This is a genomic window from Geodermatophilus sp. DSM 45219, assembly GCF_900104025.1.
Classification (GTDB): domain Bacteria; phylum Actinomycetota; class Actinomycetes; order Mycobacteriales; family Geodermatophilaceae; genus Geodermatophilus.
Genome location: NZ_FNIQ01000003.1, coordinates 1 through 55,915, shown reverse-complemented (window position 1 = coordinate 55,915; position 55,915 = coordinate 1). Strand labels below are relative to the sequence as shown.

General features: G+C 75.4%; 61 protein-coding genes (1 of these 61 cut by a window edge). 45 read left to right on the top strand and 16 right to left on the bottom strand.

The features are described from left to right. The 14 genes from BLR12_RS09390 to ribB form a co-directional block, all read left to right on the top strand. Positions 1-5, top strand: the end of a protein-coding gene (locus BLR12_RS09390; RefSeq protein WP_218120605.1) for an ABC transporter permease. It extends 1,024 nt beyond the left edge of the window; 5 of the gene's 1,029 nt are visible here — the last part of the coding sequence; its start codon lies beyond the left edge, outside the window; the stop codon is at positions 3-5. A gap of 80 nt (positions 6-85) precedes the next feature. Next, positions 86-1,081: a thiamine pyrophosphate-dependent dehydrogenase E1 component subunit alpha gene (locus BLR12_RS09385; protein WP_091376838.1), complete on the top strand. Its 996-nt coding sequence runs from the start codon at positions 86-88 to the stop codon at positions 1,079-1,081. Continuing rightward, positions 1,078-2,139, top strand: a complete 1,062-nt coding sequence (locus BLR12_RS09380) for an alpha-ketoacid dehydrogenase subunit beta (protein WP_091376835.1) — start codon at positions 1,078-1,080, stop codon at positions 2,137-2,139. The genes BLR12_RS09385 and BLR12_RS09380 overlap by 4 nt, the downstream gene beginning before the upstream one ends. Positions 2,140-2,223: 84 nt before the next feature. Beyond that, positions 2,224-2,469, top strand: coding sequence for a lipoyl domain-containing protein (locus BLR12_RS09375; RefSeq protein WP_091376833.1), 246 nt, complete (start codon positions 2,224-2,226; stop codon positions 2,467-2,469). Positions 2,470-2,473: 4 nt separating this feature from the next. Next, positions 2,474-4,144, top strand: a complete 1,671-nt coding sequence (locus tag BLR12_RS09370; RefSeq protein ID WP_091376830.1) for a glycerol-3-phosphate dehydrogenase/oxidase — start codon at positions 2,474-2,476, stop codon at positions 4,142-4,144. Positions 4,145-4,147: 3 nt separating this feature from the next. Continuing rightward, a complete protein-coding gene (locus tag BLR12_RS09365) occupies positions 4,148-5,683 on the top strand; it encodes an FGGY family carbohydrate kinase (protein WP_091376829.1) in 1,536 nt (511 codons plus the stop codon). Then, the gene (locus BLR12_RS09360; RefSeq protein WP_091376826.1) at positions 5,680-6,567 is read left to right on the top strand and encodes a class II fructose-bisphosphate aldolase; all 888 of its coding nucleotides are present in this window, start codon (positions 5,680-5,682) and stop codon (positions 6,565-6,567) included. Before BLR12_RS09365 ends, BLR12_RS09360 begins: the two co-directional genes overlap by 4 nt. After that, the gene (locus BLR12_RS09355) at positions 6,564-7,250 is read left to right on the top strand and encodes a 2-oxo acid dehydrogenase subunit E2 (protein WP_091376823.1); all 687 of its coding nucleotides are present in this window, start codon (positions 6,564-6,566) and stop codon (positions 7,248-7,250) included. Before BLR12_RS09360 ends, BLR12_RS09355 begins: the two co-directional genes overlap by 4 nt. A 5-nt stretch (positions 7,251-7,255) precedes the next feature. Further along, positions 7,256-8,119 carry a lipoate--protein ligase family protein gene (locus tag BLR12_RS09350; RefSeq protein WP_143018748.1) on the top strand — a complete coding sequence of 288 codons (864 nt, stop codon included), beginning with the start codon at positions 7,256-7,258 and terminating at the stop codon, positions 8,117-8,119. Then, positions 8,116-9,567, top strand: a complete 1,452-nt coding sequence (locus BLR12_RS09345) for an iron-containing alcohol dehydrogenase (protein ID WP_091376817.1) — start codon at positions 8,116-8,118, stop codon at positions 9,565-9,567. Before BLR12_RS09350 ends, BLR12_RS09345 begins: the two co-directional genes overlap by 4 nt. Continuing rightward, entirely contained in the window at positions 9,564-11,078 is a 1,515-nt protein-coding gene (locus BLR12_RS09340; protein WP_091378362.1) for a xylulokinase, read from the top strand. The genes BLR12_RS09345 and BLR12_RS09340 overlap by 4 nt, the downstream gene beginning before the upstream one ends. Beyond that, the gene (locus tag BLR12_RS09335) at positions 11,075-11,923 is read left to right on the top strand and encodes an HAD-IIA family hydrolase (RefSeq protein ID WP_091376814.1); all 849 of its coding nucleotides are present in this window, start codon (positions 11,075-11,077) and stop codon (positions 11,921-11,923) included. Before BLR12_RS09340 ends, BLR12_RS09335 begins: the two co-directional genes overlap by 4 nt. After that, entirely contained in the window at positions 11,920-13,650 is a 1,731-nt protein-coding gene (locus BLR12_RS09330) for a glycerol-3-phosphate dehydrogenase/oxidase (protein WP_091378360.1), read from the top strand. The genes BLR12_RS09335 and BLR12_RS09330 overlap by 4 nt, the downstream gene beginning before the upstream one ends. A 142-nt stretch (positions 13,651-13,792) precedes the next feature. Continuing rightward, the gene (ribB, locus tag BLR12_RS09325) at positions 13,793-14,461 is read left to right on the top strand and encodes a 3,4-dihydroxy-2-butanone-4-phosphate synthase (RefSeq protein ID WP_218120604.1); all 669 of its coding nucleotides are present in this window, start codon (positions 13,793-13,795) and stop codon (positions 14,459-14,461) included. 71 nt (positions 14,462-14,532) lie between these two features. On the opposite strand, the gene BLR12_RS09320 is transcribed toward ribB, so the two are convergent. Next, complete coding sequence (locus tag BLR12_RS09320) at positions 14,533-16,626, bottom strand: DUF4184 family protein (protein WP_091376808.1); 2,094 nt, start codon at positions 16,624-16,626, stop codon at positions 14,533-14,535. A gap of 1 nt (position 16,627) precedes the next feature. Next, entirely contained in the window at positions 16,628-17,311 is a 684-nt protein-coding gene (locus tag BLR12_RS09315) for a TetR/AcrR family transcriptional regulator (protein WP_091376805.1), read from the bottom strand. Between the two features lie 125 nt (positions 17,312-17,436). Between BLR12_RS09315 and BLR12_RS09310 the strand changes: the two genes are divergently transcribed. The 3 genes from BLR12_RS09310 (at position 17,437) to BLR12_RS09300 (ending at position 20,797) form a co-directional block, all read left to right on the top strand. After that, positions 17,437-18,366, top strand: coding sequence for an NAD-dependent epimerase/dehydratase family protein (locus BLR12_RS09310; RefSeq protein WP_091376802.1), 930 nt, complete (start codon positions 17,437-17,439; stop codon positions 18,364-18,366). A 197-nt stretch (positions 18,367-18,563) separates the two neighbouring features. Further along, positions 18,564-19,109: a heme-binding beta-barrel domain-containing protein gene (locus tag BLR12_RS09305; RefSeq protein ID WP_091376799.1), complete on the top strand. Its 546-nt coding sequence runs from the start codon at positions 18,564-18,566 to the stop codon at positions 19,107-19,109. Beyond that, the gene (locus BLR12_RS09300) at positions 19,106-20,797 is read left to right on the top strand and encodes a DUF885 domain-containing protein (RefSeq protein WP_091376796.1); all 1,692 of its coding nucleotides are present in this window, start codon (positions 19,106-19,108) and stop codon (positions 20,795-20,797) included. The genes BLR12_RS09305 and BLR12_RS09300 overlap by 4 nt, the downstream gene beginning before the upstream one ends. A gap of 85 nt (positions 20,798-20,882) precedes the next feature. Here BLR12_RS09300 and BLR12_RS09295 read toward each other — a convergent pair whose 3' ends face one another. After that, positions 20,883-21,584: a hypothetical protein gene (locus tag BLR12_RS09295; protein WP_091376792.1), complete on the bottom strand. Its 702-nt coding sequence runs from the start codon at positions 21,582-21,584 to the stop codon at positions 20,883-20,885. Positions 21,585-21,904: 320 nt separating this feature from the next. Beyond that, positions 21,905-23,278, bottom strand: a complete 1,374-nt coding sequence (gene nhaA, locus BLR12_RS09290) for a Na+/H+ antiporter NhaA (protein WP_091376788.1) — start codon at positions 23,276-23,278, stop codon at positions 21,905-21,907. Positions 23,279-23,447: 169 nt separating this feature from the next. On the opposite strand from nhaA, the gene murD reads away from it, so the two are divergent. From murD to BLR12_RS09245, 10 genes are all read left to right on the top strand, one after another. Then, positions 23,448-24,776: a UDP-N-acetylmuramoyl-L-alanine--D-glutamate ligase gene (gene murD / locus BLR12_RS09285; protein WP_091376783.1), complete on the top strand. Its 1,329-nt coding sequence runs from the start codon at positions 23,448-23,450 to the stop codon at positions 24,774-24,776. After that, entirely contained in the window at positions 24,769-26,109 is a 1,341-nt protein-coding gene (locus BLR12_RS24440; protein ID WP_176832442.1) for a MurL-like N-terminal domain-containing, read from the top strand. The genes murD and BLR12_RS24440 overlap by 8 nt, the downstream gene beginning before the upstream one ends. Continuing rightward, entirely contained in the window at positions 26,106-26,993 is an 888-nt protein-coding gene (locus BLR12_RS09280) for a glutamate cyclase domain-containing protein (RefSeq protein ID WP_176832441.1), read from the top strand. The genes BLR12_RS24440 and BLR12_RS09280 overlap by 4 nt, the downstream gene beginning before the upstream one ends. Positions 26,994-27,003: 10 nt before the next feature. Then, positions 27,004-27,468, top strand: coding sequence for a Fur family transcriptional regulator (locus tag BLR12_RS09275; protein WP_091378357.1), 465 nt, complete (start codon positions 27,004-27,006; stop codon positions 27,466-27,468). Beyond that, positions 27,468-28,574 (top strand): CAF17-like 4Fe-4S cluster assembly/insertion protein YgfZ, encoded by a 1,107-nt coding sequence (locus tag BLR12_RS09270; RefSeq protein ID WP_091376775.1) that lies wholly within the window; start codon positions 27,468-27,470, stop codon positions 28,572-28,574. Before BLR12_RS09275 ends, BLR12_RS09270 begins: the two co-directional genes overlap by 1 nt. A gap of 28 nt (positions 28,575-28,602) precedes the next feature. Continuing rightward, the gene (locus tag BLR12_RS09265) at positions 28,603-29,163 is read left to right on the top strand and encodes an RsiG family protein (protein ID WP_091376773.1); all 561 of its coding nucleotides are present in this window, start codon (positions 28,603-28,605) and stop codon (positions 29,161-29,163) included. Between the two features lie 35 nt (positions 29,164-29,198). Further along, complete coding sequence (locus BLR12_RS09260; protein ID WP_091376770.1) at positions 29,199-30,143, top strand: asparaginase; 945 nt, start codon at positions 29,199-29,201, stop codon at positions 30,141-30,143. Positions 30,144-30,230: 87 nt separating this feature from the next. Next, entirely contained in the window at positions 30,231-30,743 is a 513-nt protein-coding gene (locus BLR12_RS09255) for a helix-turn-helix domain-containing protein (protein WP_091376767.1), read from the top strand. Next, positions 30,740-31,465: a hypothetical protein gene (locus BLR12_RS09250; RefSeq protein ID WP_255363396.1), complete on the top strand. Its 726-nt coding sequence runs from the start codon at positions 30,740-30,742 to the stop codon at positions 31,463-31,465. The genes BLR12_RS09255 and BLR12_RS09250 overlap by 4 nt, the downstream gene beginning before the upstream one ends. A 177-nt stretch (positions 31,466-31,642) precedes the next feature. Next, entirely contained in the window at positions 31,643-31,933 is a 291-nt protein-coding gene (locus tag BLR12_RS09245; RefSeq protein ID WP_091376761.1) for a DUF2516 family protein, read from the top strand. Positions 31,934-31,946: 13 nt separating this feature from the next. On the opposite strand, the gene BLR12_RS09240 is transcribed toward BLR12_RS09245, so the two are convergent. The 3 genes from BLR12_RS09240 to BLR12_RS09230 form a co-directional block, all read right to left on the bottom strand. Next, positions 31,947-32,153 carry a PspC domain-containing protein gene (locus tag BLR12_RS09240; RefSeq protein ID WP_091376760.1) on the bottom strand — a complete coding sequence of 69 codons (207 nt, stop codon included), beginning with the start codon at positions 32,151-32,153 and terminating at the stop codon, positions 31,947-31,949. 39 nt (positions 32,154-32,192) lie between these two features. Next, positions 32,193-33,056 (bottom strand): spermidine synthase, encoded by an 864-nt coding sequence (locus BLR12_RS09235; RefSeq protein WP_091376757.1) that lies wholly within the window; start codon positions 33,054-33,056, stop codon positions 32,193-32,195. A 68-nt stretch (positions 33,057-33,124) separates the two neighbouring features. Next, positions 33,125-33,997, bottom strand: coding sequence for a class I SAM-dependent methyltransferase (locus BLR12_RS09230; protein ID WP_176832440.1), 873 nt, complete (start codon positions 33,995-33,997; stop codon positions 33,125-33,127). A gap of 34 nt (positions 33,998-34,031) precedes the next feature. Here BLR12_RS09230 and BLR12_RS09225 point away from each other — a divergent pair, with 34 nt between their 5' ends. Beyond that, positions 34,032-35,039: a UDP-N-acetylmuramate dehydrogenase gene (locus tag BLR12_RS09225; protein ID WP_091376754.1), complete on the top strand. Its 1,008-nt coding sequence runs from the start codon at positions 34,032-34,034 to the stop codon at positions 35,037-35,039. 6 nt (positions 35,040-35,045) lie between these two features. Further along, positions 35,046-35,588 carry a hypothetical protein gene (locus BLR12_RS24000; RefSeq protein ID WP_143018746.1) on the top strand — a complete coding sequence of 181 codons (543 nt, stop codon included), beginning with the start codon at positions 35,046-35,048 and terminating at the stop codon, positions 35,586-35,588. Here the strand turns inward: BLR12_RS24000 and BLR12_RS09220 are convergent. Beyond that, positions 35,490-35,918 (bottom strand): GNAT family N-acetyltransferase, encoded by a 429-nt coding sequence (locus tag BLR12_RS09220; protein WP_091376752.1) that lies wholly within the window; start codon positions 35,916-35,918, stop codon positions 35,490-35,492. The genes BLR12_RS24000 and BLR12_RS09220 overlap by 99 nt on opposite strands. A 54-nt stretch (positions 35,919-35,972) precedes the next feature. Then, entirely contained in the window at positions 35,973-36,755 is a 783-nt protein-coding gene (locus BLR12_RS09215; RefSeq protein ID WP_091376749.1) for an SDR family oxidoreductase, read from the bottom strand. Between the two features lie 81 nt (positions 36,756-36,836). On the opposite strand from BLR12_RS09215, the gene mshA reads away from it, so the two are divergent. From mshA to BLR12_RS09190, 5 genes are all read left to right on the top strand, one after another. Continuing rightward, entirely contained in the window at positions 36,837-38,177 is a 1,341-nt protein-coding gene (mshA, locus tag BLR12_RS09210; RefSeq protein ID WP_091376746.1) for a D-inositol-3-phosphate glycosyltransferase, read from the top strand. A 52-nt stretch (positions 38,178-38,229) separates the two neighbouring features. Then, positions 38,230-38,772, top strand: coding sequence for a type III secretion system chaperone family protein (locus tag BLR12_RS09205; RefSeq protein WP_091376744.1), 543 nt, complete (start codon positions 38,230-38,232; stop codon positions 38,770-38,772). After that, positions 38,769-40,319: an MFS transporter gene (locus BLR12_RS09200; protein WP_091376741.1), complete on the top strand. Its 1,551-nt coding sequence runs from the start codon at positions 38,769-38,771 to the stop codon at positions 40,317-40,319. Before BLR12_RS09205 ends, BLR12_RS09200 begins: the two co-directional genes overlap by 4 nt. 40 nt (positions 40,320-40,359) lie before the next feature. Further along, positions 40,360-40,662 carry a hypothetical protein gene (locus BLR12_RS09195; protein WP_143018745.1) on the top strand — a complete coding sequence of 101 codons (303 nt, stop codon included), beginning with the start codon at positions 40,360-40,362 and terminating at the stop codon, positions 40,660-40,662. Positions 40,663-40,753: 91 nt separating this feature from the next. Beyond that, the gene (locus tag BLR12_RS09190) at positions 40,754-41,527 is read left to right on the top strand and encodes a phosphoglyceromutase (RefSeq protein WP_091376735.1); all 774 of its coding nucleotides are present in this window, start codon (positions 40,754-40,756) and stop codon (positions 41,525-41,527) included. 69 nt (positions 41,528-41,596) lie between these two features. Here BLR12_RS09190 and phoU read toward each other — a convergent pair whose 3' ends face one another. Continuing rightward, on the bottom strand, positions 41,597-42,256 hold the full coding sequence (phoU, locus tag BLR12_RS09185) for a phosphate signaling complex protein PhoU (RefSeq protein WP_091376732.1): 660 nt from the start codon (positions 42,254-42,256) through the stop codon (positions 41,597-41,599). A gap of 224 nt (positions 42,257-42,480) precedes the next feature. Between phoU and BLR12_RS09180 the strand changes: the two genes are divergently transcribed. Both BLR12_RS09180 and BLR12_RS09175 read left to right on the top strand, forming a co-directional pair. After that, entirely contained in the window at positions 42,481-43,725 is a 1,245-nt protein-coding gene (locus BLR12_RS09180; RefSeq protein WP_091376729.1) for a sensor histidine kinase, read from the top strand. Continuing rightward, entirely contained in the window at positions 43,722-44,402 is a 681-nt protein-coding gene (locus BLR12_RS09175; RefSeq protein ID WP_091376726.1) for a response regulator transcription factor, read from the top strand. Before BLR12_RS09180 ends, BLR12_RS09175 begins: the two co-directional genes overlap by 4 nt. A 224-nt stretch (positions 44,403-44,626) precedes the next feature. Here the strand turns inward: BLR12_RS09175 and BLR12_RS09170 are convergent, their stop codons facing one another. Together BLR12_RS09170 and BLR12_RS09165 are read right to left on the bottom strand one after the other, a co-directional pair. After that, a complete protein-coding gene (locus BLR12_RS09170; protein ID WP_012950573.1) occupies positions 44,627-44,836 on the bottom strand; it encodes a DUF3072 domain-containing protein in 210 nt (69 codons plus the stop codon). Between the two features lie 10 nt (positions 44,837-44,846). Next, positions 44,847-45,053, bottom strand: a complete 207-nt coding sequence (locus BLR12_RS09165) for a hypothetical protein (protein ID WP_091376724.1) — start codon at positions 45,051-45,053, stop codon at positions 44,847-44,849. Positions 45,054-45,134: 81 nt separating this feature from the next. Here BLR12_RS09165 and BLR12_RS09160 point away from each other — a divergent pair, with 81 nt between their 5' ends. The 4 genes from BLR12_RS09160 (at position 45,135) to BLR12_RS09145 (ending at position 47,728) form a co-directional block, all read left to right on the top strand. Continuing rightward, positions 45,135-46,133, top strand: coding sequence for a helix-turn-helix domain-containing protein (locus tag BLR12_RS09160; RefSeq protein ID WP_091376722.1), 999 nt, complete (start codon positions 45,135-45,137; stop codon positions 46,131-46,133). A 222-nt stretch (positions 46,134-46,355) separates the two neighbouring features. Next, positions 46,356-46,790 carry an SRPBCC domain-containing protein gene (locus BLR12_RS09155; RefSeq protein WP_091376720.1) on the top strand — a complete coding sequence of 145 codons (435 nt, stop codon included), beginning with the start codon at positions 46,356-46,358 and terminating at the stop codon, positions 46,788-46,790. 7 nt (positions 46,791-46,797) lie between these two features. Then, the gene (locus tag BLR12_RS09150) at positions 46,798-47,151 is read left to right on the top strand and encodes an ArsR/SmtB family transcription factor (RefSeq protein ID WP_091376717.1); all 354 of its coding nucleotides are present in this window, start codon (positions 46,798-46,800) and stop codon (positions 47,149-47,151) included. Positions 47,152-47,239: 88 nt separating this feature from the next. After that, entirely contained in the window at positions 47,240-47,728 is a 489-nt protein-coding gene (locus tag BLR12_RS09145; RefSeq protein ID WP_091376715.1) for a hypothetical protein, read from the top strand. Between the two features lie 113 nt (positions 47,729-47,841). Here the strand turns inward: BLR12_RS09145 and BLR12_RS09140 are convergent, their stop codons facing one another. The 3 genes from BLR12_RS09140 to BLR12_RS09130 all read right to left on the bottom strand — a co-directional run bounded on the left by BLR12_RS09140 (position 47,842) and on the right by BLR12_RS09130 (position 51,780). Then, positions 47,842-48,708 carry a class I SAM-dependent methyltransferase gene (locus BLR12_RS09140; protein WP_091376712.1) on the bottom strand — a complete coding sequence of 289 codons (867 nt, stop codon included), beginning with the start codon at positions 48,706-48,708 and terminating at the stop codon, positions 47,842-47,844. Between the two features lie 4 nt (positions 48,709-48,712). Then, positions 48,713-50,887: a bifunctional MFS transporter/dTMP kinase gene (locus BLR12_RS09135; protein ID WP_176832439.1), complete on the bottom strand. Its 2,175-nt coding sequence runs from the start codon at positions 50,885-50,887 to the stop codon at positions 48,713-48,715. Between the two features lie 92 nt (positions 50,888-50,979). Then, positions 50,980-51,780, bottom strand: a complete 801-nt coding sequence (locus BLR12_RS09130) for a DUF3109 family protein (protein ID WP_091378353.1) — start codon at positions 51,778-51,780, stop codon at positions 50,980-50,982. 72 nt (positions 51,781-51,852) lie between these two features. Here BLR12_RS09130 and BLR12_RS09125 point away from each other — a divergent pair, with 72 nt between their 5' ends. Both BLR12_RS09125 and BLR12_RS09120 read left to right on the top strand, forming a co-directional pair. Further along, on the top strand, positions 51,853-52,800 hold the full coding sequence (locus BLR12_RS09125; protein ID WP_091376708.1) for a Ppx/GppA family phosphatase: 948 nt from the start codon (positions 51,853-51,855) through the stop codon (positions 52,798-52,800). Continuing rightward, positions 52,797-53,606, top strand: coding sequence for a hypothetical protein (locus BLR12_RS09120; RefSeq protein WP_091376705.1), 810 nt, complete (start codon positions 52,797-52,799; stop codon positions 53,604-53,606). The genes BLR12_RS09125 and BLR12_RS09120 overlap by 4 nt, the downstream gene beginning before the upstream one ends. 66 nt (positions 53,607-53,672) lie before the next feature. Here the strand turns inward: BLR12_RS09120 and BLR12_RS09115 are convergent, their stop codons facing one another. After that, a complete protein-coding gene (locus BLR12_RS09115) occupies positions 53,673-54,218 on the bottom strand; it encodes a type 1 glutamine amidotransferase domain-containing protein (protein ID WP_255363395.1) in 546 nt (181 codons plus the stop codon). Positions 54,219-54,320: 102 nt separating this feature from the next. On the opposite strand from BLR12_RS09115, the gene BLR12_RS09110 reads away from it, so the two are divergent. The 3 genes from BLR12_RS09110 to BLR12_RS09100 form a co-directional block, all read left to right on the top strand. Then, on the top strand, positions 54,321-54,614 hold the full coding sequence (locus tag BLR12_RS09110; RefSeq protein ID WP_091376700.1) for a hypothetical protein: 294 nt from the start codon (positions 54,321-54,323) through the stop codon (positions 54,612-54,614). Then, complete coding sequence (proC, locus tag BLR12_RS09105; RefSeq protein ID WP_091376698.1) at positions 54,611-55,435, top strand: pyrroline-5-carboxylate reductase; 825 nt, start codon at positions 54,611-54,613, stop codon at positions 55,433-55,435. The genes BLR12_RS09110 and proC overlap by 4 nt, the downstream gene beginning before the upstream one ends. Positions 55,436-55,686: 251 nt before the next feature. Beyond that, the coding region (locus BLR12_RS09100; protein ID WP_255363394.1) for an excisionase at positions 55,687-55,915 on the top strand (229 nt) is incomplete at its 3' end.

Sequence of the window (55,915 nt, the reverse complement as noted above, 5' to 3'; positions counted from 1 at the left end):
CCTGACCTCCTCCCCGTCCACGACCCACGTCCGCACCGGACCTGGGATCCCGTCCTGCCCGTTCGACCCCCTGGAGACAGCCGGAATGAGCAACCCCCCTGAGGACGCGACGCTGCTGGAGATGCAGCGCAGGATGCTCCGCATCCGCCGTTTCGACGAGCGCGCGTCGAAGATGGTCAAGCGCGGCCAGATCCCCGGGACGGTGCACACGAGCATCGGCCAGGAGGCCCAGGTCGTCGGCTCCTGCATGGCGCTGGACGTCCACGACTACATGACCGGGAACCACCGCAGCCACGGCCACCCGATCGGCAAGGGGGCCCCGCTCGGTCCCCTGATGGCCGAACTCGTGGGCAAGGCCACCGGCGTCTGCAAGGGCAAGGGCGGCTCGCTGCACCTGGCCGACTTCGCCGTCGGCAGCCTCGGCGAGTCCGGCATCGTCGGCTCGTCGATCCCCATCGCCACGGGGGCGGCCCTGTCGGCGAAGGTCCTCGGCAACGGGCGGGTCGCCCTGGCCTTCTTCGGCGACGGGGCGGCCAACCAGGGCTGCCTCTACGAGGCGATGAACATGGCCGGGATCTGGGGGCTGCCGGTCGTCTTCCTCTGCGAGAACAACCAGTACGCCCTCTCGACCCCGGCGCACACGGTCACCTCGGGGGTGATCGCCGACCGGGCAGCCGGGTTCGGCATCGCCGGTGTCCGGGTGGAGAACGGCCAGGACGTCCTCGCCGTCCACGACGCCGTGTCCACGGCGGTCGGGCGCGCGCGGCGCGGAGAGGGACCCACGCTGGTCGAGGTCGTCACCTACCGCTTCAACGAGCACTCCGAGGGACTACGGCTCGGCGTGGACTACCGCGACGCTGAGGAGAAGAAGCGGTGGCTGGAGCTCGATCCGATCGTGCTGTTCCGCGCGGAGCTGAGCCGGCGCGGCGTGGCCACGGACGACGAGCTCGACGCGCTGGAGCAGGAGGTCCTCGCGGAGGTCGACGAGGCCGTCCGGTTCACCGACGAGAGCCCGTTCCCCGACCCGTCCGTCGCCTTCGAGGACCTCTACACCGACACCCTGGCAGGAGCGCAGCGATGACCGTCATGAGCTACCTCGGCGCGATCGGCGCCGCCCAGCGCGAGGCGATGGACGCCGACGAGCGGGTGGTCATCATCGGCGAGGACGTCGAGGCCAACGTCTACGGGACGACGGGCGGGTCCGGGAAGTCGCGCGCCGCCGAGGGCGACTTCCTGCAGCGCTACGGCCGCAACCGCATCCGCAACACCCCCATCTCCGAGGAGGTCATCGTGGGGGCGGCCGCCGGCGCGGCGATGACCGGGCTGCGCCCGATCGTGGACCTGTCGTACTCGAGCTTCCTCTACATGGCCATGGACCAGTTCGTGAACCAGGTCGCCAAGAACCGGTACATGTTCGGTGGCCAGGCCTCGATGCCGGTGGTGTTCCGGTCGGCGATGTTCTACGGGCTGAACACCGGCGCGCACCACTCCGACCGGCCCTACCCGATGTTCATGAACGTCCCCGGCCTGAAGGTCGCCGTCCCGGCCAGCCCGGCCGACGCCAAGGGCCTGCTGCGCACCGCGGTCGACTCCGACGACCCCGTGCTGACCTTCGAGGCCTGCCTGCTGTGGGGCATGAAGGAGGAGGTCCCCGAGGAGGAGTACCGGATCCCCTTCGGTGTCGGGCGCACGGTGCGGGAGGGCGACGACGTCACGGTCGTCGCCATCTCCAACGCGGTCGTCGAGGCGGCCGCAGCTGCCGACAAGCTCCAGGCGGAGGGGATCTCGGTCGAGGTCTTCGACCCCCGCACCCTGGTGCCCCTGGACGTCGAGGGCATCTTCGCCTCGGTCCGCCGCACCGGGCGGCTGGTCATCGCCGACCCGGCGCACCGGACCTGCGGTGCCGCGAGCGAGATCGCCGCGATCGTGGCCGAGCACGCCTTCGACTCGCTCACCCGGCCGATCGTGCGGGTGACCACCCCCGACATGCAGATCCCGTTCAGCCCGGCGCTCGAGAAGCAGATGTACCCCAACCGTTCCAGCATCGAGGCCGCCGTCCGCCGGGTCCTCGACCTGCCGGAGCCCGACCTCGCCGACTCCATGGCCCGCACGGAGTCCGCCCGGCTCGCCCCGCGCTGAGACCTCCGCACCGAGCTCCACGGTCCCCGTGCCCCCAGCGCCGGCCGGACCGACATCCGCACGACCGACCGAGAAGAGGAAGTCATGGCACGCGTCGAGGTTCTCCTGCCGCAGTGGGGCATGGGCATGAGCGAGGGGACGATCACCGCCTGGCTCAAGTCCATCGGTGACAGCGTCGCCGAGGACGAGGCACTCGCCGACATCGAGGCCGAGAAGGTCACCGAGACGCTCGAGGCCCCGGCCGCCGGGACGCTGGTCGAGATCCTGGTGCCGGAGGGCGACACCGTCGAGGTGCGCACGCCGGTGGCCGTCATCGACACCGCGGAGTAGTCCGGTGTCGCGCGCGGGTTCCACGGGTGGGGTCAGGTCTCGGGACGACGGCTCCTACGACCTCGTCGTCGTGGGAGCGGGCATCAACGGGGTCGGCATCGCCCAGGACGCCGCCCTGCGCGGGCTGCGGGTCGTGCTGCTGGAGCAGGAGGACGTCTGCAGCGGCGTGTCCGCCTGGTCGGGGCGGCTGGTGCACGGCGGTCTCCGCTACCTGGAGCAGTACGACGTCCGGCTGGTGCGGGAGTCCCTCCGCGAGCGGGAACGGCTGTTCCGGCTCGCCCCGCACCTGGTGCGGCCGGTGCCGCTGATGATGCCGTTCTACCGGCGCAACACCCGTCCGCGCTGGCTGGTCCGCCTCGGGATGATCACCTACGACGTCCTGTCGTGGGACAAGTCGCCGCCGCGGCACCGCATCCTCTCGGCGCAGGAGGCCCGCGAGCGCTTCACGGGGATGGCGACCGAGGGGATGACGGGGGCGGCCCTGTTCTACGACGGGCAGGTCGAGCTGGCCGAACGCCTCTGCGTCGAGCTCGCCGTGGACGCCCGCGACAACGGGGCCGAGATCCGCACGCACACGCGCGTGGACGCACCCCTCGTCGAGGACGGGCGGGTCGTCGGCGTCCGCTGCACCGACGTGCTGAGCGGCGCCGCGCACGAGGTCCGCGGGTCGGTGGTCTACAACGTCGCCGGCCCCTGGATCGACCGCGTGCTGTCCGGCACCGACCGGGGGCAACCCCGGCTCAACGGGGGCACCAAGGGCAGCCACCTCGTCGTCGACCCGTTCCCCGGAGCCCCGGAGGACGTCGTCTACTACGAGTCGCAGCGCGACGGCCGCCTGGTCCTGGTCATCCCCTGGCTCGGGCGGTACCTCATCGGGACCACGGACATCCGGTTCGAGCAGGACCCGTCCGAGGCCCGGTGCGACATCGGTGAGGAGGAGTACCTCCTCGAGGAGGTCAACGCGCTGGTCCCCGGCGCCGCCCTCACCCCCGACCACGTCCTCTACACCTACAGCGGCGTCCGGCCGCTCCCGTACGTGCCGGACAAGGCCGAGTCCTCGGTCACCCGGTCGCACGTGCTCCACGACCACGCCGACACCGGGCTGCCCGGCCTGGTGACCGTCGTGGGCGGCAAGCTCACGACCTACCGCCAGCTGGCCCAGGACGCGGTCGACGACGTGTTCCGCCGGCTCGGGCGCACGGCGCCTCCGTGTCCCACGAAGTCCCGGCCGCTGCCCGGGGCCCGGCAGGCCGGTGGGGCGGAGACGCAGGTCCCGCTGCCGGAGGCCACCGTGCAGCGGCTGGCCCGCTTCTACGGCAGCCGGGCCGGCCGGGTGCAGGAGCTGGCCGCGCGGAACCCCGCGTGGGCCGCGGTGGTGCACGAGCCGAGCGGCCTGCTGGCGGCCGAGCTGGTCCTGGCCGTGGAGGAGGACCTCGCGGTCACGCTGACCGACGTGCTCGCGCGGCGGGTGCTGCTGGCCTTCGAGCCGGGCCACGGTCTCGAGGTCGTGGAGGAGGCCGCCGGGGTGCTCGGCGACCACCTGGGCTGGGACGACGACCGCCGCGCGGCCGAGATCGCCGGGTACCGCACCTGGCTGGAGCGGCTCGCCGTTCCCGACGAGTCCGGTCCCCGCTCGGCCACCTTCGGCGCCGGCGCGCCGGCGAAGGAGCGGTGAGCCATGCCGGGTCCGTACGTGCTCGCGCTCGACGAGGGCTCGAGCAGTGCCCGGTCGGTCCTGGTCGACGGCTCCGGCGCGGTGGTGCAGGAGGCCCGCGCGCCGGTGCCGTGGATCCGCCCCCGGCCCGGCTGGGTGGAGCTCGACCCCGTGGACCTGTGGCGGAGGCAGCTGGAGACGGTGCAGCGGGCCGTGCACTCGGCCGGAGCCGGGCCGCGGGACGTGGTCGCGTGCGCGGTCACCAGCCACCGGGAGACCGTGCTGATCTGGGACCGCCGGACCGGCGAACCGGTGCACAACGCGATCGTGTGGATCTCGGCGCAGACCGACGACATCGTCGCGCGCTGGCAGGCCGAGGGGTACGACGAGCTGTTCCGCCGGCGGACCGGCCTGCGCAACGACTCCTTCTTCTCGGCCGCGAAGATCGCCTGGCTCCTGGACGAGGTGCCCGGGGCCCGTGCGCGGGCCGAGGCCGGCGAGCTGGTGTGCGGGACGATCGACTGCTGGCTGGTGTGGAACCTCACCGGGGGCCGCTCCCACCTGACCGACCACTCGTGCGCGTCCCGGACGGCGCTGTTCAACCTCGACGCCCTCGCCTGGGACGAGGAGCTGTGCCGGCTGCTCGACATCCCGCTGGAGCTGTTCCCCGACGCGGTCGCGTCGGACGCCGGGTTCGGCGTCCTCTCCGACGACGTGCTGCCCGGGGGGATCCCGATCCGGGCGGTCCTCGCCGACCAGCAGGCCGGCATGTTCGGTCAGGCCTGCTTCGGCGAGGGCGAGGCCAAGAACACGTTCGGCACGGCCGGCGTGCTGACCGTCAACTCCGGACCGAAGCCGGTGCTCGTCGACGGTCTCACGAGCAGCGTGGGGTGGACGGTGCAGGGCGGCACCGACTACGAGCTGGAGGGCGTCGTCTTCCACAGCGGTCAGACGCTGCAGTGGCTGCGCGAGAACGTGCAGCTGCTCGGGCCCGAGGAGGACGTGGAGGCGGTGGCCGCCACGGTCCCCGACACCGGCGGCGTCTACTTCGTGCCGGGCTTCGGCGGCCTCTGCGCCCCCCACTGGGACCGGCGGGCCCGCGCGTCCGTCGTCGGCATGACCCTGGAGACCACCAGGCCGCACCTGGTCCGCGCGGCGCTCGAGTCGTTGGTGTACCAGACGGTCGACAACGTGCACGCGCTCGCGCGCGGCGGGATGCCGGTCACCGACCTGAAGGTCGACGGGGGCGCTGCCCGCAACGACCTGCTGTGCCAGTTCCTGGCCGACCTCACCGGCCTGCAGATCCGGCGGCCACGCGAGCTGGAGCGCACCGCGCTCGGCGCGGCCTTCGTGGCCGGCATCGCCGCCGGTCTGTGGAGCGGGCCGTCGGACGTCTCCACCGGCTGGGTGCTCGACCGCGCCTTCGACCCCGGTCCCGGTGCCGAACGGCGCACGGAGCTCTACGCCGGCTGGCAGGACGCCGTCCGCCGGACCCTGACCGACCCCGATCGCAGCTCCCCCCTGCCCGATCCCGCCCCACCGAGAGGACCCGCATCGTGAGCACCGCCGACCCCCGCCAACTCGTGGAGGACGCCCGTCGGGGCGGCTACGCCGTCGGGGCCTTCAACATGCACAACGACGAGACGACCCAGGCACTGCTCCAGGCCGCGGAACGGGCGCAGGCGCCGGTGTTCCTGCAGGTCGGCCGGGCGATCATCCCGCACATGGGCCTGCGCAAGGCGCTGGAGATGACCCGGCGCAACGCCGAGGAGTCCTCGGCCCGCTACGTCATCCACCTCGACCACGGCTCCTACGCCGAGGTGATCGAGGCGATCCGGCTGGGGTTCGACTCGGTGATGTACGACGGGGCGCACCTGCCCTTCGAGGAGAACATCCGCACCACGCGCCGCATCGTCGAGATCGCCCACGAGTTCGGGCTGCCGGTGGAGGCCGAGCTCGGCCGCATCCCGGACGCCGACGAACCGGTCGACTGGGCCGCCTACTACACCGACGTCGCCGAGGCCGAACGCTTCGTGGCCGAGACCGGTGTGGACACCCTGGCGATCTCCGTCGGCGTGGTGCACGGCGTGCCGCTGGCCGAACCCGCGCCGCTCGCCGTCGAGCGCATCAGGGAGATCCGCGCCGTCGTGCCCGTCCCCCTCGTGCTGCACGGCGCCTCCGGCGTCCCCGACGACGACGTCCGCACCGCGGTGGCCAACGGCGTGCACAAGCTCAACGCCGACACCGATCTCCGCAAGGCGTTCCGCCAGGGCATCGAGTCCACCTGGGCCCAGGGCGACCGCCAGCTCGAGGAGGCGATGCAACGCGGCCGGGAGCTCATGACCGAGGCGACGATCGCCAAGATGCGGCTCTACGGCTGCGCAGGAGCTGCGGATCCCTCCGCCGTCGAGGCGCCGCACGAGCTGGCAGCGGCGACCCGGTGACCGGGACCGAGGAGGTCCTCGCCGCCGGGGTCAGGACCGTGCCGCTGAAGGGCATCCGCCGCGTCGCCGCGCGCCGCATGGTCGAGGCCTGGGCCGCGCCGGTCTTCCACCTGACGGTGGCGGTCGACATGGCGACCGCCCTGACCGTCGGCCGGCGGGTCCCCGGGGCGACGGTCACCGACGCACTGCTGCTGGGCACCGCCCGGGCGCTGCAGGCCTCGCCCGGCCTCAACGCCCACTTCGCCGACGAGACCGTCACGCTGCACGACGCGGTCAACCTGGGGCTGGCGGTGGCCACCGACGCGGGCCTGACCGTGCCGGTCGTCCACGGCGTGGAGTCCCTCTCGCTGGCCGAGGTCGGCGAGCGCCGCAAGGACGTCGTGACGCGGGCGCGGGCCGGCCGGCTGTCCATGGCCGACATCCAGGGCGGCACGTTCACCGTGTCCAACCTCGGGATGCTGGGCATCGACCGGTTCGACGCGATCCTCAACCCGCCCCAGGTGGGCATCCTGGCCGTGGGCTCCACCATCGAGCGCCCGGTCGTCCGCGACGGGCAGGTGACGGTGCGGCCCGTCGCCGAGCTGACGCTCACCTGCGACCACCGGGCGGTCGACGGCGCCACGGGCGCCGGCATGCTCGCGCGGCTGCGCCAGGAGCTCGAGACCGCCGGGACGCAGGACTGAGCGCGGTGGCACCGACGAGCCGCGTGGGCGACCCCGGCGACCGGCGCGCAGCCGCGAGCACGCTGGCGCCCTCGACCGGCGGGGTACGCGTGCTCACCGGTCCGGACGGTGCCCCTCCCGCGGTGGACGTGGGCATCGGTCCGGCCCTGCTCCGGCAGGTCGCCGCGCAGGGCACCGGCGGGTGGCTGCGGCTCTACCGGCCGGCGCCCGCCACGGCCTTCAGCCGGCGCGACACGCTGAGCCCCGGCTTCGGCGCGGCCACCGAGGTCAGCGCCGCGCACGGGTTCGCCCCGGTGGTGCGTGCACCCGGCGGCCGCGCCGCGGTCTACCACGAGGGCGCCCTGTGCCTGGACCTGGTGGTGGCCGAGGACGAACCCCGGGGTGGCGTCACCCGACGGTTCGTGGAGCTCGCCGAGGTCCTCGTCGAGGCCCTGGCCACCGTGGGGGTCGCGGCAGCGGTCGGACCGGTGGCCGACGAGTACTGCCCCGGCCGGTTCAGCGTCAACGCCGGGGGCCGGGTCAAGCTGGCCGGGACCGCCCAGCGGGTGGTCCGCGGTGGGTGGTTCCTCGGTGCGGTGCTGCTGGTGACCGACGCCGAGCCGGTCCGCCGGGTGGTCGAGGCGACCTACCGGGCACTCGGCCTGACCGTCGACGCGCGCACCGCCGGAGCGGTCACCGACGTCGCGCCCGGCGTGCGCGTCGAGGAGGTGCGCTCCGCCGTCCTCGCGGCACTGGGCCGCCGGCTGGACCTGCACCCCGCTGCCGTCCCCGGCGACCTGCTCGACCGGGCCCGCGAGGCCGCGCCCGACCTCCCCCGACCGGCCGTCCGCACCGGAGCGGCCCTGCCCGTGCAGCAAGGAGTGTCATGACGACAGCTGTGTTCCCGCTCGGGGACCTCGGCGCGGTCCAGGACCACCTGGCAGCCGCCGATCCCGACCGCACCCTGGTGCCCTGCGGCATTTCCGCCGTGCTGCTCGGCCGCGACCGGATCGGCCGGGTCGCCGACGCCGTCGCCGGCCTGCTCGACGACCGGCCGGCGACCGACGGCCGCCGACCCACCGTGCTGCTGCTGGTGGACGCCACCCCGATCCAGCGCCTCGGCGACGACCTCAAGACCGCCGTCCGCACGTCCCTGGAGCAGCGCTTCGACGTGCGCACGGAGGTGCTCACCGACGAGCACCCGGTCCTGCACGCCGACGAGGCGGCCCTCGACACGGCGTCCCGCGCGGCGCAGGGGGTCGATGCGATCGTCTCCGTCGGGGGAGGGACCGTCACCGACATCGGCAAGGTGGCCTCCGTCAACGCCGGCGGGGTCCCCCACGCCGCGGTCCAGACCGCCGCCTCCGTCGACGGCTTCACCGACGACGTGTCGGTGGTGCTCCGGGCGGGGGTCAAGCGCACGATCGCCTCCCGCTGGCCCGACGTGGTCATCGCGGACGTCGAGACGATCAGCGAGGCGCCGGCCCGCATGAACCGGGCGGGCTTCGGTGAGATCACCTCGATGTTCACGGCGCCGGCCGACTGGCGCCTGGGCGCGCTGCTGCAGGTGGACCCGACCTTCCACCCCGCCCCCACCCAGCTGCTGGACGCCGTCGGCGCCGACATCGACGAGTGGGCGCCGGGGGTGGCGGTCGCCGACCCGGCGGCCGTCGAGCGGTTGACCTGGGCACTCGCCGTCCGCGGCATCGCCACCGGCGTCTCGGGCACCACCGCCGTCCTGTCCGGCGTCGAGCACCTGGTCAGCCACATGCTCGACCTGCACCACGGCGAGCACGGTCTGCCGATGGGCCTGCACGGGGCGCAGGTGGGCGCCGCCGCCGTCATCGCGGCCGCGGCGTGGGAGCTGCTCTTCGACCGGATGGCCCAGGGAGCGCCGGCCGTGCGCATCCCCGATTCCGACGTGGCCCGCGCACGGGTGGAGTCGGCGTTCGGGCACCTGGGCAGCCAGGTGACGGCGGAGTGCTGGAGCGACTACTCCCGCAAGCTCGCCACCTGGGCGGCGCACCGGCCGGCCGTCGAGGCCGCCGTCGCGGACTGGGGCCGGGTCGAGCCCGAGCTGCGCCGCCTGCTGCGCCCCAGCGCGGACATCGCCGCACAGCTGCGGGCCGCCGGTGCGGCCGCGCTCCTCGCGGATCTCGATCCGTCCGTCGACCCGGCGCTGGCGCACTGGGCCGTCGCCAACTGCGCGCTGATGCGCAACCGCTCGACGGTCGTGGACCTGCTCGTCGCGCTGGGGTGGTGGGGCGCGGACGACGCGGCGGAGGTGCTGGTCCGGGCCGACCGGGCCGCCACCGGCGCGAGGCCGGGCGTCCGATGACCCGCGACTACGTGATCGGGGTGGACTGCTCCACCACCGCGGCCAAGGCCGTGGTGTGGGACGCCGGAGGCCTGGCCGTCGCCCAGGCGAGGGCCGACTTCGAGCTGGTGCAGCAGCGGCCGGGCTGGGGCGAGCAGAACGCCGAGGACTGGTGGGCGGCCACCTCCGCGGCGGTCCGCCGGGTGGTCCAGACCGTCGACGGGTCCCGCATCGCCGCGCTCTGCGTGACCCACCAGCGGGAGACCTTCGCCTGCCTCGACCGGCTCGGCAAGCCGCTCCGGCCGGCGATGCTCTGGATGGACGGCCGGGCCGTCGAGGAGGTCGAGAGCCGCGGCACCCCCGAGGTGCACCGCATCACGGGCAAGCCGCCGAACCCCACGCCGGCCTGGTACAAGCTGCTCTGGCTGGCCCGTCACGAGCCCGAGACCCTGCAGCGCACCGGCAAGGTCGTCGACGTCCAGGCGTTCCTGGTCCACCGGCTCACCGGGACGTGGGCCACGTCGTGGGCCAGCGCCGACCCCCTCGGCCTCGTCGACATGACGACGTTCGACTACGACGACGGGCTGCTCGCCGAGGTCGGCCTCGACCGGTCACAGCTGTGCGCACTGCACCCTCCCGGTGCGGTCCTCGGCAGCGTCACCGACGACGTGGCGCAGCGACTCGGCCTGCCGCCCGCGCTGCCCGTCGTCGCCGGTGTCGGCGACGGCCAGTCCGCCCAGCTCGGCGCCGGCATCACCGAGCCCGGGCGGGCCTACCTCAACCTGGGCACGGGGGTCGTGTCCGGGACGTACAGCGAGACCTACTCCTACGGGCGGGAGTACCGGACGCTGGCGGCCGCGGTGCCGGGCGCCTACACGCTGGAGACCTTCATCGGGGGCGGGACGCACAACCTCAAGTGGTTCGTGGAGAAGTTCTCCGGGGTCGACACCCGGGCGCTGGGGCTCGAGCTCTCCCCGGAGCAGGTCCTCGAGACCGCGGCGGCACAGCTCCCGCCCGGAGCCGAGGGGTTGCTGGTCCTCCCGTACTGGACCGGCGCCCTGACCCCCTACTGGGACCACCACGCCCGCGGGGTACTGCTCGGGCTCACCGGCGCCCACGGGAAGTCGCACGTCTACCGGGCGCTCCTGGAGAGCATCGCCTACGAGCAGCGGCTGCTCACCTCCGGAGCCGAGCAGGTGCTCGAGAAGCCGATCGAGGAGGTGCTGGCGTTGGGCGGCGGCTCACGCAGCGCGGTCTGGTGCCAGATCCTCGCCGACGTCATGCGTCGCGACGTCGTCGTCGTCCGGGAGCCGGAGAGCACGTGCCTGGGAGCCGGCATGCTCGCCGCCGCCGCGACGGGGCTGTACCCGTCGATCCCCGACGCGGCCACCGCGATGAGCGGCACCGCGCGCCGCTTCACCCCCGATCCCCGGGTCACCGAGGAGTACGACCGCCTCTACGAGGTGTACCGCGATCTCTACCCGGCGCTGCGCGAGCTGTTCCCGCGGCTGGCCGGTGCGGTGCGACCGTGAGCAGCGGCCCGGCCGCGGTGGCGCCGTCGGACGCGCCGACGCGGGTCTACGAGGGCTACCTGTTCGACCTCGACGGCACGATCTACCTGGGTGACGAACTCCTGCCCGGGGCGTCCGAGCTGGTCACCCGGCTGCGCGAGCTCGGGCGGCAGACCCTCTTCCTGTCCAACAACCCCACCCGGGACCCGGAGATGTACGCCGCGAAGCTCGAGCGGCTCGGCCTCCCGACACCGGTCTCGCACATCGTGAACACGGTGGTCACGATGACCGCCTGGCTGGTGGGCAACGCCCCCGGTGCCGGCATCTTCGTCATCGGCGAGGAACCGCTGCGACGGTCGCTGGAACGGGCGGGCCTGCGTCTCACCGAGGAGCCCGACGAGATCGACGTCGTGGTGGCCAGCTACGACCGCACGTTCGACTACCGCAAGCTGCAGATCGCCTTCGACGCGCTGTGGCCCCACGGCCGCGCCCGGCTGGTCACCACGAACCCGGACGCGTACTGCCCCACCGGCGTCGGGCGGGGGGAGCCGGACGCGGCCGCCATCACCGCCGCCATCGAGGCGAGCACCGGGGTGCGGTGCGAGGTCAACGTCGGCAAGCCGGACCGCCTCATGCTCGAGACCGCGCTCGACGCCCTGGGACTGGCCGCGCCGGACTGCATCATGGTCGGCGACCGGCTGCACACCGACATCGCGATGGCCCTCGATGCCGGGGTCGACTCCGCCCTGGTGCTCACGGGGGAGAGCACGCGCGAGGCCGTGGCGGCGGCCCCGCCCGACCGCCGGCCCACCTTCGTCCTGGAGCGCGTCGACCAGCTGCTACCGCCGGGCGGGTGGGGACGGTGACCGCACCACCCACCGGATCGGCGCGGGGCGCCCTCTCCCCGGCGGCGCGGGACGCGGCGCTCGCGGGCCTGGCGGACAGCGAGCTCGACGTGCTGGTGATCGGCGGGGGAGTGGTCGGCTGCGGCGCGGCCCTCGACGCGGTGACCCGCGGGTTGCGGACCGGCCTGGTCGAAGGCCGCGACTGGGCCAGCGGCACCAGCAGCCGCAGCAGCAAGCTCGTCCACGGCGGCCTGCGCTACCTGGAGATGCTGGACTTCGGCCTGGTCGCCGAGGCGCTCGCGGAGCGCTCGCTGCTGCTGCGCCGCCTGGCCCCCCACCTCGTGCGCCCGGTGCCCTTCCTCTACCCGCTGCAGCACCGGGTGTGGGAGCGCGGCTACGTGGGCGCCGGGGTGACCCTCTACGACACGATGTCGCTGCTCTCCGGCGCCGCCCGCGGGCTCCCGCGGCACCGTCACCTCTCCCGGCGAGCGGCCCTGCGCGAGGCGCCCGCGCTGCGGCCCGACGCGCTCGTCGGCGCGGTGCAGTACTGGGACGCGCAGGTCGACGACGCCCGTCACACCATGGCCATCGCCCGCACGGCCGCCGCTCACGGTGCCCTCTGCGCCAACCGGGCACGCGTCGTCGAGCTGCTGCGCCAGGGCGAGCGCGTGACCGGGGCCGTGGTCCGCGACCTGGAGACCGGTCGCGACGTCCGGGTCCGGGCACGGCAGGTGGTCAACGCCACCGGGGTGTGGACCGACGACACCCAGGCGTTGGCCGCCACCCGCGGCCAGTTCCAGGTGCGGGCCTCGAAGGGGGTGCACCTGGTCATCCCCCGCGACCGGATCCACAGCTCGACGGGGCTGATCCTGCGTACGGCGACCAGCGTCCTGTTCGTCATCCCGTGGGGGCGGCACTGGATCATCGGCACCACCGACACCGACTGGCACCTCGACAAGAGCCATCCAGCGGTCTCGGCCCGCGACGTCGGCTACCTGCTCGAGCAGGCCAACCGGGTGCTGTCCCAGCCGCTGCGCCCCGAGGACGTGGAGGGCGTCTACGCCGGGCTGCGGCCGTTGCTGTCCGGTGAGAGCGACGTGACGAGCAAGCTGTCGCGGGAACACACGGTCGCCCACCCGGTGCCCGGGCTCGTGGTGGTCGCCGGCGGCAAGTACACGACCTACCGGGTCATGGCGCGCGACGCCGTGGACGAGGCGGTGCGGGCGCTCGACGAGAAGGTGCCGGCGTCGGTGACCGAGGACGTCCCGCTGGTGGGCGCGGAGGGTTTCGCGGCGCTGTGGAACCAGCGCCGGCTGCTGGCCGAGCGCAGCGGTCTGCACGCGGCGCGGATCGAGCACCTGCTCCGCCGCCACGGCACCCTGGTCCACGAGGTCCTGGCCCTGCTCGACGCCGACCCCTCGCTGGCCCAGCCGCTGCCCGGCGCCGACGACTACCTGCAGGTCGAGGCGGTCTACGCGGTGACCCACGAGGGCGCCCGCCACCTGGACGACGTCCTCACCCGCCGCACCCGCGCCTCGATCGAGACCTGGGACCGCGGGGTGGCTGCGGCCCCCGTCGTCGCCCGGCTCATGGCACCGCTCCTCGGGTGGAGCAGCGATCACGAGGAGTCGGAGGTGCGGCACTACCGCGCCCGCGTCGCCGCCGAGGTCGAGGCGCAGCAGCAGCCTGACGACGAGACGGCGGACGCGGCTCGTCTGGGCGCCCCCGACGTCGTGCCGGTGCGGTAGCCGGGGCGGTCCCCCTCAGCCGGTCGATCCCGGGAGCCGCACGCGCCGGGTCCCGGTCCGGCCTGTGGGCACGGGTGCGATACTCGCGTTCTCTTGGGTGAATGGGCTACTGATGAATATCGATGCACCACTCGGTCGTGCCGTGTCCGCGAGCCGGCTGTCGACCGTGGCGGAGGCGGTGACCGCCTTGCGCGCAGGGCGCCCCGTCCTCGTGGTCGACGACGAGGGACGGGAGAACGAGGGCGACGTGGTCCTCGCCGCCGCGCTCGCGAGTCCGGAGTGGGTCGCCTGGACGGTCCGGCACACGTCGGGCTACCTGTGCGTCCCCCTCACCGGTGAGCTCGCCGACCGCCTGCGGCTGCCCCTCATGGTCGAGACCAACGAGGACGCCCTGGGGACCGCCTACACCGTCTCCGTCGACGCCCGCGAGGGCGTGGGCACCGGGATCAGTGCGGCCGACCGGGCTCGTACGGCTCGCGTACTGGCCGATCCGGCGAGCGGACCGGCCGACCTCGTGCGCCCGGGGCACGTGCTCCCGCTGCGCGCCCGGCCCGGTGGTGTCGCCGAGCGGCCCGGACACACCGAGGCCGCGGTGGAGCTGTGCACTCGGGCGGGACTGCCGCCGGTGGCCGTCATCGGCGAGCTGGTGCAGGACGGCGGGGACCTCATGCGCTTCGACGAGATCTGTGCGCTCGCCGAGCGACACGCCCTGCCCGTGCTGGCGATCGCGCAGTTGCTCGGGCCGACCGACCGGGCTCCGGGCTCCACGGCCGGCGGCACCGTGCCCGCAGCCGGACCGGGCCGCGGATGACCGCGTGACCGTCGGGACCGCCGCAGCACCCGTCCCCGCTCCCGCCGGGACGGGCGTCGTGCCGTCCGGGTTCAGTCGACGCCGGGTGGCAGCCGGTTGGGGCCGGCCTCGGGCGGTCGCGGGCGGTCCTCGGGATGGGCGCGGACGGCGACGATCGCGACGTCGTCCGCCCCGTCCACCGGCAGCATCCGGGTCAGCAGGGTGTCGCAGAGCTCCTCGAGCGGCGTCTCGCCGAGGTCGCGCAGCGCCTCCCGCATCGCGTCCAGGCCCGCGTCCAGGTCGGAGTCCCGGCGCTCGACCAGCCCGTCGGTGACCAGCAGCAGGGTCGAGCCGTCGGCGAGCTCGGTGGTGTGGTCGGCGCGCGGCGCGTCGGGGTCGACGCCGAGCATCAGGTCAGGGCGGGTCTCCAGCAGCGTCGTGGTGCCGTCCGCGGCCAGCACCACCGGCGGCAGGTGGCCGGCGTTGCTCCACCGCAGCACGCGGGTGCCGGTGACGGGCACGTCCGGGTGGCGCTCGATGCGGGCCAGCACCACGGTCGCCAGCGTGCTGACCGCCAGTCCGCGGGCGGCGTGCTCGGCGCGGGTCAGCGTCGCCGCCGGGGGCTCGTCGTTGTCGTAGGCCAGCGCCCGCAGCAGGCCGCGCAGCTGGCCCATGGCCGCCGCGGCGTCGCTGTCGTGGCCCACGACGTCGCCGATGACGAGCATCGTCGCGCCGTCGGGCTGCAGGAACGCGTCGTACCAGTCACCGCCGACCCACGCCTCGTGGGCGGCCGGGCGGTACCGGACGGCGACCTGCAGGTGGTCCGGCTCCGGCGGCGGGGTCAGCAGCGCCCGCTGCAGCCGGTCCGACAGCGCCCGCTGCGCCGCGGCCCGCTCGGTCAGCCGGCGCAGTTCGGCGGCCTGGCGCCGGGCGGCCAGCCGGTCGGTCAGGTCGCGGAAGGAGACCACCACACCGGTCACCGCGCCGTCCTCGACCGTCGGGACGGCGATCAGCTCGACCGGCACCGGGCTGCCGTCGCGGCGCCAGAAGACCTCGGAGTCGGCGGCGACCGTCCGGCCGGTCTGCAGGGCGTGCCAGACCGGGCACTCCTCCTTCGGGTACGGCGACCCGTCGGGCCGGCGACCGTGGATCACCGCATGCTGGTCGTGCCCGAGCTGCCCCTCCGCCGGGTGGCCGGTGATGCGCTCCGCGGCCGGGTTGACGAACTCCACGCGCCCGGACGCGTCGAGGCCGTAGATGCCGTCGGCGACGTTGGCCAGCACGCGCTCGTAGCGGGCCAGCGTGCGGGAGAGCAGCGTCTCCACGTCGGAGCGCACCGCGCCCTCCTCGCCGTCGTCCACGGACTGCCGCCTCCCCTCCGCCTGGCACCGTTCCGGTCCGCCAGACTGCCCCATCGGGGGTGCGACTCGACCGTCACGTCGCCCATCGGCACCGGCCGGCCGCCGATCGCGGCGGGCGCGGTCGGCCAGGGCCAGGACGACGGCGGCCGCCAGCACCACGCCGCCGCCGCGGAACGCCGCTGCCACGGCGGCCGAGCGCAGGTCCGGCGCCCCTCCGACCGCGCTCAGCCCGCCGACGAGCCCGGCGGCGACGAGCCCCGCCCACGGCAGCCACCAGCGCGGCCGGGCCGGCGCGGGGACGGCGCGGGTGCGCCGCCACCAGAGGGCCAGCCAGGCCAGCAGCACCGCTCCGCCGAGGACGGTGCCGGCGTAGTCCAGCCAGCGGACGGCGGGCAGCGGCCCCCAGTCCCCGGCCAGGACGGCGAGGTTCTCGGCGCCCCAGCGGCCGCGGTGGGTGAACTCGTCGATGAGCACGTGGACCGCCGCGCCGACGACCAGGGCGGCCGTGATCAGGACCCCGGCGCGGACCGACCGCAACCGGCGGCGCAGCCCCAGCGGGACTCCCGCCAGCCGGCCGCGGACCCCGGCCGGTGCCGCGGACACCGCCGCGGGCGCCAGCAGGGCGTGCCACAGCGCCCAGGTCAGCGCGGCGACCAGCAGGTCGACCGTGACGACCGCCAGGGCCGTGTGCGTCCCCCACGGCAGCTCGAACGGCAGGTAGTAGGGCACGTCGGGCGCGATGCTGCCGGCGACCAGCGCCGAGGTGGGCAGCGGTGTGCGCAGCAGGGGGAGGACCGCGGCCGGGTGGCTGCCGGTGAAGGGCACGTCAGAGACCGACCAGCCCGACGAGCTCGCCCATCGCGACCTCGAACCAGCGGTCGGTGTCCGCGACCGACCCGACGAGGTGGCCGAAGAGCTCGAAGCTGATCGTCCCGTACAGCGCGCTCCAGGCCAGCAGCGCCCGCAGTCGCACGGCGTCGTCCAGGGCGGGGTGCTCCCCGCCGAGGACGGCGGCCGTCTCGTCGCTCACCAGCTCGGGGTCGCGGTGGTCGCCGGCCGTGGCCGGCAGCGTGCCGGAGCGGGCCGCGTCACCGAGGACCCGGCCCAGGACCACGCCGACGCGCGCCGCGGCCGGGACGGTGTCGCGCGGCGCCGCGTAGCCGGGCACGGGGGAGCCGTAGAGGAGCGCGTACTCGTGCGGGTGCGCCCGCGCCCACGACCGGACCGCGCGGCACACTGCCAGCCAGCGCTCCCGCGGGGGCGCGGCCGGGTCGTCGGCGTCCTCCGCGGCCGCCCCGAGGGCGTCGTAGCCGTCGGTGATCAGGCGGGTGAGCAGGGAGTCGCGGCTGGGGAAGTAGCGGTAGACCGCCGAGGAGGCCATGCCCAGCTCCCGCGCGACGGCCCGCAGCGAGAGACCGGCCGCGCCCACCTCGGCCAGCTGCCGGCGGGCAGCGGCGGTGATCTCGGCGGTCAGCTCGGCGCGGACGCGCTCGCGTACGGAGGTCGGCACGTCCCGATGGTGCCCACGGTGAGCGGTGTACGCAACCGAGAGCACTGCTCTTGACGGTGCTCGTCATCCGTGCGAGCGTCGTCCGCATCCGAGAGCGGTGCTCTCGAAATACTCCAGGAGGAGCCATGGCACTGCACGTGATCGTGGGCAAGGGCCCCGTCGGGACGACCACCGCCGGCCTGCTCGCCGGCCGGGGACACCGGGTGCGGGTGCTCTCGCGCAGCGGCGGGGTGTCGACCGACGCGGTCGAGCACCGGCGGGTGGACGCCGCCGACGCCGGTGCCCTCGCCGCCGCGGCGCAGGGGGCCGACGCGCTGTACAACGCCGTCAACCCCGCCTACCACCGCTGGGCGACCGACTGGCCGCCGGTGGCCGCCGCGCTGCTCACCGCGGCCGAGCGGACCGGCGCGGTGCTGGTCACCATGGGCAACCTCTACGTCTACGGGAGCCCGACCGGCCCCATGTCACCGGACACCCCGCTGGCCGCGACGGACCTCAAGGGGCGGATCCGGATCGGGATGTGGGCCGACGCGCTGGCCGCGCACGAGGCCGGCCGGGTGCGGGTGACCGAGGCGCGCGCCGCGGACTTCGTGGGCCCGCAGGTCCCGGCCGCGCACTCGCACCTGGTCCGGCAGCTGCCGACCCTGCGCCGGGGGCGGACCGCGTGGGTGGTCGGCGACCCCGACGTCCCGCGCAGCTGGGCGTACCTGCCGGACGTCGCCTCGACGCTGGCCGCCCTGGCGACCGACGAGCGGGCCTGGGGCAGGGCCTGGCACGTGCCCAGCGCACCTCCCCGCTCGCAGCGGCGGGCGCTGACCGACCTGGCCGCCGCGGTCGGGGGGCCGCCGGCCCGGGTGCGCGGTGTCCCGTGGCCGGTGCTGCGTGCCGTCGGCCTGGTCTCGCCGATGGTGCGCGAGGTCGTCGACGTCCGGCACCAGTTCGACCGGCCCTACGTCACCGACGCGTCGGCCACGACCGCCGCGTTCGGGCTCACCCCCACGCCCTGGGACGAGGTGGTCGCGGCCACCGCCGGTGCGGTGCCGGCGACCGCCTGAGGGAGGACCCCGTCCTCCCCGTCCTCCGCACGCTCAGGAGGGGGCCCTGGACGGGGCCGTTCCGGCACGTCACCAGCCGGCCCTACGGTGGAGCGCATGGTCTCTGCCTGGGTCCTCGTCGCCCTGACGTCGCTCGCGGCGCTCGGTTGCGGGTACGGCGCCGCCCGGCTCGCCCGTCGTCCCGGGGGGGCGCGCCGATGACCGAGTCCGCGAGCGGCGGTACCGTGCTGCCGGTCCCCGACACCGTCGACGTCCGCTCCGGCCCGGACGTGTCCGAGGAGCTGCTGGCCGTCCTGCCGCTGCTGGGCGAGTGGCACGGCGAGGGGCAGGCCGCCGGGCCTGCGGGGGACCACCGGTTCGGCCAGTGGGTCCGGTTCAGCCACGACGGCCGCGGCTTCCTCGCCTACGACTCGCGCACCTGGCGGCTCACCGACGACGGGCAGGTCGTCGGGCCCGCCGTGCGGGAGTCCGGGTTCTGGCGGCCGCGCGGCGGGGACGACGTCGAGCTGCTGGTCACCAGCCCCGACGGGCTGGTCGAGCTCTACGTCGGCACGGCCCGGACGACGACCAGCTGGGAGCTGACCAGCGACGTCCTGGCCCGGACGCCGGATGCCCCGGAGGTGTCCCGCGCCGTCCGGTTGTACGGCATCGTCGAGGGCGCGCTCATGTACGCGATCGACCGTGCGGGCGCCGACGGGCCGCTGCGTCCCACGATGTCCGCCCGCCTGGAGCGGCTGCGGTGAGCAGCACGCCCCGGCAGGTGGCCGACGCGTACGTCGACGCGGTCTGCGACCTCGACCCGATCGTCGCCACCTCACTGGGCACCCGCCCCGGCGACGACCGGCTGCCCGACGTCAGCCCGGCCGGGCTCGAGGCCGAGGCGCAGCTGGCCCGCGACACCCTCGCCGGGCTCGACCGGGTGCTGGCGGCCGACCCGTCGCTGGACGACGACCCGGTCGAGCGCCGCTGCGCCCGGCTGCTGCGCGAGCGGCTGGGCGCGGAGCTGGCCGCGCACGAGGCCGGCGAGGGCCTGCGGGCGCTGTCCAACCTCTCCAGCCCGGTGCACTCGATCCGCCAGGTGTTCCTGCTCATGCCGACGGCGTCGGAGGAGGACTGGGCCGTCGTCGCCCGGCGGATGGCCCGGGTGCCGGAGGCGCACCGCGGCTTCCGCGCGTCGCTCGAGGAGGGCGCCCGCCGGGGCCTGCTGGTCGCGCCGCGCCAGGTGTCGACCGTGGTGGAGCAGCTCGGCGAGTGGCTGGCCGGGCCGTTCTACGGCTCGTTCGCCGCCCGCGGCCCGGAGGCGCTGCGCGGCGAGCTGGACGACGCCGCGCGCGCCGCCGACGCGGCGGTGGCCGAGGTCCGGGACTTCCTCCGCGACGGCTACCTGCCGCAGGCGGAGGGGACGCCGGACGCCGTGGGCCGCGACCGGTACGCGCTGGCCGCCCGGCGGTGGACCGGCTCGGACCTCGGTGCCGGCGACGGCCTGGAGGAGGCCTACGGCTGGGGCTGGGCCGAGCACCGGCGGATCCTCGCCGAGCAGCGGGCCGAGGCCGAGCGGGTGCTGGCCGGTGCGACGCCGATGGAGGCGATGCGCTGGCTGGACGTGCACGGTCCCGCGGTCGAGGGCGAGGAGGCGATCCGCGCGCGGCTGCAGTCGATGATGGACGAGGCGATCACCGCGCTCGACGGCGTGCACTTCGACCTCGCCGAGCCGGTGCGCCGGGTCGAGGCGATGATCGCGCCGCCCGGGAGCGCCGCCGCGCCGTACTACACCCGCCCCTCGCAGGACCTCTCCCGCCCGGGCCGGACCTGGCTGCCCACGCTGGGCCGAGAGCGCTTCCCGCTCTGGGACCTGACCTCGATCTGGTACCACGAGGGCGTCCCGGGCCACCACCTGCAGCTGGCCCAGTGGGCCTACGTCTCCGGGCAGCTGTCGACCTACCAGACGTCGCTGGGCTCGGTCGGCGCCAACGTCGAGGGCTGGGCGCTGTACGCCGAGCGGCTGATGGACGAGCTGGGCCACTTCGCCGACCCGGGCACGCGGCTGGGCTACCTGGACGCGCAGCAACTGCGGGCGGTGCGGGTGGTCATCGACATCGGCATGCACCTGGGGCTGCCCGTCCCGGACGACGCCGAGGGCGCGCTGGCCGGCTCCCGCGGCCGGCCGTGGACGCCGGAGCTCGGGCGGGCCTTCCTCGGCGAGCACAGCGGCGCGACCCCGGCGTTCCTCGACAGCGAGCTGGTCCGCTACCTGGGGCTGCCGGGCCAGGCGATCAGCTACAAGCTCGGGGAGCGCGCCTGGCGCGAGGGCCGGGCGGCCGCCGAGCGGGCCCGGGGTGCGGCGTTCGACCGCCGGGCCTGGCACATGGCGGCTCTCTCCCAGGGCTCGCTGGGCCTCGACGACCTCGCCGCGGAGCTCGCCGTCCTCTGAGAGAGGACCCGTGGCGTACCGGGGCGGCCCCTCTGCAGGGACCCGCGCCGAGCTCGCGAGGCGTGGGGGGCAGAGGGGTCCTCTTTCAGAAGCGCGACGGCGCGGGGTTGACCCGGTCGGCGTCGAAGCCCACGGGGTCGCCGGGGGACGCCGGGTGGACCTCGAGCAGGGAGGCCAGCAGCGCGTCCACCGCACCGGCCGGCCCGCCGACGTAGGTGCTCATCAGCGTGGGGCCGGTGGCGACGAGCCAGGCGCGGTCGGCCGGCCACCACACCGCCGCGCTCTGCTCCTGCGGCTCGGGGGCGAAGTTGGCCGAGGCCAGCTCGACCGGCCCGGAGCGCAGCAGGACGTCGCACCTGGGCAGTGACAGGTGCGGGCGGTCGGGGGAGCCGTCGTCGCACCAGCCGAACCAGCACTCCTGCGGCGTCGCCGTCCACCCGGCGAGCAGCCCGGCCAGCGTGCGGGCGACGTGCGCGGGGAGGTGACCCTCGGCGGGGTGGTCGTTCCAGACGCCGGGCTGGTCCTCCTCGCCGACGTGCTCCCACGAGCCGGTGAGGGCCGGCCACTGCATCAGCCGATGGGCGGTGGTCCCGTTGTGGGCCGCGACCTCGTCCCAGCGGACGTCGACGTCGTCGTCCCCGGCGTAGCGCACGGCGGGGTGCAGGACCCGGGCGTAGGCGGCGAAGACCGGGGGGACGAGGGAGGCGACGGAGCGGTCGCGGCGCAGCGCGGCGGCGACCCAGGCGCCGGGGGAGGGGTCGGTCTCGACCGAGTGGCCGGCGGGCACCGTGGACCTCCCCGGAGAACGGACAACCCCCGGGCTGCTCCACGGCGACCTGCCTGGCGGGGCCAGGGGCTGCACGTGGGCCGACTGGACAAATGTCGGCGGCCCGGGGGTCGGGTGACTGTCCGGTTCTCGCTCGCCGCCGTACGACGGACGGGCGATCGTGCCACCGTTCGGATTCCACTCCGAACGGGCGGCCCATCTGGACGGCGGCTAGCGGACAGCCACCTCACGAGTCCGATAAGAATTCAATTGTTCGGACCACCTCCTCTCTCGCGTACGTCGACGGTACGTCGCGTCCGGGGACTCGGCAACGCAGTAGTTCAGCCGTCGGCGGAACCGCCGGGGGGGCGTGTGCCGTCCCGGTCCAGCCGGTGGTCGGCGCGGTCGTCGACGGTCTCGCGCTGGTAGACGTCCGGGACGCCGTCCTGGTCGAAGTCGGCCCGCTCCTCCTCGTAGATCCGCCGGTAGCGGCGGTTGCGCAGCCGCAGCACGACGGTGGCCACCAGCGCGGCCAGCAGGGTGCCGGTGAGGATGCCGACCTTGGCGTGGTCGTAGGTCTCGGTGCCCATGCCGAAGGCCAGCTCGGTGATCAGCAGCGAGACGGTGAACCCGATGCCCCCGAGCAGGGCGAGCCCGAGGACGTCGGGCCAGCCGAGGCTCTCGTCGAGCTCCGCGCGGGTGAAGCGGGACACCAGCCAGGTGGCCCCGGTGATGCCGATCGCCTTGCCGAGCACCAGCCCGACGGTGATGCCGACGGCGACGCTGTCGGTGACCGACTCGGTGAGCCCGGAGAGCCCGCCGACCGCGACGCCGGCGGAGAAGAACGCGAACACCGGCACCGCGATGCCGGCCGAGATCGGCCGGATGCGGTGCTCGAAGTGCTCGGCCAGGCCCGGGCCGGCGTCCGGGCCGCCCGCGGCCTCGCTGCGCACCACCGGGACGGTGAACGCCAGCAGCACGCCGGCGACGGTGGCGTGCACCCCGGACTCGTGCATGAGCACCCAGGTGACCGCCGCGAGCGGCAGCAGCAGCCACCAGGACCGGATCCGCCTCTGCACGAGCAACCCGAACACCGCCAGCGGCAGGAAGGACAGCAGCAGGGCGGTCAGCGAGAAGTCGTCGGTGTAGAAGACCGCGATCACCACGATCGCCAGCAGGTCGTCGACCACGGCGAGGGTGAGCAGGAAGGTGCGCAGCGCCGCCGGTAGGTGCGTGCTGATGACCGCCAGGACGGCGAGGGCGAAGGCGATGTCGGTCGCCGACGGGATCGCCCACCCGCGCAGCGCGCCGTCGTCCCGGCCGAGGTTCACCAGCACGAAGAACAGGGCCGGCACGGCCATGCCGCCCACCGCCGCGGCGATCGGCAGCGCCGCGCGGCGCGGGTCGCGCAGGTCGCCGGCGACGAACTCGCGCTTGAGCTCCAGCCCGGCGACGAAGAAGAAGACAGCCAGCAGGCCGTCGGCCGCCCAGGTACCCAGCGACAGGTCGAGGTGGAGCGCCGCCGGGCCGACCTCGGTGTCGCGCAGGGTCTCGTACGCGCCACCCCAGGGGGAGTTGGCCCACACCAGCGCGATGGCCGCCGCCACCAGGAGGAGCGCCCCGCCGACGGTCTCCTTGCGGAGGATGTCGGCGATCCGGCTGGTCTCCGACCAGGAGCCCCGGCCGAGGAGGGGGGTGCGGGTGGAGGGGCTCACGGGGCGGCTCCGGGGTGAGGGGACGGCAGAGACGTTGCCGACCAGACTTCCCGGCGCACCTGTCCCAGGACCCTACCGGCGACCGGCCGCGCACGCCGTCCGGTGGGCCCGCCCTCCGTACAGTGGACGCCGTGACCGCCCGCCCTGCACCGCCGTCCGGGGGCGGCCGGTGAGGCTCGCCGAGATGGCCGGGCGCCGGGTCGGCGTCTGGGGGTACGGCCGCGAGGGGCGCGCCGCCGTCCGGGCCGCGCTGGCCGCCGGCGCGGCCGGGGTCGAGGTCGTGGACGCCGTCCCGCCGGCAGACCTCCCCGACGGCGTGCCGGCCGGCACGGACGTCGCCGCGCTGGCCGGCTGCGACCTGGTGTTCCGCTCGCCGGGCATCAGCCCCTACCGCGAGGACGCCCGCGCGCTCGCGGCCCGGACCACGCTGACCTCCGGCACCGGCGTGGCGCTGGCCGAGTTCGCCGCCCGCGACGTGCCCACGCTCTGCGTCACCGGGACCAAGGGGAAGAGCACGACCAGCGCGCTGGCCGCCGCGGTGCTCGAGGCCGCCGGCCGCCCGGCCGTGCACGCCGGCAACATCGGCACCCCGCTGCTCGACGTCCTGCTCGACGACGCCGTCGGAGACGGGACCTCGCTGGTCATCGAGGTCTCCAGCTACCAGGCGGCCGCGGTCGAGGGCTGGTCCGGCTGGGGCGCGGTCACCTCGCTGGCGCCCGAGCACCTGGACTGGCACGGCGACGTCGACACCTACTACCGCGACAAGCTGCACGTGTTCGCCGCGTGCGGCCCGGGCACCGTCGTCGTCGGCCCGCAGGCCCGGTCGATCGTCGAGCGGCACCTGGACCCGGAGGTGCTGGTCGACCCGGCCGACGTCGTCCCCGAGGCGCGGCTGGCCGGCTTCCGCCCGGAGCGGCTGGCCGGCGTGCACAACGTCGCCAACGTGCACGTCGCGCTGGCCGCGTGCGTCCGGATGGGCGTGGACCTCGACCGGTCCGCCGAGGCCGTCCGGGCCGCGGTCGCGGACTTCCGGGCGCTGCCGCACCGGCTCTACCCGGTGGCCACGCGGGACGGCGTCACGTTCGTCGACGACACGCTGAGCACCACCCCGGTCTCGGTGCGGGCGGCCATCGACGCCTTCGCCGGGCAGCAGGTCACGCTGATCGCCGGGGGGCAGGACCGCGGCCTGGACTACACCGACCTGGCCGCCGCCGTCGTCGCCCGGGGCGGGTCGGTGCAGGTGCTGACCGTCCCGGACACCGGCGCCCGGCTCGCCGCCGACCTGCGCGCCGCCGCGGCCGCCGCCGGCGTCGAGGCACCGGTCACCGAGACCGGCTCGCTCGCCGACGCCGTGGCCGAGGCGCTGCGCACCGCCCGCCCGGGCGGGCTGGTCCTGCTCTCGCCCGGCGCGCCGAGCTACAACCGCTTCCGCAACTACGAGGAGTTGGCACGGACCTATGAGCAGATCCTCCTCGACGCCGGAGCCCAGCGTGTCTGAGCAGGACGCCTTCGTCGTCGCCGGCCGCTCGCTCGACCCGACCACCGGCGAGGCCGCCTTCACCTACCGGCTGGCCGGCGACGAGTTCACCGAGCGGCTCACCCTCGACACGGAGCTGCTCGCCGGCGCGGACCCGGCGCGGGTCGACGCGGCGCTGGACCTGGTGCACCTGGTCATGGGCACCAGCTACTACAAGCTGCGGGCGCCGGGCCGCGTCGTCGTGCAGCGGCCGGTCACCAAGGCCCAGGCCGCCGTCGCCGAGGCCGCCTACACGCACGGGCTGGGCGAGTTCGCCGCGGTCAACCGGCTGCCGGTGCCGCACGAGGTCGCCTTCGACGCCACGATCGAGGACAGGGAGCTCACCGACGACCTCCCCGCGCCGGTGGACGGCGGCGGACGCGAGGCGCTGCTCCCGGTCGGCGGCGGCAAGGACTCCGCGCTGGCGCTGGTCGTCGTCACCCCGGCCACCGCGCTGGCGGTCAACCCGACCGACGCCCAGCGCGACGTCGCCCGCGCCGCGGGGGTCTCGCTGATCGGCGTCCGGCGCCGGCTGGACCCGCTGCTCGCGGAGCGCACGCGGGCCGGGGGCCTGAACGGGCACGTGCCGGTCACCGCGATCAACTCGGCGATCTCGACGCTGGTCGCCGTCCTCGGCGGGTTCGACCCGGTGGTGTTCGCCAACGAGCGCTCCGCCGACGAGGAGACGCTGACGGTCAACGGCGCCCGGGTGAACCACCAGTACTCGAAGTCCTACGAGTTCGAGCGGCTGTTCGCCGCCGCGGCCGCCGAGGTGGGCGTCGGCTACTTCAGCCTGACCCGGCAGCTCTCGGAGCTGGCGACGGTGGCCGCGGTGGCGGACCTGCCGGAGCTGCGCGGGGAGATCCTCAGCTGCAACCGCTCGTACACGCAGGCCCACATGGGCGGCGAGGCCACCCAGCGCTGGTGCCTGCACTGCGACAAGTGCCTGTTCACCTTCCTGTGCTTCGCGGTCTTCCTGACCCCGGCCGAGGCGCTGGGGATGTTCGGCGGCGACCCGCTGACCGACCTCTCCCTCGCCGACGGCTTCCGGAAGCTGTGGGCGACCGAGAAGCCGTTCGACTGCGTGGGGGAGCGGGCCGAGAGCGCCGCGGCGATGGCGCACCTCGCCAGCAGCGCGGCCTGGGGCGACCACGCCGTCGTGCGGGCGCTGGGGCAGGAGGCGGCGTCCTTCGCCGCCGTCACCGGCGCCACCGTCGAGGGCTTCCTGCCGCCGCGCGGGCAGCACTCGGTGCCCGACCGGTACCTCGCCTCGCTGCAGCGGGTGCTCGCGGAGGCCCGCCCGCCCGTCCGGTGACTGCGGCGCTCGCCGCGGTCGAACGCGCTTTGCTGCGTCCCGGCGCCCGCGAGGTCACCGGGCTGGCTGCCGCCGTCCCGGGGCAGTTCGCCCGCCTGGCCGGGGAGCTGGCCGCCGCCGGGCGGGCCGGGAGCCGGGTCGGCCTGGTGACCGGTGTGCACATCGCCTGGGCCCCCGACCCGGCGGCCGAGACCGACGGCCCGGTCGGCGTCGCCGTCCTGGCCGCCGCGCTGGCCGCGGTCGGTGCCCAGCCGGTGGTGCTCACCGACGAGCCGTGCGCGGAGGTGACCGCCGCGTGCCTGGCGGTGCTCGGCGCCGGCCGGCTCGAGGTGCTGCCGGTCGCGGCGGACGCCGGGCAGGTGCGGGACCGCGTGGCGGCGCTGGGGCTGTCGCACCTGGTCGCGGTCGAGCGGCTCGGCCCGGCCGCCGACGGCCGGGTGCTGACCATGCGCGGTGTCGACGTCACCGGCTCCACCGCGCCGCTGCACGCGGCGTTCGCGCTGCCCGGCCTCGTGACCGGGGCGGTCGGCGACGGCGGCAACGAGATCGGCATGGGCAACGTGCCGGCCGACGTCGTGGCCGCCTGCATCGCCCACGGGGACCGGATCGCCTGCCGGGTGCCGGTGGACGCCCTCGTCGTCGCCGGGACGTCGAACTGGGGCTGCGCCGGGCTGGTCGCCGGCCTGGCCCTGCTGACCCCCGCGCACGCCGACCGGCTCGCCGCGTTGCTGGACCCGCAGGTCGACGCCCGGGTGCTCGACGCGGCCACCGCGGCCGGCGCGGTCGACGGCGTCACCGGCCGCCCGGGTGCCACGGTGGACGGCGTCCCGGTGGCCGGGTACGCCGACCTGCTCGGTGATCTCCGCGCCCTCGCCCGGGCCTAGGCTCGACGGCGTGCCCCACCCGCACCCGCCCGAGGACACCGCACCGCTCGCCGAGCGGCTGCGCTCCCGCGGGCTGCGGCTGACCACCCAGCGCCAGCGGGTGCTGGGCGCGGTCGCCGCGCTCGAGCACGCCACCCCGGAGGCGATCGCCACCCGGCTGCGGGAGGAGGCCGGGCCCGACGGCGCGGCACCGGACACCTCGACGGTCTACCGCAACCTGGAGCTGCTGGAGCGGCTCGGGCTGGTGTGGCACACCCACCTCGGCAAGGGCGCGCCGGTCTACCACGCCGCCGAGCACCCGCACCTGCACGTGGTCTGCGCCAGCTGCGGCGAGATCTCCTCGGCCGACCCCGCACTCCTCGACGGCGCCGCGGAACGTCTGGCGGCCGACCTCGGTTTCCAGCTGGACGTGGGGCACGTCGCGCTGTCGGGGACGTGCCGCGCGTGCCGCGAACGAGCCGGATCGGAGTCCTGATGTCCCACCCCAGCCCCCTGCTGTCGCACCCGGGTGCCGTCGCCGTGGAGGACGGGTCCGTCCCCGCCCACTTCGGCAGCCCCCTGCGCGAGCAGCGCGACCTCGCCGAGGGCGCCGGCCTGGTCGACCGCAGCGACCGCGACGTGCTCGTCGTCCCCGGTGCGGACCGGCTGACCTGGCTGCACAGCCTGCTGACCCAGCACCTCGAGCAGCTCGGCGACGGCGCGGGCGCCGAGGCGCTCGAGCTGTCGCCGAACGGGCACGTCGAGCACCACCTCGTGCTCGCCGAGCTGGCCGGCACCACCTGGGTCGACGTCGAGCCGGGCACCGGCGCGGCCCTGCAGACGTACCTGGAGCGGATGCGCTTCATGCTCCGCGTCGAGCCCGCGCTGGTCACCGACGCGTGGGCGCTGCTGTCGCTCGTCGGCCCGCGCGCCGACGCCGTGCTCACCGCCGCCGGCCTGCCGGTGCCCGCCGCGCCGTACGCGGTGCTCGCCCTGGACGGCGGCGGGTGGGTGCGCCGGATGCCCCCGATCGGGGACGGCGCCCCCGTCGTCGACCTGCTGGTGCCGCGCGCGGAGCTCGCCGCCCGCGCCGAGGCGCTGCTGGGCGCGGGGGCGACCCCCGCCGGCGTCGACGCGTACGAGGCGCTGCGGGTCGAGGCCCGCCGTCCACGCCTGGGCGTCGACACCGACCACCGCACCATCCCCAACGAGACCGGCTGGCTGACCAGCGCCGTGCACCTCGCCAAGGGCTGCTACCGCGGCCAGGAGACCGTCGCGCGGGTGCACAACCTCGGCCGCCCGCCGCGGCGACTCGTGCTGCTGCACCTCGACGGGTCGACCGAGCAGCTCCCCGGGGCGGGGGCCCCGGTGCTCGCCGGTGCCCGCGAGGTCGGCCGGGTCGGCTCGGTCGTCCGCCACCACGAGCTCGGCGTCGTCGCCCTGGCGCTGGTCAAGCAGTCGGTGGCGATGGACGCCGAGCTGACCGTGGCCGGCGGCCGCGCCGCGATCGACCCCGACGACGCGCCGGCCGCGCTCGACGACACGGTCGCTGCGGCGCGGGAACGGGTCCAGGCCGTGCGGTCTGGGACCATCCCCCGGTGACCGCACGACCCCAGGTGGAGGCCCGCTCGTGACCCCGGAACCGACCCGCGCCGGCGGCGCCGCCGTCGACGCCCTGCTCGACCCCGGCTTCCTCGACGCCGCGGTGCAGCGCTCGATGGCCGAGGTCCGCACGCTGCGCCGCCGGGCCGAGCAGGAGGAGGTCAACCTCTCCTACACGCGGCGGCTGCTGCAGGGCCGGCTGGACATCGTGCGCCGCGAACTGCAGCGCCGCGCCGAGCACGACGGCCGGTCGCTGGTCGACCTGCTCCCGGAGATCCTCGCCGAGAAGGGCCGCGGTCCCGCGCACGGCCTCGGCCGGCACCAGACCGTGCAGCCGGCCGCGCCCGAGGAGTACGAGAGCTGGGTCAACTCGCTGACCCGCGGGGTGGACCTCTCCGACGTGCCCGAGCTGTCCGACGCCGACCTGGAGCAGGCCGCGCGCTCGCTGGCCGCCGCCGAGGTGTCGCTGTCCGAGCGCCGCCGCGGCGTGCAGCAGGTGATGGACGGGCTGGCCGCCGAGCTCGGCCGCCGGTACCGCAACGGCGAGGCCGACGTCGCCGCCCTGCTCGCCGACGAGGGTAGGCACTGAACGAGGACAGTGCGTCACCGTGGCCGGACAACCCGGTGCTGGTCGAGGTGTGGCGCTCGGGCTTCCTGGAGTCGGTGCACCGCGGGTCGCTGGTCGTCGTCGGCCCCGACGGCGCCGTGCTGCACGCGGTGGGGGACGTCGACCGGCCGGTGCTGCCGCGGTCGGCGAACAAGCCGGTGCAGGCCACCGCGCTGCTGGCCGCCGGCTGGACGCCGCGCTCCGACGACGAGCTGGCCATCGGCGCCGGCTCGCACTCCGGCGAGGACGGCCACCGCGAGCTGGTCGCCGGCATGCTCGCCGCCGCGGACCTGACGCCCGGCGACCTCGGCTGCCCGCCCGCGTTGCCCTCGCACGAGGCGACCCGCGCGGCCTGGCTGGCCGCCGGACGGGCCCCGGAGCGGCTGGCGATGAACTGCTCGGGCAAGCACGCCGCGATGCTGTCGGCCTGCGTCGCCGCCGGCTGGCCGACCGGGGGCTACCTCGACCGGGCGCACCCGCTGCAGCAGGCGGTCGAGGCCCGGCTCGGCGAGGCCGCGGGCGCGCCGGTGTCCGCCGTGGTCGTCGACGGCTGCGGCGCCCCGCAGCACGCGCTCCCGCTCGCCGGCCTGGCCCGCGGCGTGGCCTCGCTCGTCGAGGCCGCGCCCGGCACGCGCGACCGGTTGGTGGCCGACGCGATGCGGGCGCACCCCTGGTCCGTGGCCGGCACCGGCCGCGAGGACACCGATCTCATGCGTGCCGTCCCGGGCCTGCTGGTCAAGGGCGGGGCGGACGGCGTGCACGTCGCCGCCGTCCCCGGCCGCGGCGCGGTGGCGCTGAAGCTGGACGACGGCGGCGACCGCGGTCGCACGCCCGCGCTGTGCGCCGGGCTGCTGCGCCTCGGGGTGCCCGCTGGGCAGCTGGCGCCCTGGGCGCAGACCCCGGTCCCGGGCGGGGACGGCGTGGTCGGCGAGGTCCGCCCGGCGGCCGCGCTGACGGGTTGAGCCGAACGGTCCGGGTGTGAGAGGCCTCACGCCCGGGCGCCAGCTCCTCCGCTTGCAGGAGCTAGCACCCGGGCCTAGCGTGAGGACGTGCAGAACCCCGGCGACTTCGTCCGCGAGCAGGTGACCACCGTCCGCGAGGCGGTCGACCACCTCGCCGGCAGTGTCGTGGACACGGTGGCCGCCGAGCGCTCCAAGGTCGCGGCGACCGGGTCGCAGGTGGGCGAGTTCATCCGCGACCAGCGCAACGCCGCCCGGGTGTCCCTCCGGGAGCTCGCCCGCACGGCCGGGGTGAGCAACCCGTACCTCTCCCAGGTCGAGCGAGGGCTGCGCAAGCCGTCGGCGGAGATCCTGGCCGCGATCGCCAAGGGCCTGAAGATCTCGGCCGAGACGCTCTACGAGCAGGCCGGCATCCTCGACCGCCGCTCGGGCAACCCCGACACCGTCGCGGCCATCCGCGCCGACGCGTCGCTGTCCGAGCGGCACAAGGCGGTGCTGCTCGAGCTGTACGAGACCTACGTCCGGGAGCACGCCGTGCACACCCCCGCACCGGCCGCCCCGTCCGACCCCGCCCCGTCCCGCCCCACGAAGGAATCGGCATGAAGAACACGCTGAAGGAGTACGGCGAGACCGTCGCCCTCCAGAACAAGCAGGTCCTGCTGGCCGCCGTCGGCGCCGGTGACCTGGCCGTCGAGCGCGCCCGCGCCGTCGTCGGCACGCTCCGCTCGCGCGCCGAGGCGCTGCCCGGCGAGGCCCAGGTGCAGGTCGACCTGGCCACCAAGGAAGCCCGCACCCGCGCCGAGGAGGCCGTGCGCGCGGCCCGTGCGCAGGCCCAGCACGTCGCCTCCGCCGTCCACCCCGAGGCGGTCGCCGGCACCGTGGCCGGCCTGGTGAGCACCGCCCGCACCCAGACGGTCGCCACCATCGAGACCCTCGCCGTCCGCGGCGCCGAGGTCGTCGAGGAGCTGCGCCGCCAGCCCGTCGTCCGCAAGGTCGTCGGCCGCGCCGAGCGCGCGGTGGACGCCGTCGAGGACGCCCTCGAGGAGGTGCTCGAGGACAGCGCCGAGGCCGTCGCCGAGGCGTCCAACGAGGTCACCTCGATCGCGCAGAAGACCGCGGCGAAGGCCGAGAAGGCCATCGACCGGGCCGAGGAGGCCACGCACGAGGCCGCGGACCAGGCCAAGGCCACGCTGGAGGCGGGCGAGGAGCCGGCGCCGGCTCCGGCGAAGAAGCGTCCGGCCGCCAAGAAGACCACCGCGGCCCGGACGTCGGCCAGGGCCGGCACCTCGGCGCGGGTCTCCCGCGCCACCAAGCGCGACGACTGAGAAGGACACCCCTGCCCCCCGCGGCTCGCGAGCCCGCGGCGGGACCCCGCAGGGAGGCCACCTGGTCCCAGGGCCCCGGAGCTGCGTGCAGCGCTCCGGGGCCCTGCCGTGTCCGGACCCCCTCAGAAGGGTTCGGCGAGCATGGTCGGGAGGCCCCCGACGAGTACCCTGCGGGGCATGTGGACCTTCCAGGCCGCCGTGTACGCCGTGCTGTTCTGGGCGGCCCTGGCGCTCACCCTGTGGGCGTTCGTCGACGCGCTGGTCCGGCCCGCCGCCGGCTACGTCGCCGCCGGCAAGCTGACCAAGCCGGGCTGGGCGGCCATCCTCGGCCTCGCCGTGCTCGTCATCTTCCTGACCCGGACGCCGCTGAGCTTCCTGGGCCTGCCGGCCGTCATCGCCGCGATCGTCTACCTGGTCGACGTCCGGCCCGCCGTCCGCGGGCTGAGCCGGGGCGGCAACAGCTGGTGACCGGCCGGGGCGGTCACCAGCCCCGGGTGTCCTTCGGGATGACGATCCACAGCACGATGTAGGCGATGAACTGCGGGCCTGGCAGGATGCAGGAGAGCACGAAGGCCAGGCGCAGGCCGTTCCGCGAGATGCCGAAGCGCCGGGCCAGCCCCGCGCAGACGCCGGCGACCACCTTGTGACGCGTGTCGCGGCGGAGGGGCATGCGCGCAGGTGGGGTCATGCCCCGACCCTACGGTCGGCGGCGGGCCGGTGCCCGGGCTCAGCGCGCGAAGACGCCCTCCGGCGGCTCGGGCGAGGCGACCGCGTCCGCGTCGTGCACCGGCTGCGCCCTGCCGGCGAACCGGTCGAGGTCGTCGCCCTCGACCACCCGGCTGGGCATCGGGTCGGCGGCACAGCGGCGCACCAGCGCGGCGATCGGCAGCTCGGCGTCCGAGGCGACCGCGACCAGGTTGCCGAACCGGCGGCCGCGCAGCGTGCCCGGCTCGGCCAGCAGGCACACCTGCCGGAAGACGGCGCGCAGCGTGGCGACCTGGGTGCGGGCGAAGCGCAGCGGCGGGCCGTCGGCGACGTTCACCACGAACGCACCGCCGGGCCGCAGCACCCGGTGCGCCTCCTGGGCGTACTCGGCGCTGGTCAGGTGCGCGGGGGTGCGGGCCCCGGCGAAGACGTCACTGACGACCGCGTCGGCGCTGCCCGGCGGCAGGGCCGCGAGTCCGGCACGGGCGTCGGCGGCGCGCACCCGGACCCGGGCGTCGCGCGGCAGCGGCAGGTGGGCGCGGACCAGCTCGGTCAGCGGCCCGTCGAGCTCGACGACCCGCTGCCGCGAGCCGGGGCGCGTGGCAGCGACGTAGCGGGGCAGGGTCAGCGCGCCGCCGCCGAGGTGCACGACGTCGATCGGCCGGCCCTCCTCGGCGGCGAGGTCGAGCACGTGGCCCATCCGGCGCACGTACTCGAACTCCAGGTGGGTGGGGTCCTCGAGGTCGACGTGCGACTGCGGCGTCCCGTCGACCACGAGCACCCAGGAGCCGTCGCGGTCGGCGTCCCCCAGCAGCTCGGCGGTGCCGCCGGCGACGGGCGTGGGACCGGGCGGGACCACCTGCCCGGCCTGCCTGCGGCGGCTCATCGGGTCATCGGGGCGGGGCGCACAGCGGCCATCCTCCCCGACCGGCGAGCCGTTCCCCCGGGGACGCCTCAGACCGGGGCGACGGCGGACCAGCGCACCGTGACCTCGCCGTGCCGCCACCGGCGGCTGGAGCCGACGAACGGCCAGCCCTGCTCGGCCAGCGCCTCGACCGCGGCGGTCCAGCGCTGGCGCGGGCCGAAGGTCGACAGCCCCGCCGCGGAGGCCCACGCCGTGTCGAGCGCCTGCAGGAACCCGTGCACCGGCTGGCCGGGGACGTTCTGGTGGATCAGCGCCTTGGGCAGCCGTTCGGCCAGGTCCGAGGGCCGGTCGAGGTCGGCCACCCGGGCGGACAGCGTCAGCGTGAGCGGCCCGTCGGCGTCCAGCGCCACCCAGGCCGAGCGCCGTCCCCACTCGTCGCAGGTGCCCTCGACCACCAGCCCACCGGGCCCGAGCGCGGCGCACATCGTCTGCCAGGCCCGGGCGGCGGACTCCTCGTCGTACTGGCGCAGCACGTTGAACGCGCGCACCAGCACCGGGCGCAGGCCGGCCAGCTCGAAGCCGCCCACGCGGAAGTCGACGCGCGGCGGGTCGCGGTCGGCGGCGACGGCGGTCACCCGCTCGGGGTCGATCTCCAGGCCGACCACCTCGAGGCCGTGCACCTCCGGGCCCAGCCGGTCGGCCAGCTCCAGCGTGGTGACCGCCGACGAGCCGTAGCCCAGGTCGACGACGAGCGGGCGGGCGGCGTCGCGCAGCCGGGGCAGCTGCGTGGCCATCAGCCAGCGGTCGACCCGGCGCAGCCGGTTGGCGTTGGTGGTACCGCGGGTCGGCAGTCCCAGGGCGCGGGCCCGGCCGGCGGCCAGGCGGGGGTTGGCCTTCTTCGGGAGGCTGGCCCGGCGCTTGTGGTCCTCGCCTCTCCCGGGTCGGCCTCCTGCCTCGCTCACCGGTCCAGAGCGTAGTCGCGGTTAGCGTGGTGCCGTGCAGGTCCGACGGAACGCCCGCCTCGCGGAGCTGACGACCCTCGGCGTGGGCGGTCCGATCGACCGGCTGGTCGAGGTCTCCGACGCCGCGGAACTGGTCTCCGCCGTCCGCGAGGCCGACGCCGCGGGGCGCCCGCTGCTGGTCCTCGGCGGCGGCTCCAACCTGATCGCCCCGGACGACGGCTGGCCCGGGGACGTGGTCGTCGTCCGCAGCCGGGGTGTCGAGCGGGACGGCGGCCGGCTGGTCGTGCAGGCCGGCGAGCCCTGGGACGACCTGGTCGCGCACACCGTCGAGCAGCGGCTGGCCGGCATGGAGGCGATGTCCGGCATCCCGGGCTCGACCGGGGCGACGCCGGTGCAGAACGTCGGCGCCTACGGCCAGGAGGTCGGCCAGGTCATCGCCGCGGTGCGCGTGTGGGACCGGGTGGAGTCGGCCGAGCAGGTGCTCACCCCGGAGGACTGCGGGTTCGCCTACCGGGACAGCCGACTCAAGCGCGAGGCCGGCCGGTTCGTCGTCCTGACCGTCTCGTTCGACCTCGAGCCGGGTGACCTGTCCCGGCCCGTGGGCTACGCCGAGCTGGCGCGCACCCTCGGCGTCGAGCTGGGGGAGCGGGCCCCGCTGGCCGACGTGCGCGCTGCGGTGCTGGAACTCCGCCGCGGCAAGGGCATGGTCTGGGACCTCGCCGATCCCACCAGCCGCAGCGCGGGCTCGTTCTTCACCAACCCGGTCGTCCCGGCGCAGCGGGCGGTCGAGGGCTGCCCGAGCTGGCCCGCCGGCGACGGCACGGTCAAGCTCAGCGCCGCCTGGCTGGTGCAGCACGCCGGCTTCGGCCGCGGCACGCGTGACGGCCGGGTGGGGACGTCGCCCCGCCACAGCCTCGCGCTGACCACCGAGCCCGGCGCGACCGCCGAGGAGCTGCTCGCCTTCTCCGAGAAGATCATCGCTGCGGTGCAGGAGCGTTTCGGTGTGACCCTGGAGCGCGAGCCCACCGCGATCCGTCCCTGACGGCCGGTGAGATCCAGCCAGTCCGGCCGGTGGTCCTGGTGGACGACGGCGTCGCCGGGGGACGGCGAGGAGCTCGGCGCCCTGCACCGTGAGGCGGCCGGCCTGGCAGAGGACGTGCTGGCACGGCACGTGGCGCGATTGCCCGGTCAGGACGTCGCCGTCTCGATGGGGATGGACGACACCGGTGTGCGGATCCAGGGTGTGCACGCCCTCGACTGGGACGGCCGTTGCGCCCGCGAGCACTGGGAGCTGCTGGCCTACCGCCGTCCTGGGGAGCGCCGGTTGACACTCGTCCGGGACACGGTCACCGCGGTCGCCGCCACGGAGGAGGCGTCCGGTCGTGGCCGGACCGTCGTCGAGGGGTGGTGGCGCGGCCGCACCGCCGGCGTTCCTCGTCCGTTGCTGGTCCTGCAGCGCTGGCAACCCGCGAGAACCACCGGCACCGGGTGGTCAGGTGAGGTCGCGGAACACCACGTGCAGGCCGACGAAGCCGTGCTCGGGGTGGTCGAACGCACCGGGCACCGTGCCGATGACGACGAACCCGAGTGACCGCCACAGGGAGACAGCCGGGGTGTCGGTCTCCACGACGGCGGTGAACCGGATGCCGCGGTAGCCGGCGCTGCGGGCCCAGCCGACGACGTGCTCGCCCAGCGCCCGGCCCACGCCGCGCCCCTGCGCGGCCGGGTCGACCAGGAAGCTCGCGGTCGCGACGTGCGGGCCGCGACCGGGCCGGTTCGGGCACATCCCCGCGCTGCCGAGCACCGTCCCGCCGTCCACCGCGACGACCGTCCGTCCCGGCGGCCGCTCCGTCCAGAGCGGCCGCGCGTCCTCCGGGGAGAGGCCCTCCGGGTGGGCGTACGTGCGGCCTGCGCCCACCACCGCCCCGACCGGCCCCCTCCCGGGCTCGCGGGGGGTGGGGAGGAAGGGGTCCTCCTACTCGCGGTGCACCTTGTGCTGGGCGGCCTGCGCCCGCGGGCGGACGACCATCAGGTCGATGTTGACGTGGTGCGGGCGGGTGAGCGTCCAGGCGATGCAGTCGGCGATGTCCTCGGCGACCAGCGGCTCGCGCACCCCGCGGTAGACCGCCTCCGCCCGCTCCCGGTCCTGGACCCGCTTGAGGGTGAACTCCTCGGTCTTCACCATCCCGGGCGCGATCTCGATGACCCGCACCGGCTGGTCGAACAGCTCCAGCCGCAGCGTCTCGGCCAGCGTGTGCACGCCGTGCTTGGCCGCGGTGTAGGAAGCGCCGCCCTCGTAGCTGATCAACCCCGCGGTCGACCCGACGAACAGCAGGTCACCGGCGCCCGACGCGATCAACCTGGGCAGCAGCGCCTTGGTCAGCCGGACGGTGCCCAGCACGTTGACCTCGTAGGTGCGCGCCCAGGAGTCCAGGTCCGCCTCGGCCACGGGGCTCGCGTCGAAGGCCCCGCCCGCGTTGTTGACCAGCACGTCGACCCGGTCCAGGGCGCCGGCGAACGCCGCCACCGAGTCGGCGTCGGTGATGTCCAGCGGCAGCGCGCGGGCGCCGATGGTGGCGGCCAGCTCGGTCAGCCGGTCCATCCGCCGGGCACCGAGGACGACGTCGAAGCCATCGGCGGCCAGGCGGGTCGCGGTCGCCGCACCGATGCCGCTGGAGGCGCCGGTGACCACCGCGACCCGCCCCGCACCGGGCGCACCTGCGGGAACGGGGAGAGACTGGGACGAGGGACCGGGCATGAGACCCATCCTGGCGTTGTTGCAGACTGCGAAGTCGAGCGGGTGCCTCCCGGCGCCCTGGAGCGAGGCGGGAGGTCGCGGGTGGCCGCTCGCCGTCGTCCCCGCTCGGCCGTGCCCCGGCGGGTCGCCACCCTCTCCGTGCACACCAGCCCGCTCGACCAGCCCGGCGCCGGTGACGCCGGCGGCCTGAACGTCTACGTCGTCGAGGTGTCCCGGCGGCTGGCCGACCGCGGCATCGCCGTGGACGTGTTCACCCGCGCCACCTCCAGCGACCTGCCGCCCGTGGTCGAGATGGTCCCCGGGGTCACCGTGCGGCACGTCAGCGCCGGGCCGTTCGAGGGCCTGGGCAAGGAGGAGCTGCCGGCCCAGCTGTGCGCCTTCACCGCCGCCGTCCTGCGCGAGGAGGCGCAGCACGAGCCGGGCCACTACGACGTCGTCCACTCGCACTACTGGCTGTCCGGCCAGGTCGGGTGGCTCGCCCGCGACCGGTGGAGCGTGCCGCTGATCCACACCGCGCACACCCTCGCCAAGGTGAAGAACGCCGCCCTGGCCGCGGGCGACCGGCCCGAGCCGCGCGCCCGGGTGATCGGCGAGGAGCAGGTCGTGGCCGAGGCCGACCGGCTGGTGGCCAACACCGACGACGAGGCCCGCCAGCTGGTCGACCACTACGGCGCCGACCCGCGGCGCACCCTCGTCGTCCCGCCCGGCGTGGACCTCGACCGCTTCACCCCCGGCGACCGGACGGCGGCCCGCCGCCGGCTGGGGGTGCCCGAGGACGCCGTCGTGCTGCTCTTCGTCGGCCGCATCCAGCCGCTCAAGGCCCCCGACCTGCTGCTCGAGGCCGCCGCGCGGATGCTCGCCGACGACCCGGCGCTGCGCGCGCGGCTGCAGGTGCACGTCGTCGGCGCCCCGAGCGGCACCGGCCTGGAGGCGCCCCGCCAGCTGGAGCAGCTGGCCGCGGAGCTGGGCATCGCCGACCTGGTCCGCTTCCTGCCGCCGGTGCACGCCGACCTGCTCGCCGAGCACTACCGCGCCGCCGACGTCGCCGTCGTCCCCAGCCACAACGAGTCCTTCGGCCTGGTCGCCCTGGAGGCACAGGCCTGCGGGGCGCCGGTCGTCGCGGCCGCCGTCGGGGGCCTGCGCACCGCCGTCCGGGACGGCGTCTCGGGCGTGCTGGTCGAGGGCCGCGACCCCGCCGGCTACGCCGCCGCCTTCCGCGCGGTGCTGGCCCGTCGCGAACTGCTCTCGGCCGGGGCGCGGCGGCACGCCGGGGCCTTCTCCTGGGAGCGCACCGTCGACAGCCTGGTCGCGGCCTACGCCGCCGCCGCGGAGGAGATGGCCGCCGGTGTCGCGGGCACGCTGCTCCGCCCGGCGTGGGCGACGGGTGCGGCGCGGGCGCTGGGCGCCCAGGTCGCCCGGTGAGCGGCTCGGTCGTCGTGCCTGCTCCGCCGGGCGGGAGCGAACGGGGAACAGGGTGAGCGGACGGCGGGGCGTCGAGGAGCTCGACGCGGTCATCGAGCAGACGCTGCGCGACAGCGAGCTGGTGCACGAGCACCCCGCCCCCGGCCGCTGGCTGGTCGACCTGCCCGGCACCCAGAAGCTCAAGACCGTGTGCGGGCTGATCGTCGGGGAGCACGCGCTGCGGGTGGAGGCCTTCGTCTGCCGCCAGCCCGACGAGAACCGCGAGCAGCTCTGGACGTACCTGCTGCAGCACAACGCCCGGATGTACGGCGTCGCGTACTCGATCGACAGCGTCGGTGACGTCTACCTGACCGGCCGGCTGCCGCACGCCGCGGTCACCCCCGAGGAGCTCGACCGCATCCTCGGCGCGGTGCTCAGCTACGCCGACGACCACTTCAACACGATGCTGGAGATCGGCTTCGGCACCTCGATCCGGCGCGAGTGGGAGTGGCGGGTCAAGCGCGGGGAGTCGCTGCGCAACCTGGAGGCGTTCGCCGACTTCGTCGACCCGGCCCGGAGGTCCCGCGCCACCGGCGCCCCGGACGGCGGGGCGTGACGGCGACCGACCGGTCGCTCCCCGAGGCCGCCGAGGAGCGGCCCGGCCACGCCCGCCGCTGGTGGGTGCTGGCCACCATGACGGTCTGCCTGCTCGTGGTGATCATGGGCAACACGACCCTCAACGTCGCCATCCCCACGCTGCAGCGCGACCTGGGCGCCAGCCAGAGCGAGCTGCAGTGGGCGATCGACGCCTACATCCTCGTCTTCGCCGGCCTGCTGTTCTCCTGGGGCGTCATCGGTGACCGCATCGGCCGCCGCAGGGTCCTGCTCATCGGGCTGACGGTCTACACGGCCGGCTCGCTGCTCGGCGCGTTCAGCAGCAGCCCCGGCGAGCTGATCGCCTGGCGGGCGGTCATGGGCATCGGCGGGGCCGCCGTCCAGCCGACGACCCTCGCCGTCATCACCAACGTCTTCCCGCCGGGCGAGCGCGGCCGGGCGATCGGCGTGTGGGCCGGCACCGCGGGCATCGCCGTCGCCGGCGGGCCGCTGGCCAGCGGGGCGGTGCTCGAGCACTTCTGGTGGGGCGCGATCTTCCTCATCGCGGTGCCGGTCGCGGTCCTCGGCATCGTCGCGACGCTGCTCGTCGTCCCCGAGTCGCGCGACCCCTCGCCCGGGCGGCTCGACGTCCCCGGGGTCCTGCTGTCCATCGTGGCGCTGGCCGGGCTGGTCTACGGGATCATCCACGGCGGCTCGGGCGCCGGCTGGACGTCGCCCGGCGTCCTCGTGCCGCTGCTCGGCGGCTTGGCGCTGCTGGTGCTCTTCGTCTGGCTGCAGCGCCGCTCGGCCCACCCGGCGCTCGACGTGACGCTGTTCGGCAACCCGGCCTTCTCCGCTGCCGCGGCCGCCCTGGGCCTGAACTTCTTCGCGCTGATGGGCGCGACGTTCTACCTCGTCTACTACCTGCAGGGCGTGCTCGGGTACGGGCCGCTGGCCAGTGGCGCGGCGCTGGTCCCGATGGCCGTGGGCATGGCGGTGATGGCGCCGGGCAGCTCGCGGCTGGCCGAGCGGTTCGGCCCCAAGGCCGTCGTCGGCACCGGGTTCGGGCTGCTCACGGCGGCGGTCTGCGGCTTCCAGCTGCTGGACACGACGTCGTCGCCGTGGCTGCTGCTGGCGATCCTGTCGGTGCAGGGCCTGGGCATGGGCGCGGTCATGGCCCCGACGACCGAGTCGATCATGTCGGTGGTGCCGCGCCACAAGGCCGGCGCGGGCGCGGCGGTGAACAACTCGGTGCGGCAGGTCGGCGGCGCCCTCGGGGTGGCGATCCTCGGCTCGCTGCTGGCCAACGCCTACGCCGCGCAGCTGGGGGACGCCGTCGACGCGCTGCCGGCCGGTGCCCGCGAGGAGGCCAGCACCTCCATCGTCGCCACCCTCGCCGCGGTGCAGCAGGCCGGTGACCCGGCGGCGGCCGGCCTGGTCGCCCGGGCCGAGGAGGCGTTCGTGGCGGCGATGCACCTCACCGCCCTGGGGACGGCGCTGGCGACCGCGCTGGCCGCCGTCGTGGTCCTGGTGTGGCTGCCGGGGCGCAGGACCACGGCCGGGCGCTGAGGACGGGCCCGCGGTCGCGGGGGCGGTTAGCGTGGCGGCGGTGCAGGAGGAGCCCGGGCAGCAGCAGCGTCAGGTCCGGGCGCTCGTCGGCCTGGTCGGCGCGACCGCGCTGGTGTACCCGCTGCTGCTGTGCGCGGTGCGGCTGACCTTCGCCCAGCTCCTCGTCGTCGACGTGGCCGGCACGCTGCTCTGGCTGACCGCCGGCATCGGCTGCAGCGTGGCGGCGGTCGCCGCGCTGCGCTGGGGCGTCGACCGCCCCGTCCGCAGCCCGTGGCTGCTCGCCGGCCTGCTCCCACCGGCGGCCTTCGAGGCCTGGCTGCTGTGGCCGCTGCTCGCCGGGTGACCGACCTCCCGACCTGCACCGCTCGCCGGCTCGCGCAGGGACTCTGCAGGGAGGCCGTTCCCTCACCGCACCGGTCGGGCAGGATGGCGGTGTGACGACGTCCTCGCCCCAGACCCGCCCCGGCACGCTCGTGCTGCTCCGCCACGGCGAGAGCGAGTGGAACAAGGCCAACCTGTTCACCGGCTGGGTGGACGTGCCGCTGTCGGAGAAGGGCCGCGGCGAGGCCGCCCGCGGTGGTGAGCTCCTCGCCGAGCACGGTCTGCTGCCGCACGTCGTGCACACCTCGGTGCTCAAGCGGGCGATCAGCACCGCCGAGCTGGCGCTGGCGGCCGCGGACCGGCAGTGGATCCCGGTCAAGCGGTCGTGGCGGCTCAACGAGCGGCACTACGGCGCGCTGCAGGGCAAGGACAAGGCCGCCACGCTCGCCGAGTACGGCGAGGAGCAGTTCACCACCTGGCGGCGCTCCTACAGCACCCCGCCGCCGCCCATCGAGGCCGGCAGCGAGTACTCCCAGGACGGCGACGCCCGCTACGCGGTGCTGCCGCCGGAGGTGCGCCCGCAGACCGAGTGCCTGGCCGACGTCGTCGTCCGGATGCTGCCGTACTGGTACGACGAGATCGTGCCGGACCTGCGCGCCGGCCTGACCGTGCTCGTCGCCGCCCACGGCAACAGCCTGCGGGCCCTGGTGAAGCACCTGGACGGCATGGGGGAGGACGAGGTCGTCGGGCTCAACATCCCGACCGGCGTCCCGCTGCGCTACGACCTGGACGACGACCTGCGCCCGACCAAGCCCGGCGGCGAGTACCTCGACCCCGAGGCCGCGGCCGCGGCCATCGAGGCCGTCAAGAACCAGGGGAAGAAGTAGTCGAAGGACCCCGTCCCCCTCACCCCTCGCACGCTCGGGGCGAGCCTCCGGACGGGGCCGTTCAACGGGTCAGTTGGCCGTGGCGTGCATCTCGCGCTCGCCGGTGACCAGGTAGACGACCCGGCGGGCGACGCTGACCGCGTGGTCGGCGAAGCGCTCGTAGTAGCGGCCGAGCAGGGTGATGTCGATGGCCGCCTCCATGCCGTGCGGCCAGTCCTTGCTGAGCAGCTCGCTGAACAGCTGCCGGTGCAGCTGGTCCATCAGGTCGTCCTCGGCCTCCAGTGCCGCGGCGGCCTCGACGTCGAGCTTGGCGATGACCGTGGCCGTCTGGCTGACCAGGCTCTCGGCGACGTGGCCGGCCTCGAGGAAGATCGGCCGCAGCTCCTGCGGGACGGCGTGCTCCGGGAAGCGCATCCGGGCCAGCTTGGCCACGTGGACGGCGAGATCGCCCATCCGCTCGAGGTCGCTGATGATCCGCATGGCCGCGGTGATGGTGCGCAGGTCCGTGGCGACCGGCGCCTGCCGGGCCAGCATGTTGAAGCAGCGCTGCTCGATGCTCTCCCGCGTGGCGTCGATGCGGTCGTCGCCCTCGATGACCAGGTTGGCGAGCTCGATGTCGGCGTCCAGCAGCGCGGTCGTCGCCTTGCTCATGGCCGACCCGACCGAGTTCGCCATCTCGACCAGGCAGGTGTTGATGTCGTCGAGTTCCTCGTGGTAGTGCTGGCGCACCGTCGTCCTCCTCGTCGGCCGGGCCGTCCCTGGCTCGACACTCCGGGTACCCGCGTCTCGAGGACCCAACGTTCTCAGGACCACGAGGGTAGGTGCGTCCGTCGACCCTTCCCGTGCCAGGCGGTGAACGGGCGGGCACGGGAACGTGAACAGTGCCCGTTCGGCGTGCCGCGGTCACCCACACGGGGGATCCGGCCCGATGGGAGCGGCCTAGCATCGCCCCCGTGAGCCCGTCGGTAGCCCTGCTGGCCGGCTTCGTCGTCGGCGTGGTCGGCGGCGTGCTGATCGCGGCCCTGCTCCGGCGGCGACCGCGGCCGGTCGTCGACCAGGCGGTGCCGGCCGACGGCTCGGCCCCCGAGGCGGTCCTGTCCCGCCGGCTGCTCGACCTCATCGACCCCGCCGTCGTCCTGCTCGACCCCGACGACGTGGTGCTGCTGGCCAACCCGGCCGCGCGCGGCCTGGGCATCGTCCGCGACACCCGGCTGCTGGTCCCCGAGCTGCTGGAGCTCGCCCGCACGGCGCGGGACGGCGGACGGCGGCGTGCCGAGGTGTCGCTCCCCGCGTCGGTCGTGGGGGGCGGCCCGCGGCAGGTGGGTGTGCTCGGCGTCCGGCTGGAGGGCGGGCCGGGCCCGGGGACCGCCCCGGTGGCGCTGGTGCTGCAGGACCTGACCGAGGCCCGCCGGGTCGAGGCGGTCCGGCGCGACTTCGTCGCCAACGTCGGCCACGAGCTGAAGACGCCCGTCGGAGCGCTGTCGCTGCTCGCCGAGGCCGTCGAGGACGCCGCCGACGACCCCGAGACGGTGCGCCGTTTCGCCAGCCGGATGACCCACGAGGCCGACCGGCTGTCCCGCCTGGTCCGCGAGCTCATCGACCTGTCCCGGCTGCAGGGCGGCGAACCGCTGCCCGAGCTGGTGCCGGTGGAGGTCGACACGGTCATCGCCGAGGCGGTGGACCGCACCAAGCTCGCCGCGAGCGCCAAGCAGGTCACCATCGTCGCCGGCGGAGAGCGCGGTCTGGTCGTCCGCGGTGTGGAGTCCCAGCTGGCCACCGCGGTGACCAACCTGCTGGCCAACGCCGTGACCTACAGCCCGGACCAGACCCGGATCGCGGTCGGCGCCCGCGCCCGCGCCGGCTTCGCGGAGATCACGGTGACCGACAGCGGCATCGGCATCCCGCGCGAGGACCGCTCGCGGGTCTTCGAGCGCTTCTACCGCGTCGACCAGTCACGGGCCAGCCGCACCGGCGGCACCGGCCTGGGGCTGGCCATCGTCAAGCACGTGGCCACCAACCACGGCGGCTCGGTCAGCGTCTGGAGCGAGGAGGGCCTCGGGTCCACCTTCACGCTGCGCATCCCGCTGGCCGCCGCCGACCGCGCGGCCACCGACACCGGATCCGCCGGCGACGAGCCGGCCGATCACGACCTCGCAGGCGGCCCGCCCGCCGCTGACGCCCCGAAGGGACGGTCATGACCCGAGTGCTGGTCGTGGAGGACGAGGAGTCCTTCTCCGACGCGCTGTCCTACATGCTGCGGAAGGAGGGGTTCGACGCGGTCGTGGCCACCACCGGTCCCGAGGCGCTGGCCGAGTTCGACCGCGGCGGTGCCGACGTCGTGCTCCTCGACCTCATGCTGCCCGGGCTGCCCGGCACCGAGGTCTGCCGGGCGCTGCGCTCCCGCAGCGGCGTCCCGATCATCATGCTGACCGCCAAGGACGCCGAGGTGGACAAGGTCGTCGGCCTGGAACTGGGCGCGGACGACTACGTGACCAAGCCCTACTCGGCGCGCGAGCTGGTGGCCCGGATCCGCGCGGTGCTGCGCCGCCGCGGCGACGTCGAGGCACCGGCCGAGTCCACGCTGGAGGCCGGACCGGTGCGCATGGACGTCGAGCGGCACGTCGTCTCGGTGGACGGCGAGCCGATCGCCCTGCCGCTCAAGGAGTTCGACCTGCTGGAGTTGCTGCTGCGCAACGCCGGGCGGGTGCTCACCCGGGTCCAGCTCATCGACCGGGTGTGGGGGTCGGACTACGTCGGCGACACCAAGACCCTCGACGTCCACGTCAAGCGACTGCGGGCCAAGATCGAGCCCGACCCGGCCAACCCCAAGTACCTCGTCACCGTCCGCGGCCTGGGCTACAAGCTCGAGGCCTGAAGGACCCCGTCCTCCCCACCCTTCGCCGGCTCAGGGCGGGGCCCGGGACGGGGCCACACGGTCGGCTGATCGGCCTCCACCGCCGCCAGGTGCCGTCCCCGGCCGGCGCTGAGCCCCTCCTGCCCCTCCTCGCGGCGGCCTCCGGCCCCTCCTCGTCGAGGCACCTCGCAGGGCGGCTCGCGCCGGCAGCTGCGGCCGGTCACCGCGGCCAGGTGCGGCCGGGGCTACTGGCCCCGGCCGGTCTCGTCCTGCAGCTCGTCGATCTTGCGCGAGGCGTCGGCCTTGGTGATGTCGTCGGGCACCTCCTCGCCGGCCTCGCGGGCCAGCGTGTGCAGGTAGCTCTTCTGCGCACCGGTGGCCGGCTCGTCCCCGGTCACCCAGTCCGACGGGTCCTTCTCGGCGCTGCGGTCGTCGTTGGCAGTCGGTTCGCTCATGTGTTCGAGTCTATGCGGGTGTGAGCTCCGGCGCAGGTCGAGCGGCGGCGGCCGGCCGGCGGGCGGCCCAGCGGCGTCCGGTGCGGTAGACGTGCACGCTGCCGCACGGGCACTCCACGTGCAGCGCGATGTGCGTCGGGTGGTTGACCACCGAGCGGATGCGCCGGTCGGCGACCAGCTCGTCGGTCCTCGTCACGGGGCAGGTGATCAGCAACATGTGGTGAGCCTGCTCCCGGCCGGCCGGGTCGACGAGTGGCAGGAGTGACCCACGTCGCAACTTTCCTGCCATACTCCGGCCATGGCAGGAACCGGTCGCCCGCTGACCGTCAGCGTCGTCGTCGCCGACGGTCTGGTCGGCAGCTTCGGGCTCGGGGTGTGTGCCGAGGTCTTCGGCTACGACCGCCGCGCCATGGGGCTGCCCCGCTTCGACTTCGCGCTGGTCAGCGAGGCGCCCGGGGTGCTGCGCACCGACACCGGCATCCCGATCACGGTGGAGCACGGCCTCGAGCGGCTGGCCGACTCCGACATCGTCTCGATCACGGCGTGGGAGCTGTTCGACCGCGTGCCCTCGCCGGCGTTGCTCGACGCCCTGCGCGCGGCCCACGCGCGAGGCGCCACGATCATCAGCCAGTGCACGGGCGCCTTCGTGCTCGCCGAGGCCGGGCTGCTCGACGGCAGGCGCGTCACCACGCACTGGAAGTACGCCGGGGAGCTGGCCGCCCGCTTCCCCGCCGTCCAGGTCGACCCCTCGGTGCTCTACGTCGACAACGGCCGGATCATCACCGGCGCCGGGACGGCGGCCGGCGTGGACACCCTGCTGTACCTGGTGCGCCGCGAGTGGGGCGCGGCCGCGGCGAACGCGCTGGCCCGGGAGATGGTGGTGCCGCCGCACCGCGACGGCGGTCAGGCGCAGTTCATCGACACCCCCGTCGCCGAGTGCGAGGACGACCTGCTCGGCGCCGTCCTGGAGTGGGCCCAGCACCACCTCGCCGACGACATCCGCGTCGACGTCCTGGCCCGCCGCGCTCTCATGAGCCCGCGCACCTTCGCGCGGCGGTTCAAGGCCACCACCGGGACGACGCCGCACGCCTGGCTGCTCGCCCAGCGGCTGGCCGCCGCCGAGGCGCTGCTGGAGGACAGTGACGCGCCGGTCGAGGAGATCGCCCGGCTGGTCGGTTTCGGCACCGCGGCCGGCTTCCGGGAGCAGTTCACCCGCCGTCGCGGGGTGTCGCCACGGGCCTACCGGCAGACGTTCCGCCGCGCGGTGCAGGCGGCGGAGGGCGACCGGGCGGCGTGACGGCCGGATCCTCGGTGGGGGAGCGGCCGCGGGCCTCGGTCCGACGCAGCGCCCAGGTGTCGATCCCGCAGCCCCGGTGGGTCGCGGTGCCCTGACCTGCCGAGCGGACGCGCGTCCGGACGGCCGGGGCGCGCCCACGTGGACGTGCAACTCCGGAGTTGCGGCTCAGTGAAGTATGTGCAACTCTCTGGTTGCACGGGGCGACGGAGAGGGAGACCATCGATGAGCGAAGACCGGATCGAACGAGAGACCCTGATCGCCGCACCACTGGAGCGTGTCTGGTCGCTGGTGACCCGGCCCGGGTTCTGGGTGGCCGAGGAGGCCGACCTGGCCGGCACCGAGGCGAGGGAGGGGGAGTCGATGGTCGCGACGAACGCGCAGTACGGCGACTTCCCGGTGCGCGTGGAGAAGGTGGAACCGCCGACGTACGTGGCGTACCGCTGGGCGAGCGCGTTCCCCGGACAGGAGCTCCGGGCGGACAACAGCACGCTCGTCGAGTTCACGTTGACCCCGGAGGGCGACAAGACGCGGCTCCGGGTCGTCGAGAGCGGGTTCGCTGCGCTGGCCGCGTCCGAGGAGCTCCGCCGCCGAGCGCTCGAGGACAACGCCGGCGGCTGGCCCCAGGTGCTCGACGCGCTCAGGGCGCGCGCCGAGTAGTCATCGCATGACCGGCGAACGGCGCGACGCCGGCACGGCCGTCGACGGCGTCATCGCCGCGCTCGCCGACCCGACGCGACGAGAGCTGCTGGACCTGCTCGCCGCGCGCGGCGAGGCCACCGCCACCACGCTGGCCGAACGACTCCCGGTCTCCCGGCAGGCCGTGGTCAAGCACCTCGCCGTCCTGGACGCCGCCGGGCTCGTGTCCGGCAGCCGGGTCGGACGCGAGGTGCGGTACTCCGTCCGGCCGGCGGCGCTGGACGCGACGGCGCGCTGGATGGCCGCGCTCGCCGGCGACTGGGACCGCCGACTGGCGACCGTCAAGCGCGCCGCCGAGGCGCCGGAACGGGATCCGGGCTGAGGGTCCGTCGGCCGCGACCGGACCACCGGATCGGCGCTGTGGCACGACCTGACCCCATCGACGGAACACGACCGAGCGGACGTACGCCATGGACACGACAGGACTGCGCAGCGCCTACGACCGACTGCTCGACGCAGCCGCCCACCCCGACCTCGGCGACGCCGACGACGGAGGGTGGGACGCCGACCAGGTCCTGGCGCACGTCCTCAGCGTCGATGCGGGCATCGCGGCGGTCGCACTGGGAGTCGCCTCCGGCTCGCGGCCGACCTTCGACAACCGGATGTCCCTCGACCCGTGGAACCTCCGCCGGATCATCGGCGAGCACCGGGGCAGGCCGGACCTGATCCGGCACGTCCGGGACCAGGGGGCCGTCCTGTGCGACGTCGCCGACCAGCTGAGCGATGAGGCGACCTCGGTGCTCGTGCCGTCGCTGCTGCTCTCGAACGGCGCGGTGCTGGTCGACCAGCCGGTGCCGCTGGCCGGCCTCGTCGACGGCCTCGCCGGGGACCACCTGCCCAGGCACACGCAGCAGCTCCTCGACCTCCGCGTCGCCGTGCCGGGCCGACCGGCCGGATGACACGCAGGAGAGGCCGCGGTCGGGCCGGACGACCTGTTCCGAGGCGGCTCGCGCCTCGAGGGGGCGTCCCCGCGGGAACGCCGCCGGCCCGCATCCCCCCGGGAACGGGTCGGCTAGCTGTTCGGGATGGGGCGGGCGACGCCGACCAGTGAGTCCAGCCGCCCGGCGTTGGCCGGCGCCAGCGGGCTGCGCACCACCCGGGTGAGCGCCAGCCCGGCGCGGGCCAGCAGCAGCGCGTGGGTGCGCGGGGTGAAGTGCCAGATGTGCTCGGTCGGCTTGAGCGTCCACCAGCGGGTGCCGAGCAGCCGCGCGGGCAGCGAGGAGACGTAGGGCGTCGAGAACAGCACGACGCCGTCGTCGGCGACCAGCGAGCGCACCGACCGCCAGAACGACAGCGGGTCGGGCACGTGCTCGACGGTGTCCCAGGCGCAGACGACGTCGAAGCCGGCCTCCAGCGGCGCATCCTCGAGCTGACCGCAGAAGACGTCCAGGCCCAGGGTGTCCTGCGCGTGCTTCGCGCCGGTGCGGGAGAGCTCGACGCCCGACGTCGTCCAGCCGGCGGACCGCGCCGCGGCGAGGAACAGGCCGTAGCCGGCGCCGACCTCGAGCAGCCGCCCGCCCGCCGGGGCGCCGCGCTCGCGGTCGACGAGCGCGAGCCGGCCCGCGGTCCAGGTGCGCTGCAGCAGCATCGCGGGGGACAGCCGCCCCTCGGCGGACGGGGCGCCGCCGCCGTCGTCGGAGTCGGCGGCCCTGCGGGACACGGCGGTGCCGTAGACCCCGCCCTCGAAGTAGCCCGCGTCGTCGTAGAGCCGCTGCAGGGCCTCGGGGCGCAGCCGCGGGCTGACGAACACCAGCTCGCACTGCGGGCAGCGGACCACCCCGAAGGGGGCGAGGTCGTGCACCAGCGTGCCGGGCACCCGGCACAGGCAGCAGACGACGTCCTCGGTGTCCCCGGCCGTCCAGCGCGCGAGCTCTGTCACCGGGTCAGCCTACGGAGCGGCCCGCCCGTTCCGCGGCGGCGGTGGACCCCGCGCCCGGCGTCGCGGGCCCGGCCGGAGCCTCGGCGCTCCCGGCGCCCGGGTACCGGGTGGCCACCAGGGTGGCCAGCCGCCGGCGGACGACGGGGGAGACCAGCCCGCCACCCGTGGCGGGGTCCAGCAACTCGCCGGGGACGACGACGTAGCGGTCCGGGGCGGCCTCGGCCAGGCCGAGGAACGCGCGGCGCACCGCCTCCGGGTCCGCTCCGGAGGGTGCGGCGGTGACCGGTGAGTCGACGACGACGGTGAGGTCGGGGAGCAGCCCGCGGGTGGCCCAGAGCGACGTCCGGAAGATGCGGTCGCCGTCGAGGCCCTGCCCGGCGCCGTGGAAGGCGATCGAGGTGTCGACGTAGTGGGTGTTGACCACCACCCGCCGGTCCTCGAGGGCCGGGCGGATCACGGTGGCGACGTGCTGGGCGCGGTCGGCGGCGGCCAGCAGCGCGGCGGTGTGCGCGCCGATCGGGCTGCCGCTGTCGTCGACCGGCCCCGGCCGGGTGCTGCCCGGGTCCGGTGGGGACGGGAACAGCAGGCCGCGGACCTGCCGGCCCAGCTGGGTGTCGCTCGGCTCGGAGGTCACCTCGACCGGGCGGCCGCTCTCCTCCCGCAGGACCCGGGCGAGGTCGGCGGCGTAGCGCTGGGTGAGCTCGCGGTCGGCCCCCTCGACCACGACGAACAGCCCGACCCCGCTGGAGGCCGCCGAGAACAGGTCGGAGCGGCCCCACAGCAGCTTCAGCACGTCGCGCACGCGGGTGCGGGACCGGGCCGGCACCACCTGCCGGGTGGCGTAGGCGCTGACCAGCAGGGCGATGACGCCGCCGACCAGCAGGGTCAGGCCCGGGCCGGTGAGGGTGAGCACCAGGTCGCCCAGGCGGACGTCGTGGGTGCCCAGCAGCCCGGCCAGCCCCGGGCCGACCGCCACCGCGAGCAGCAGGACGACGCGCACCGAGGAGATGACGAAGGCGAAGACGCGGCCGCGCAGCCGGTCCTCCACCTCGTAGCCGATCAGCGTGTAGCCGATGATCCAGCTGACGCCGGCGAACAGGCCCACGCAGAACGCCGCGGCGGTGGCCAGCACGAAGTCGCGCAGCACCGACATCACCAGCAGCGCGATCCCGGCCAGGCCGATGGCGTGGGTGAAGACGCTGCGCCGCGGCACCGTGGGCAGGATCCGCGGGCCGGCCAGCATGCCGATGGCCAGGCCGGTGAAGACCACGCCGAACACCACCGAGTACCCGGCGGCACCGGCGCGCAGCGTGGCCACGTAGAGCTGGGCGACGCCGACGGTCAGCCCGCCCGCGCCGAACGCGCCGATGACGCCGACGTAGAGCGCCCGCATGAACGGCTGGCCGCGCAGGAAGGACACGCCCTCCACGACCAGCGAGAACACGTTGCGCTGCCCGCCGTCCCGGTCGACCGGGGTGCCCGGGATGAGCCGCCGGGAGAACAGCACGGTCACGGCGCTGACCCCGAAGCTGCCGGCGTTGAACACCAGCGCCACGACGATCGCCGTCTGCGCCTCGTTGCCGTCGCCCTCGCCGACCAGCCGGCTGGCCGTCGACAGCAGCGCGAACACCAGGGCGGCGACCGGGACGGCGCCGTAGACGGAGAACAGCGACACCTGGTTGGCCACGGCCAGCCGCTCGCGGGGCACGATCGACACCCACATCGCCTGCTTGGCGGGGTTGGTGAACAACCCGACCGCCTCGACGAGGAACTGGGCGACGTAGAGCCAGGTCAGCTCGTAGGTGACCGCGATGGAGAGGTAGAGCGCCAGCGCCAGCAGCTCGCCGACGACGACCGTCGTCCGCCGGTCCAGCTTGTCGGCCAGCGCCCCGGCCAGCGGGCCCAGCAGCAGGTCGGGGAGCAGCCGGGTGAGGATGACGCCGGAGATGGCGGCGCCCTGCACCGCGAGGGACTCGTCGCGGGTGAGCTGCTGGGCCATCGCCGTGGTGGCGAGCAGACCCAGCCAGTCACCGAGGCTGGAGACGGTGATCGCGGCCCACAGCCGGCGGAACACCGGGATGCGGACCAGGGCGAGGAAGGCGTTGTCGGGCCGCGCGGCTCCGTCCGCGGTCCGTCCCCCGGCCGGGGGACCGCCCGCCGTCGCGCGCTCCTCGGTCACAGTCCCCGCCGTCCGCTCGTCGTCCCGTCCGGGGAAGGGTAGTGGCGCGCGGTGACCGCCCGGTGCTCCTGCACCCCCGGACGGGTGTCCGATCAGGGACGACGGCGGTGCAGCGTCACCGGCACGGGTGGCGGGCTGGCCGGGTGCGGGGCGACCAGGCCACGGTCGAGCCGCTCCTCGGTCAGCCGGCGCAGCTCCGTGTAGGCCGCCGTCCCCAGGAGGGCGGTGAGCTCCCCGGCGTAGGTGACCACCAGCGGCTCGGCGGAGACGTGCGCGGCCGGGGAGCCGGTGCACCACCAGTGCAGGTCGTGCCCGCCCGGGCCCCACCCGCGGCGGTCGAACTCGCCGATGCTCGACACCAGGACCTTCGTGCCGTCGGGGCGCTCGACCTGCTCCTGCTCCCGCCGCACCGGCAGCTGCCAGCACACGTCGGGCTTGGTGAGCAGCGGGTGCAGGTCCTCCCGCAGCGCCATCCGGTGCAGCGCGCAGCCGGTGCCGCCGGCGAAACCGGGCCGGTTGAGGAAGACGCAGGCACCGTCGACCAGCCGGGTGCGCAGCGAGCGGACGCCGCCGTCCTCGTCGCTGTCGTCCTCCTCGGTCCAGGCGCCGCGGCCGACGGGGGCGAGCTGCCAGTCCTCGTCGGTGAGGTCGCCGACCGCGGCGGTGACGCGGGCGAGGTCGTCCTCGTCGGCGAAGAAGGCGCCGTGGGAGCAGCAGCCGTCGTCCGGGCGGCCCTCGACGACGCCGGCGCAGCCCCGCCCGAAGACGCAGGTCCAGGCCGACGCGAGCCAGGTCAGGTCGGCCCGGACGACGTGCCCGGCATCGGCCGGGTCGGGGAACTCGACCCACTCCCGGGCGAAGTCCAGCGGCACCTCGGGCGGGACGTCGTGCACCGCCCCAGCCTAGGTGGCCCCGGGCCGCCCACCGGATCAACCTGCGCGGACGCCGACCGGCAGACTGACCGCATGAGGCTCGGGGTGCTGGACGTCGGCTCGAACACCGTGCACCTGCTCGTGGTCGACGCCCACCGCGGTGCCCATCCCACGCCGCAGCACGACGACCGGTGGCTGCTGCGGCTGGCCGAGCACGTCGGCGACGACGACCTGCTGTCCAAGGACGGCGAGAAGGCGCTGCTCAAGGCGGTGCGCAAGGCGTGCGAGCAGGCCGAGAAGCAGGGCTGCGACGAGGTGCTGGCCCTGGTCACCTCCGCCATCCGCGAGGCCCGCAACGGCCTGGAGGTGCTGGAGCGGGTCCGGGAGCGGACCGGCGTGCAGCTGCACGTGACCAGCGGCGAGGAGGAGGCGCGGCTGACCTTCCTCGCCGTCCGCCGGTGGTTCGGGTGGAGCGCCGGGCGGCTGCTCGTGCTCGACATCGGCGGCGGGTCGCTGGAGCTGGCCAGCGGGCTCGACGAGGACCCCGACGTCGCCCTGTCGCTCCCGCTCGGGGCCGGCCGGATGACCAGGCGCTTCCTGCCCGCGGCGCGCACCGGCGGGCGCCCGGACCTGGAGGCCCTCGCCGAGCTGGACGAGCACGCCGCGGACCTGCTGAAGCCGGCGGCGAAGAAGCTGCTCGGCGGCGGGCCGCCGGACCTCGTGGCCGCCACCTCCAAGACCTTCCGGACCCTGGCCCGGCTCACCGGCGCCGCGCCGTACTCGGCGGGGCTGCGGGCGCCCCGGCAGCTGACCCTCGACGGGCTCGGGCAGCTGCTGGGCTTCGTCGCCCGCATCGAGTCCTCGGCGCTGGCCGAGCTGCAGGGCGTGTCGCCCGACCGCGCGCACCAGATCCCCGGGGGCGCCGTCGTGGCGCGGGCCGCGATGCGGGCGCTGGACGTACCGTCCGTCCGGATCTGCCCGTGGGCGCTGCGGGAGGGCGTCATCCTCCGGCGACTGGACTCGTTGGAGGACGAGAGATGAGCACTCCGCCCGGCAGCCGCGGCGAGGGGCGCCGCGACCCGGAGACCGGCGGCCGGCCGCTGGCCGACATCCTGCGCGAGGCGGGGGTCGAGTCGCCGACCCGCGGCCGGCGCCGCCGGGGCGACGAGCTGGAGGACACCGGCGTCCGGCAGCGCGGCACGGGCGACACCGGCCGCGTGGCCGATCGGCCGGAGTTCGGACGGCGGGCCAGCGACCGCGCCGGGGACACCGGCCCGCACACCCCGGTCCCCGACCGCCGGGCCCGCCGGGCGCCCGAGCCCTCGACCGCGGCGATCCCCGGCCTGCGCCCCTCCCGCAAGCCCGGAGTCCCCGGTGCGGCCGCCGCGTCCGGTGACGCCCCGCCGGAGCGCCGGTCCCGGGAGGGGACGGCGCGCGAGCGGGCGCCCCGGGAGCGGGCACCCCGCGCCGATGCGGCGTCGACCGACGCCGGGCCCCGGACCGGCCCGATCCCCGTCGTCCGCACCGACGACCCGCCGTTGCTCGGGGACGAGGGCCTGGCACCTCGCGAGGGCGCCCTCGCCTGGCTGCGCTTCGGCGGCGAGCTGGTCCTCGCGCTGGCCGCCGGCGTCGGCATCTACTTCCTGTTCACCGTGCTGTGGCAGCAGCTGCCCTACCTGGCGGTGCTGCTGGCCCCGCTCGCCGTCGCCGGGCTGGTCGGTGGCGTGTCGGCGTGGCGGCAGCGCCAGGACCGGGAGCCGGCCGGCGTGCGCCTGGTGACGGTCCTCGTCTTCGCCGGGACGCTGCTCACCATCGCGCCCGCCGCCGGCCTGCTCTCCACGGGCTGAGACAGGACCCCTCTGCCCCCGTCACTCGCAGGCTCGCGGTGGGGCCCTGCAGAGGGGCCACCCGCGTCAGTTCTCCTCGTCCTCCGCTGTGTCCGCCGCGGCGAACTGCTCGACGATCGCGGCGCCGAACGCGTCGAGGTCGTCGGGCTTGCGGCTGGTGACCAGGTTGCCGTCGACGACGACCTCCTCGTCGACCCACGTCGCGCCGGCGTTGCGCAGGTCGGTCTGCAGCGACGGCCAGGAGGTCATCCGGCGCCCGCGGACGACGTCGGCCTCGGCCAGCACCCAGGGGGCGTGGCAGATCGCGGCCACCGGCTTGCCCGCCTCGAAGAACGCCTTGACGAAGGCCACCGCGTCGGCGTCGGCGCGCACGAAGTCGCCGTTGATGACGCCGCCGGGGAGCACCAGCGCGCCGTAGTCGTCGGGGTCGGCCGAGCCGACCACCGCGTCGACCTTCCTGCTGCCGCCCTTGTCGATGTGGTCGTAGGCGGTGATCTCCCCGGCCTCGAGCGACACGAGCTCCGGCAGCGCGCCGGCCTCCTCGAGCGCCTGCCACGGCCGGTCGAGCTCGACCTGCTCGACGCCGTCGGTCGCGAGGACCGCCACCCTCATCCCGTCCAGTTCTCCTGCCATGTGGCGGCGGCTACCCCGCCCCGGCGAGGACACACCCGCCGAGCACTAGGTTCGGGCCGTGCGCGCGCAGATCACACCCCCGTGCGCCGCCTGCTCGGCGCCGCGGCGACCGGGGTGGCCCGCAGGGCGGCCGGCGCCGGGCTGGGGGTGGCGCTCGAGGGCACCCCTGCCGCGGTGGACGACCTGGCCGCGGCCGTCGGCACCACCGACCCGCGGCTGGTCGCCATCGCGGGCGAGCGTGCCGCCTGGAGCGACCGGGACCCCGACAGCTGGGAGTACGTCATGCCGTGGCAGGTCCGCAGGGAGCAGCAGCGCCGGCTGGTGGCCGGCGGGTACCGGGTGCGGGTCGTCCTGCGCTCGGGAGGCAGGTCGTGAGCGCCGGCGGCCGGTCCGGGCTGGCCATCGTCGGCGGCGGGAAGATCGGCGAGGCGCTGCTCTCAGGGCTCGTCCGCCGCAGCGGGCCGGAGGGGATCGTGGTCTGCGAGCGCCACCCCGAGCGGGCGGCCGAGCTGGCCTCGCGGTACGGCGTCCCGGTGGTGGGCCTGGCCGAGGCCGCCGCGCGGGCGCGGGTGCTGCTGCTCGCGGTCAAGCCGCAGGACATCGGCACGCTGCTCGGGCTGCTGGCGGGTTCGGTGGACGCCGGACACATGGTCGTGTCGGTGGCGGCCGGGGTCCCCACCTCGACGATCGAGGCGGCGCTGCCCGACGGGGTCCCCGTCGTCCGGGTCATGCCGAACACCCCGGCGCTGGTCGACGAGGGGATGAGCGTGCTGTCGGCCGGGGCGCACGCCGACGAAGGGCACCTCGACGAGGCGGAGGCGCTGCTGGCCGCCGTGGGTCGGGTGCGGCGGGTGCCGGAGGCCCAGCAGGACGCCGTCACGGCGCTGTCGGGCAGCGGGCCGGCCTACTTCTTCTACCTGGTGGAGGCGATGGTCGACGCCGGGATCCTGCTGGGCCTGCCGCGGGACCTGGCCGCCGACCTGATCGTGCAGACCGCGCTGGGCTCGGCGGTCATGCTGCGGGACTCCGGCGAGCACCCGGTCCAGCTGCGCGAGGCGGTCACCAGCCCCGGCGGGACGACGATCGCGGCCATCCGGGAGCTGGAGCGGCACAGCGTCCGGGCGGCGCTCATCGCGGCGATCGAGGCGGCGCACGCTCGCTCGGTGGAACTGGGGCGGGCCGCGCAGGACCGGTGACGGTATCGCGACGGAGCGTCGACGTATCGACTTTCCGTGACCGATTCGGGACGTGTCGTCCACGACGCGCCCGACGACATGTCGACGAGGGCCTTTAGGTACAGATCTGCCCAGGACGGACCGTTCCCCCTGTTCGTTTCTTCCATCGCTTCTGTCACGCAGGTCCCCCTACTCTCTGTATCAGCACGTGCGTGCCCCGTAGTCGGTGGGGAAGCCGACGCCCGACGCGTGCTAGGTCCGGAGATGAAGAGATGACCATGCAGCAGCGCACGATCCCCGCCGCCGCCTACGCCCGCCCGGGCGTCCCCGGCCCGCGCCCCGTCGGCCGGCCGATCCAGGCCGCCACGATGGCCCGCCCGGTCCCGCCGCAGCACCCGGCCGCCATGCCCGTCGGCCGCCCGCCGGTCCCCGCCCCCCGCGCCGCCGTCACCTTCCTGACGGTCGCCGAGGTCGCCAGCATGATGCGCGTCTCGAAGATGA

Excerpts from the sequence above, each read along its gene's own strand:
- BLR12_RS09385 (WP_091376838.1), top strand. The coding sequence starts at position 86 with ATGAGCAACCCCCCTGAGGACGCGACGCTGCTGGAGATGCAGCGCAGG.
- BLR12_RS09380 (WP_091376835.1), top strand. The coding sequence starts at position 1,078 with ATGACCGTCATGAGCTACCTCGGCGCGATCGGCGCCGCCCAGCGCGAG.
- BLR12_RS09375 (WP_091376833.1), top strand. The coding sequence starts at position 2,224 with ATGGCACGCGTCGAGGTTCTCCTGCCGCAGTGGGGCATGGGCATGAGC.
- BLR12_RS09365 (WP_091376829.1), top strand. The coding sequence starts at position 4,148 with ATGCCGGGTCCGTACGTGCTCGCGCTCGACGAGGGCTCGAGCAGTGCC.
- BLR12_RS09345 (WP_091376817.1), top strand. The coding sequence starts at position 8,116 with ATGACGACAGCTGTGTTCCCGCTCGGGGACCTCGGCGCGGTCCAGGAC.
- BLR12_RS09340 (WP_091378362.1), top strand. The coding sequence starts at position 9,564 with ATGACCCGCGACTACGTGATCGGGGTGGACTGCTCCACCACCGCGGCC.
- BLR12_RS09310 (WP_091376802.1), top strand. The coding sequence starts at position 17,437 with ATGGCACTGCACGTGATCGTGGGCAAGGGCCCCGTCGGGACGACCACC.
- BLR12_RS09305 (WP_091376799.1), top strand. The coding sequence starts at position 18,564 with ATGACCGAGTCCGCGAGCGGCGGTACCGTGCTGCCGGTCCCCGACACC.
- BLR12_RS09270 (WP_091376775.1), top strand. The coding sequence starts at position 27,468 with ATGTCCCACCCCAGCCCCCTGCTGTCGCACCCGGGTGCCGTCGCCGTG.
- BLR12_RS09250 (WP_255363396.1), top strand. The coding sequence starts at position 30,740 with ATGAAGAACACGCTGAAGGAGTACGGCGAGACCGTCGCCCTCCAGAAC.
- BLR12_RS09245 (WP_091376761.1), top strand. The coding sequence starts at position 31,643 with ATGTGGACCTTCCAGGCCGCCGTGTACGCCGTGCTGTTCTGGGCGGCC.
- BLR12_RS09240 (WP_091376760.1), bottom strand. The coding sequence starts at position 32,153 with ATGACCCCACCTGCGCGCATGCCCCTCCGCCGCGACACGCGTCACAAG.
- BLR12_RS09235 (WP_091376757.1), bottom strand. The coding sequence starts at position 33,056 with ATGAGCCGCCGCAGGCAGGCCGGGCAGGTGGTCCCGCCCGGTCCCACG.
- BLR12_RS09215 (WP_091376749.1), bottom strand. The coding sequence starts at position 36,755 with ATGCCCGGTCCCTCGTCCCAGTCTCTCCCCGTTCCCGCAGGTGCGCCC.
- BLR12_RS09175 (WP_091376726.1), top strand. The coding sequence starts at position 43,722 with ATGACCCGAGTGCTGGTCGTGGAGGACGAGGAGTCCTTCTCCGACGCG.
- BLR12_RS09170 (WP_012950573.1), bottom strand. The coding sequence starts at position 44,836 with ATGAGCGAACCGACTGCCAACGACGACCGCAGCGCCGAGAAGGACCCG.
- BLR12_RS09165 (WP_091376724.1), bottom strand. The coding sequence starts at position 45,053 with ATGTTGCTGATCACCTGCCCCGTGACGAGGACCGACGAGCTGGTCGCC.
- BLR12_RS09160 (WP_091376722.1), top strand. The coding sequence starts at position 45,135 with ATGGCAGGAACCGGTCGCCCGCTGACCGTCAGCGTCGTCGTCGCCGAC.
- BLR12_RS09155 (WP_091376720.1), top strand. The coding sequence starts at position 46,356 with ATGAGCGAAGACCGGATCGAACGAGAGACCCTGATCGCCGCACCACTG.
- BLR12_RS09150 (WP_091376717.1), top strand. The coding sequence starts at position 46,798 with ATGACCGGCGAACGGCGCGACGCCGGCACGGCCGTCGACGGCGTCATC.
- BLR12_RS09145 (WP_091376715.1), top strand. The coding sequence starts at position 47,240 with ATGGACACGACAGGACTGCGCAGCGCCTACGACCGACTGCTCGACGCA.
- BLR12_RS09125 (WP_091376708.1), top strand. The coding sequence starts at position 51,853 with ATGAGGCTCGGGGTGCTGGACGTCGGCTCGAACACCGTGCACCTGCTC.
- BLR12_RS09120 (WP_091376705.1), top strand. The coding sequence starts at position 52,797 with ATGAGCACTCCGCCCGGCAGCCGCGGCGAGGGGCGCCGCGACCCGGAG.
- BLR12_RS09115 (WP_255363395.1), bottom strand. The coding sequence starts at position 54,218 with ATGAGGGTGGCGGTCCTCGCGACCGACGGCGTCGAGCAGGTCGAGCTC.